This is a genomic window from Bacillus sp. BC05(2025) (genome assembly GCF_056725905.1).
On record NZ_JBWYRA010000008.1, the window covers coordinates 115,344 to 173,014 of the forward strand.

Genomic DNA, 57,671 nt, shown 5'->3' on the forward strand with positions numbered 1-57,671 from the left:
TCCTCTTGTAATTCTTCCTGGCAATAAGATGCCCGCAAGGATAATTCTTTTTCTTCCCTAATAAAGAATGCGATTTGATTCCACTGAAACACTTCACCTAATTGATTTACAACTTTTTCAGGTAATAGATTAATTTGATGAATCGTTCTTAAAACTTGAATGAACCGTTCTAACTTTACATAATAATGCGCTCTTCGCTTCTCATTTTCATATAACTTCGCTCGTTTTAAAGCCGTTCCAATTTGAAAAGCAACTGATTGGAGCAACACTAGCTCTTCTTCTGAAAAATGTGTTTTACCTGGGCTCGCCACATTTAACAAACCAAATTTTTCTCCTCCAGCCTTTAAAGGAACGGTAGCATGATGAAGAATCCCTTCCGTATCTCCCCAATTATATTCAATTGCGTTATTAATTCTTTTACATTCAATAATATTAACAGCCCGCTCTAATTTTCCATCCACAAAGCCTCGTAAACACCAACATTCCCCTTCACACATCGGGCGTTTGTTTTCATATGTAAGTGCCTCTGGTAACTGGTAATCAATTAATTTCGTATATCTCCCATTTTCATCCGCCAGAAAAATCCATCCTGTCGTTAAACCCGTTACACTAAGTAATTTTTCTAGTACTGCTTGCAATACATGATATGTATCATTTGATGTATTTAGTGTTTCTGCAATTTCTTTTAATATAACTAATTCATTTGTACGATTCTCTTGAAACATAATTCGTCTCCTACATACAAGATTTTACATAGCCTCTAACATAAATCATCTACTTTTCACTTTGTACTTATTCGTAACATTGATATAATGGTGAAAACATAGTTTTCATTATATCACCTGAGGGGGCTTTCATAATGACATTAAATAAAGCACTTACTATCGCTGGTTCTGACACAAGTGGCGGTGCTGGTATACAAGCAGATTTAAAAACATTCCAAGAACTTGGTGTATATGGAATGACATCTCTTACGACAATCGTAACGATGGATCCACATAACGGTTGGGCACATAACGTATTCCCAATCCCAGCTTCTACATTAAAACCACAATTAGAAACGACAATTGAAGGTGTTGGAGTAGATGCTTTAAAAACAGGTATGCTCGGATCAGTAGAAATTATTGAAATGGTTGCAGAAACTATCGAAAAACATAATTTCAAAAATGTAGTAGTGGACCCTGTTATGGTATGTAAAGGTGCTGATGAAGCATTACATCCTGAAACGAATGATTGCTTACGTGACGTTCTAGTTCCAAAAGCATTAGTCGTAACACCAAACTTATTTGAAGCTTACCAATTAAGTGGCGTAAAAATTAATTCTCTTGAAGACATGAAAGAAGCAGCGAAAAAAATCCACGCTTTAGGTGCGAAATACGTCCTAATTAAAGGCGGTAGCAAGCTTGGTACAGAAACTGCTATCGACGTCCTATATGACGGAGAAACATTCGATCTTCTAGAATCAGAAAAGATTGATACGACAAATACACATGGCGCAGGTTGTACATATTCTGCGGCAATTACAGCAGAACTTGCAAAAGGAAAACCTGTAAAAGAAGCAGTAAAAACTGCTAAAGAATTTATCACAGCTGCTATCCGTTATTCATTCAAGATTAACGAATACGTAGGTCCAACACATCACGGTGCATATCGTAAATTCGTTGTATCAAAAGAACTTGTCTAACCTGTAAATGAAAACACCCACAGAGTGAATATATTTCCCCTCTGTGGGTGTTTTTTATAAGCTCTTCGGGTCATCTTACCTTTAAGAGGCAGAACTAACCTGATTTCTACCATTTCTTTTGGAATAATATAATGCATCATCAGCTGCTTGAATAAATTGCTCTGGAGATTCTTCATACACTGAAATGCCTACTGAAACTGTAATATTTATTTTTGTTCCATTTAACAACTGAAATGAATGGTTTTCAACAGCTGTACGAACTTGTTCTCCCGTACGCATTCCATAAGCTATTCCCTTTTTTGGTATCAAAAGAGCGAACTCCTCTCCACCTTTTCGAAAGGCCAAATTTGGGAACGGTGAAACTTCTCTTAAAATATAACCTATTTGTTTTAATACTTCATCTCCTGCAGGATGCCCATACGTATCATTTACATACTTAAAATGATCAATATCTATAAGTAGTAAACAAAGTGAATCATTTGTCATACGCTTATTACCAATATGACGATTCATCTCTAAATCAAATTGTCTTACGTTTCCTAAACCTGTCAATGCATCTATCGTTGCATATTGCTTCATCGTTTGAAATAACTCATTGGATTGCAATACATAATTTGCACTTATAAATGTGATATATGCTGCAACACTACTACAAACTAAATATAGTGCTACTATAGACATATCCTCAAATAAAATAGAAAGCGGCACTGCTAAAATAAATAAACTGTATACATTAAACCAGACCCACTTTGTAAATATAGAGGCTTTCATCCGCCAAATGAAAGTAATCCCAACACCTATCAATATAATCGTATAACAAGCCAATTCAGAGGCTAAAGAATACTCAGTTAAAAATAATCGGGTAATCAAAATAATCGTAACTGTTATACTACTAGCTATCGGACCTCCGATTATAATTGCCAAAATAACCGCTAAATAGCGTAGATCCAACATAATATTTTCAATATGTACACCAAAGTACATCAACAATACACTTAACATTCCAGTAATAATACCTACTACACATTTCTGCCAAAAAGAGAACTCTTCTTTTAACGGCCTATCTCTTAAAATCTGACCTCCAACAAAAATAAAGGAAAGAATAATTGTTGTATTTACAAATAAGTCCTTTAACATAAAATAATCTCCCTACTTTTCTATCTATCCCTTTCCTTATTTTATTGTATACGAAATACCTATAATTCCCAAAGCTTTTTATTTATTTTTGCTGTTCCACGTGAAACAGCAAAAATAAAAAGGGCGAAAATTCGCCCTTTTATTAACAACAACGTGATATCTTTCCGCCCTTCGCATTAAATCTAGCTTCTTGCGCTTCTGCAAAAAACTGTTTTTGACATACAACTTCTTCTTCTGGATGATGCTTTTTCATATGCTCTACATATGTTTCATAACTTGGCACCCCAACGAGCAAACTAATAAAGTGTTTTCTTTGTCCCCATACTTGTCGTAGTCTTTTAAGCATAGTTTCTCGACTCACTTTCATCTCTAGGTATATATGGTGCCTCTTTTAGCAGCATTGGCTTATTTCTTAATACTTGAATCCAAATTCTAATCGCAGAAATTAATACAGCAATTACAACGATCATAAAAATTCCGCAAAGTGCTGCATCGATATAATCGTTGAAGATGATTTGCTTCATTTGAGCGACATTTTTAGCTGGTGCTAACACTTTCCCTTCATCTAATGCTCCCTGAAACACCTTTGCATGAGATAGAAATCCTATTTTAGGGTTTTCATGAAATAGCTTTTGATAACCCGCCGTCATTGTTACAATAAGCAATCCGACAGTTGGAATAAGCGTCACCCAAACATATGCCTTTTTCCCCATTTTGAACAAAATTGTCGTTCCAAGTAATAATGCAATACCCGCTAACATTTGGTTTGCAATGCCGAAAAGTGGCCATAATGTATTAATCCCACCAAGCGGATCAACTACCCCTTGATATAAGAAATAGCCCCATCCTAATACACATAACGTTGTAGCTATTACATTTGCTAATGTAGAATCCGTTTTCCCAAATGGCTTATATACATGCCCTAAAATGTCTTGAATCATAAATCGGCCTACGCGCGTTCCAGCATCAATTGTTGTTAAAATGAATAAAGCTTCAAAGAGGATTGCAAAATGATACCAAAATGCCATCATGGCCGTTCCACCTATTACTTGCGAGAAAATATATGCCATGCCTATCGCTAACGTTGGCGCACCACCTGTACGTGATAAAATTGTTTGCTCTCCAACGTTCACAGCGAGATCTTTTAATTCATTTGGTGTAATAGCAAATCCCCATGAAGAAATAACTTGAGCTGCTTGAGAGACATCCGTACCGATAAGTGCTGCTGGGCTATTGATTGCAAAGTAAGTTCCTGGTGTTAATACACAAGCTGCAATCATCGCCATCGCGGCTACAAACGACTCCATTAACATTGCTCCGTAACCGATTGGCTGTGCGTGTCCCTCTTGCTCAATCATCTTCGGCGTCGTACCTGATGAAACGAGAGCATGGAATCCAGACACTGCACCACAAGCAATTGTAATAAATAAGAATGGGAATAAGTTTCCAGAGAACACGGGACCAGTTCCATCAATAAATTTTGAAACTGCCGGCATTTGTAAATCTGGTGCTACAATTAAAATACCGATTGCTAACCCTACAATTGTTCCAACTTTTAAAAATGTGCTTAAATAGTCACGCGGTGCTAAAAGCATCCAAACTGGTAAGGCCGATGCGATAAATCCATATACAATAAGCATAATAGCAATCGTTTCACCACTAAACGTGAACATACTTGCAAGCGTTGGATTTTCGGCTACATACTGCCCTCCAATAAGAGACAATATAAGTAGGATAATTCCGATTGCTGACCCTTCGCCAACCCGTCCAGGCCTAATGTAGCGCATGTACACTCCCATTAAAATAGCGATAGGAATCGTCGCTGCTATTGTAAACATTCCCCAAGGACTTCCGACAAGCGCCTTTACTACTACTAATGCTAATACCGCTAATAAAATAATCATAATGCCTAAAATGCCAATCATTGCAATGAGCCCTGTAACAGGACCGATTTCATCTTTAATCATTTCTCCTAAAGATTTACCATTACGTCTCATCGAAGCAAATAAAATTACAAAATCTTGTACAGCTCCAGCGACAACTACCCCAACAATAATCCATATTGTCCCTGGTAAATAACCCATTTGCGCTGCCAAAATCGGTCCTACTAACGGTCCTGCCCCGGCAATCGCTGCAAAATGATGCCCAAATAATACCCATTTATTTGTCGGAACATAGTCCTTTCCATCGTTTAATGTATGGGCTGGTGTTTGCCGATTATTATCTAAACCGAATACCTTCCTCGCTATAAATCTACTATAAAATCGATAAGCAACTGCATATACACATACCGCAGCTACTAAGAGCCACACGGCATTAATAGTTTCACCTTGCGATAAAGCTATTACACCAAAAGCACCCGCTCCTACTGCTGCAATAACTCCCCAAAGCAAAATCGACTTCAATGTTCTCACATACAATCCCCCCAATACTATTTCTTAGTGGGATTGTACTAAATTTTCTGAATATTTAACTTAAATCCTCCTTATCATGAAGGATTTTTAGTTTATCATGTTAAAAAGTTCGCATTATCTACTATAATTCAATTTTATTTCGGAGTTTTTTCACATAATTACGACTAACTGGAATCGGTTGCTCATCATATTTATCTAAATACAAATTATATGTGCCATTATAGTAAGGTTTTAACTCTTGTACATATGACATGTTAATTAAATAACTTTTATGCACACGTAAAAAATCATATACATTTAGCTTATTTTCCAGCTCCTGAAGTGTATATGTTGAAATATACTGATTATTTGTTGTATAAATTGAAACCGTTTTGTTTTCCTTATTTTTGCTTACATATACAATATCTTCAGGAAAAATATACCGAATCCCCTCTTGACCTTCTATCGGTAGTTTTCGTAAATAACTCTTTGCTTTCTCGCCTTGCTCTTTCCCCATTCTATATAAAAGGAATTGCAAATCTTCTTCGCGAAATGGGCGTAGTAAATAATAAAATGCTTGAAAACGAAATGCCGTAATCGACTCTTCTATATCTTCACCCATAAAAATAAATTTCGTATAACAATTTACTTCACGTAATAAACTTGCATATTCAAAACCTGTTCCATCTAGTAATTTAGAGTTCAAAAAAACAAAATCTGGTGTATGCTTTTTCATGATAAATAATGATTCTGTTCCTGTGTTTGCTTCAAAACATTCTACATTCCTTATATTTTCAGTGAATTTTTCAGCTAAACTTCTTCGCTCTTCTGCTTCTTCCATGATCAGTAAAATTTTCATTTCTTCAACCACCTAATTCCTTTGTCCGTATGTCCTGTTGTATACATTCGCTTTTATAAGGAACATTCCCTTTTTCTTACTATACCATTATTTATCTAAAAAAACAGAAAAAAGGAAACCTTCACGGTTCCCCTGCCTTTTTATTCCGCTATCGGTAAGGACCAATAATCAGCGTGGGAATAACCCACTCACTGATTAAAGCCTCATCTTATACTAATTCTCGTTGTTTCGTTTCTTGTCCGAGTACAATTACAGCAAGTACGCCAATTAAAATCGATCCACAGAAAATCGTAAATATTAGTGATAGTGAAGCCTGTGAAGCAACCAAATACCCTACTAATAACGGCCCAAGAATACCGCCAATACGACCAAATGCTGCAGCCATCCCTGCACCTGTACCACGAATAACTGTCGGATACTGTTCAGGTGTATAAGCATACAATGCACCCCAAGCACCTAAATTAAAGAAGGATAATAACATGCCTGCTACGATTAATACCGTTAATGACTCTGCCACTCCAAACAAGTAAGCACTGCACGCTGTACCGATTAAATACGTAACTAAAACAAATTTACGACCAAGACGTTCAATAAACCAAGCAGCTGTGAAATACCCTGGCAATTGAGCTAACGTCATAATCAGTACGTATTGGAAACTTTTTATTAAGCTAAATCCTTTTAATACCATAACACTAGGTAACCAAAGGAACATCCCATAATAGGAAAAGACAACAGAAAACCATAGAACCCATAACATAATTGTTGCCTTACGGTATTCCCCAGACCAAACTGATTTTATATTTTCAATAACGGACGGTCTTTTTTCAACCTTTTGGAATCTCGGAGAATCCGGTAAATTCCATCTTAAGTATAAAGCATATAGTGCTGGAACCGCACTCAATACCATTGCAACTTCCCAACCATATTTCGGAATAACAAAATAAGAGATAAGAGCTGCAATTAGCCATCCACCTGCCCAAAAACTTTCTAATAGCACAACTATTTTGCCACGTTCATGTGCTTCAACGCTCTCTGATACTAATGTAGAAGCAACTGGAAGTTCTCCGCCAAGCCCCATACCAATTAAAAATCGTAAAACAAGGAACATCGCAAGTGTTGTCGTTAAAGCAGTTAAACCACTACCGATAGAAAATAGTAATAATGTAATAATAAAGACTGATTTCCGTCCTATTTTATCTGATAGTATTCCAAAAACGAGCGCCCCAACTGCCATACCAATTGAATTAATGCTGCCTATCCAGCCCATTTCTTGCGTACTTAATCCCCAATCTTTTTGCAGCGCTACCATTACGAATGAAAGCATTCCAACATCCATTGCGTCAAATAACCATCCAAGCCCTGCTATACCAAGTAGCTTTCGCTTCGAAATTTCTTTCACCTTACCCACAAGAAGTCCTCCTTACACAGCTGTCTTTACACATCATTTTACATGTGTGAATTGTATAAGTAAAATACTTTCGTGTAAAAAATTCTCCTTCATCATTCCCAAAAAATAAAATACTTATCCCACTATTTGAGCGCCCAGTAAGACCCTTGCCTCAAAATTCAGCTGGAGCAATGAGTAATAGATGATAAAAACCTTACTTGATCAAAAATGGCCAAATAAAAAAGTAGCGATAGGACGCTACTTTTTCGAACGCATGACTTCTTTTAAAAATTCCGCTAATACTAACTGACGACGCCAGCGCGTTGGATTACTACACAATCTATAAAACCACTCTAAATGGATTGCTTGAATCCATTTTGGTGCGCGTTTTACTTCTCCAGCCCATACGTCTAAACTTCCGCCCACTCCAACAGCCATTTTCGTTTCTAAACGATGCTTATTCGTTTGGATAAAGTTCTCTTGTCTTGGGAAACCAAGTGCGACAAGTAATAAATCCGGCTTTGCTTCTTGAATACGAGAAACGATATTCTCTTCTTCTTCTTTTTTAAAATACCCATCTTGTATACCAACAATAGATACAGCTGGATATGTCTTCGTTAGATGATCTGCTGCAGCTTGTACAACATGCGGTTTTGCACCTAATAAGAAAACTGATACTGGTTTACTATCTTCTGATAACGATGCAAGTAAATTACACATTAAATCAAAACCTGCTACACGTTCCTTTACAGGTGTACCTAACATACTACTTGCTTTTACGACTCCAATACCATCAGGTGTAATTAAATCTGCATTTAATAATGTTTGATGGAATGCTTCATCCTTTTTTGCACACATAACAATTTCAGGATTTGCTGTTACTACCTGAAAGGTATGTGTTCGCTCCACTTCTAGTTGTTCTTTTAAATATTGGACCGTTTCATCCATTGTCATTGTAGAAAAAGGAACACCCAGAATATCAACTGTTTGTACTGCCATAGTTAACTATCCTCTCTATCATTACAAGTTTTTCGCTATTAATTGCTTATATGTTTCCTTTGTATCTTCATATAGTTTTTGAAGTGAGAAGTTCATAGTAGCATGCTCATAAATATGTTTCCCCATTGCTGCTAATTCTCCAGTTTTCCACTTATCATACGCTTCTTCTAAAGCTAATGCTAATGCCTTTCCATCACCTGTTGGCACAATCCATCCGTACGTTTCATCTACAATTAATGGTTCAATTTCTCCAGCCCTAGTCACAATTGATGGTACGCGTTGATTTGCCGCTTCTAATAAAACTAGTGGGAATCCTTCACTATGGGAGGTTAATAAATTTACATGTGACGACGCAAATAATTGTTTTACATCTTGACGATGCCCTAAAAACTCAACTTTATTATTAATCCCTTTTTCAGTAGCCAATGACTTTAGATTTTCTTCTAACGGGCCATCGCCAACTAACAATACTTTAATTTTCTCTAATTTTGTTTGTTGTAACGCATCAAATAGAACTTCATGTCCTTTCACAGGATGCAATCGTGCTACTTGGATTGCCGTAAATACATCTTCATCAATATTGAACATTTCTTTTTTATTATAACCTTCTGCTTTTTCCTTATCATATTCAATTCCATTATAAATAACATGCATCTTTTCATTAGAAATACCTAAAGCAGCTAAACTTTTCTTTAATCTATTTGTTACAACAAAAAATAAATCTATATTTTTTAAAGCTTTCAAATTTAACTTAGTAAAAATCCAACCTTTTAAGCCTTGTTTAGTAAAGTCTTCAAATGGATCACTATGAATAGTCGTTACCCATTTTGCCGTTATTCTCTTTTTCATTAAAGAAACATAGAAATTAGCCCTAGGACCATGCGTATGAACTATATCAAATTTTTCATTATTAATGAATTCACTTATATTCTTTAAAATGGATAAATCATAGCGAGATTTTTGTGAAAACACATGGACTTTTATCCCTAACTCTCTTGCTTCTTTCGCAACAATTCCATCTTCAAATACCGCTAATTCTACTTCACCAGTTGGAAACTGATCAAGAAGTGAAATAATATGTGTTTTCCCTCCCCCATCTTCTGCTCCTGCATTCATATGCAATATCCTCATATTTTTTCCTCCTTTAAATCCTCGCTACATTTCCATCTATCTTTATTTTACTGTACTAAAAAATAAAAGCTAACAAAAGTTAGCTTTTATTTTGATCATTCAATTTCTAAGTCTACAATTAGATAAGCTAACACCACTACAAAGTAAATCCCAACTCCTGGTGCTGTTAAAATATGTCCTGCAATATAAGCAATACCTAATGCTAACAATAAGCTTGCTGCAATCATTCCATATTTTATATTAAATATCTCTTTAAACCTTGTAATAAATACTAGTAGGATTCTTAAGCCGTAATAAATAAATGGAATCATTAGTAATGCAAAACCAATAATCCCAAAGTCATAAAACCAATCGTGGAAGTCCATTTCAATTAGCTTTGGATCTGGCTGCTTTTGTTCATTATATTTAAAATTACCTGCATAACCCATTCCTAATAGCTTTTGTGACATTGGCGCTTCTTTAAAGAACTGCTTATGTCTTTCTTCATATACTTGACGTCCGCTGAAAATAAGATTTTCTTGATTTTCTTTCTTTTGCTCTTTCTCAAGCTCTTTCTTAACTTCCTCTTCTATCTTCGCCTTTTCTTCTGGCTTTTCAACTTTATGATGATTTTCTTCTTTTGCTTTAAGTTCTTGCTCTTTTTTCAGCTTTTCTTTAATTTCTTTTTCCTTTTGACCTTGCTGTGCCACATTTTGCTCTGATAAATAGTTATTGTGAATACCCATATTTTGTGCTAATGGCGTTTGTTTAAACGTTCCAACTACACCAGCTAATAGGACAATAGCAATGAATGCATTAAACACAAGAGATCTTTTGTTTGGATTTTTTCTATCAAATAATAATTGTAGTACAATGATTCCGATTGCTGCCGCTAACGTAGCACCAATTGAGCCCATTCCTACTTTCGTACCGACCTGAATTAATGAGTAAATCATTAAAAGCGATGGAATCCAATATAAAACGTGTTTCCAGCTCTTTGTTTTTTGAATAGAATATAGTACCACAATAGGGAAAATAATAGCTAAGATTGAACCTAGTTCATTCCCTGCATAGAACCAACCTCGAGAACCTACCTTCATCCATTCATAACTACCAAAGTCAGTAGATGTTGAAATAGAAATAACCATAATTGCGTTAATGATTAATGTAGCATATACAATACTATTTCGAACCTTATCACTAATATTAACTTTCTTTTTCAATGATTTTAAAGCTAAAATGTATGATCCCAGCATGATATATATATATAATGCTTTCGCAACGAATTTAACTTCTTCACCAAGTACAATAGGATCCTTAACTAGTTTATTATTAATAAATCCTACCCCTAAAACTCCGGCTAATAATATAAGATAAATTAAAAACTTTCTATTTTCCTTCTCTTTTGCCTGAATTAAAATGTAAATACCACCAACAGCCATAATAAGGAATCTTACTAAAATTCCAACGGTAGCACTTGACTTTAATAAAGTGATGCTAAGAGACGTTAATAAATCTAAAACAGGCTGTAAAATAATAAAAAAGAGCAAAAAACGCTCAAATCTAACCCTAGCTTGATTTGCTAACATTCCAAGACCTCCATACAAAATCTTAACATTATCTTTTAATCATAATTTTTTATCATTCAAACACACCTAGCAATTATAACATAACTCATATTCAAATCGAGAACTATTTTTCCGGCTAAAACTAGCCAGGACAAGTATTAATCAGTAATAGAAATTACTGTCCTTTAGCTATACTCCCTATTTTTACAAAAGCTATCTAACAACCATCCCCTTATTTTTGTCAGTATATACATATTTTTTTATCATTTTATACAGATGTAAACAACATATCTAACATTGTAACATTTTACCAACTAGGTAACATCAAAAAAATGTAAAATTAATCTTTTCATATCTTTTTCAAATTACTTTATAGCTATTTTCCAAACATTTTCAAACGCTTTCTTTATGTATTTTATCCGTTTTTCTACATGTAGCGAAAAGTAATTGTTATTTCCAATACTTTAGTGTATATTTTTTCTCTGGAACATCTTTAAGAGGAAGGGATTAAGGCCATGTTATTAATCGATATATTTACGTTTCTTGGCATTATCGCCGCTGCCATTTCTGGTACATTAGTTGGTTTAAAAAAAGATTTAGATTTATTTGGTGTCCTTTGTTTAGCTGTAGCTACTGCGCTCGGCGGCGGTATTATTCGTGATATTATGATCGGTAACCTGCCTCCCGTCGCATTTGTTAAACCCATTTACTTTTTCGTAAGCGTATTATCAGCATTATTTACTTGTATGTTTTTTGAGCGTATCAATAAACTTCAAGTTGTTATTATGCTTTCTGATGCTGTTGGCTTAGGTGTTTTTACAGCTATTGGTGCAAATGCGGCAATGTCACATCATGTTGACGCCTCATTTTTAGTTGTTTCAATGGGAGTCATTACAGGTATTGGAGGCGGTATTTTGCGTGACATTTGCGCTCAAGATATCCCCTACGTATTCCGAAAAGAAATTTACGCCATCGCTTCTATTTTAGGGGCAATTAGTTTCCTAATCACATATGCAATGGGGGCACACGTATTGGCTTTCTATGTTTGTTTACTAGTAACATTCATTATTCGTGTTGTCACTGTCATATATAATGTACATTTCCCAGTTTTCTTTAAAACACATGCTAAAATTAATAAAGGTCATTAAGAGAATTCTATATGGAATTCTCTTAATTTATATACTATTCTACACACTAATATAGAGTAATTGTATATAAAAATATATAATTATATTAGAACTAAAAAATGAAAACGCTTTACAAACAGGGGGAAGAACGATGCTTGGGGTTTTTAAAAAACATAACAATAAAACAAACGTCAGTATACTTGAATTAAGTAAGAATCAACAAATCACTTTTAACGTTCCTACTAATTCTGAACTGAAAATTCAAATGGATATGCTACATATTTCAAAAGAAGATTTACAAATCGTAAAGGTACTACAGCCTTTTATTTATGAAGAAATTGATTGGATTACTGAAAAATTCTATTCCAATATTACAAAACAGCCTAATTTAATTACGATTATCGAACGTTATAGCTCTATTCCAAAACTAAAGCAAACTTTAAAAACACATATAAAAGAATTATTTAGCGGAGATATGCATGAAGACTTTATTGAACAACGTGTTAGAATTGCCAAAAGACATGTACAAATTGGGTTACATAGAAAATGGTATACTGCCGCTTATCAAGAATTATTCCGCTCTATCATGAAGATTTTAAAAACGAAAATTACAACAATTGACGATTTTTCTTATTCCATAAACGTAATAAATAAATTATTTACTCTTGAACAAGAACTCGTTATTGCGGCTTATGAATCTGAATATGAACGAATGCAAAAAGAACTTGAAAAAGAAAAAGAAATAACAGCTATGACCATTACACATATTGCAACAGAACTAGCATCTGTATCTGAAAAAACAAGCGCTTCTATTCAGCAGTTAACCGCTAAATCTGAAACGATTGTAGAGATTGCTAAAACAGGTACGTCATTAGCTACAACATCAGAAGAAAAAGCAAATAAAGGTAAAGAACAATTAAATGAGCAAAATAAACGAATGGAATACATTCAAACGAACATGGAAACGATTATTACAGATACGCATGAACTTCTCGATATTTCTAACAAAATTAACGAAATTATAGATATTGTAAAATCAATTGCCGAGCAAACAAATTTACTCGCACTAAATGCTGCAATTGAATCTGCGCGTGCTGGGGAATTTGGCAAAGGCTTTTCTGTTGTAGCTGGAGAAATTAGAAAGTTATCAGAGCAAACGAAAGAATCTATATTTAACGTTACAAAGCTCGTTGAAAAAACAAATGAACAGATTGTTCGTGTCTCTTCTTCCGTGAAACAAATTAGCTCTCTCGTATCTGAAGGAACTGATAGTATGTCTGCAACGGATCAATACTTCCAAGAAATCGTAAAAGACATGTCTAACTCGAAAGAACAGAATAAAAAAATTGAAAATGAGTTAGAAACCATTTCACAAGTAATGAAAGGAATTCAAGACGATTCCTCAAAAATGGCTCTAACAGCCGATAGTTTACAACTGGAATTAAATCGATAGAGTGAAGTTTATGTCAGTAGAGATATTTTATCCCTGCTGACTCTTAGCTTTCATCTTCTATCCATAAAAAAAGAATCCAAACTGGATTCTTTTTATTTTCTGAAAAATATTTTTTGACAATACACATAACTCATATAAACACCAAAGCTCTGCAAAATAAACAATGCTGGCATAATTACATTGTAATATGCCATATCTACTTGGAAGAGCTTTAACAATACGTAGCCACTAGTTAAAAATAAGAACAACATATATCCCTCATTTTGTTGTTTCTTAATAAGGAAGTGCAATAGAGCTATAGTCATAAACAATGTTACGGCTATATATATCAGTTTTTCACATTTAAAAAGAATAGAATTTATTCCCTCATCTGAAAACTGATTTATCATCGGTTCTAAAAGTTTAAATCTTTCTCCCTCAATCTCTTTTAACTTTTGATCAATATGCTCTGTTACACTTTGATTTTTCGATACTCTTTCCTCATGTTGCGTTTTTCCAATTAAGACAGATTGAACATACGTCTCATTCGTAATCGTATATTGTGACAGTCCCATTGTCTTAATTCCATAATTCACACTAAAATGAGCACTATAAAATAGAATAAGTATCCCTATCATCTTTAGTAACACTTTTTGTTTCGTTGCTGATTGAAACACTTCAATTAATAATACATATATCGTGATAAAAATAGGAAGAAATAATCCCATTGGGAAAATCATATTACTAAATGCAAATAAAATCGCTGAAAACACCCACATATAAGGATGATCTAATCCTTTATATAAAAGTATGTAGCAAGCAAAATAAAATAAAAATATTGCAAGTGACTCAGGAGTTAATACGGAACTCATGAATATATTTGGAATATACAGAGCATAAAATGTGGAAGCAATACGACCGCATTCTTCTCCAAAAACCATTGCCGCAATACGATAAATAAAAAATACAGTTCCTGCGCAAAATAACACATTAAATAGTTGTAAAGCGAATAATGTATCACCAAATATGCGAATAATTACTGACTCATATATAATAAACGGCAAATGAGTTACAGTCCCTATATTATTACCAATTGCAATCTCCTTTGCAGACTCATACATCACTTTCATATCACCAATTATTGGAGCGTCTACAAATAACAGCATACTAAGCCTCACAACTATAGATATACTTATAAGAAAAATAAGAAATTGTTTGTCTGTAAAACGATATTGTAGAATTGATGCCACTAACAAAATGAGTATGACGAAAATTGCCAATATGATTGTTACACTTGTTGTACTTCCCCCAAAAAATTGCTTACTTGTCTCAAATGCTGTCCAACAACTATAAACAAAAAATGCAAGCATCGCACCAATCGTAATTTTATTGAAGAAAGATGAAAAATTTGTTTGTATATGATTCATATGTCCATTGCACCTCTATTTCCATTCATAACAAAACGATTCTATCATGAATGGGTACACGGCTGATAGGGAATTTCTATGACAAATACATAGTCATTACTTTTTGCTTGCAATGTAAGCGAATCCTCTTTTACACTACATTTTAGATAAAATAAATTTTCTTTCAGTTACATGAATACAAATACAGAAGTTTAAATAATCCTCTTTTGGAATACGCTTTACTTTATTAAATATCTAATATGAGTAATCCACTTACACATATTATTCTGATTGAAAACAGACTATAGGGGCTGAATATATGGAAAAGAAATTCATGCGAGAATCTAAAGCAATTAAAACAACACGTGTTTTTCCTAACGATTTAAATAATCACCAAACACTTTTTGGAGGGAAATTATTAGCAGAAATTGATAGTATTGCTTCAATTGCGGCTGCAAGACATAGTCGTAAACATTGCGTAACAGCATCTATTGATTCAGTTGATTTTTTAACTCCAATTCACCAAGCTGATTCTGTTTGTTATGAAGCATTTGTATGTTATACAGGGAAATCTTCAATGGAAGTTTTCGTAAAAGTAATCGCAGAAAATTTATTAGCAGGCGAGCGTAGAATTGCTGCTACTTGCTTCATTACATTTGTGGCAATAAAAGATGGAAAACCTTCGTCCGTACCACAAGTACTCCCTGAAACTCAGGAAGAACATTGGTTACACACAACCGGTTTAGAACGCGCGGAAAATAGAAAAAAAGGACGTTTAAAAAGTAAAGAGATGGCTGAAGTTTTAACTTTAAGTAAGCCATGGAATATATAATACGATACTCTCACTTCATACATGCACAGGTTTATTTCATCCTTGCATGTATTTTTTTATCGTAAAAAATTCTATCTCTTATCTTTTATTTACTGTTTGCCTCCTAAATAACCCACCAGTTTTTCCTTTATTTTGCTATACTATTAATGGTATATTAGATAAGGTTCGTTTAAAAATAATTATAATATAATTAAGTATATAAGGGATGGTGCGATAATGTCTATTGAGGTACCAATTTCAATACCAAAAACGTTAATTATTATTCCTGCGTATAACGAGGAAGAAGCAATTGCAGATACATTAACAAGATTATTAAAACTAAAACAGCATTTTACAGGATTAAGCATTTGCGTTATTAATGATGGATCACATGATAAAACAGCTCAAATCGTAAATGATTTTCCTGTTCATCTTGTGAACTTACCATATAACCTAGGTATTGGATCAGCTGTACAAACTGGTTATAAATACGCTTATGAGAATGGATATGATATTGCGATTCAGTTCGATGCTGATGGGCAACATAATCCTGATGACTTGTACAAAATTATAAAACCTATTGCTGAAGACCAATGCGATATGGTGCTAGGTTCACGTTTTACAGAGAAAACAGCCTATAAAGGTAGTATTTCCAGAAGAATTGGTATTTTTTATTTTACTGCTCTACTGAAAGTACTAACAAAACAAACCTTTATGGATCCAACTTCTGGGTATCGTGCTATCAATCGAGAAGTAATTAAGATTTTTGCACATAATTATCCAAAAGATTATCCAGAACCAGAAGTCCTTATTCATTTAAAAAAGAAAAAATTACGCATTAATGAAATCTCCGTAAATATGCAAGAGCGCCAAGGGGGACAATCTTCTATTACACCCCTTAAATCTGCATATTACATGATTAAAGTAAGTCTCGCTATATTGATGCAAAAAATTGTGAAAGGTTGATAATAAATGCCTATAATTACCTTTTCATTTATCTTCATTCTATTATTATTTTTATTAATTATTAATTCCATTCGTCGTGGAGCTTTAGAAACTAAATATGCCATTTTATGGATTTTCGTTTGTGTTTCAATGGCAATTTTAAGTTCTACTGAAAAAATTATAAATTGGATTGGACAACTATTACACGTAGAATATCCTCCATCTGTTTTATTCTTATTTGGACTATTATTCTGTTTCATCTTAATTTTTGACTTAACAAGAAAAATTTCTAAATTACATCATCAACTTGTAACGTTAACGCAAGATTATGCGTTATTAAAGCAAAAATTAAAAGTAACGCAACCTGAAACCGATAATGAATAGTTTTCTATTTAAATATGAATATATACAAAAAACATCTTAATTTTTTAAAAAAATTAAGATGTTTTTTATTACAAACTATTTTTTTCTAATTAATAATTTACTAATTTTCATAACCGTTGCCACGGTCCCTACTCCAATTATAATAAATAAGAATGGTATTAACGGTAATGCATATCGTTCATATGCAACATAAAAACATGTTAAAGCTGTTTGCAATAAAAGGATTGACCATAAAAATGTAGTCTCTCTCCACCTTTTTAAAAGACAGATAAACGAAAGTACTGTACATATTAAAAACGTCGTCTTAATAAAATTATATATTTCATTCATATCCTTTGCAGAAACATTGAACACTTCAATATTATGCTCTATAGAATAATACGGTTTTTTCCAAAGAATTTCTGGCTTCAAGACTATATAACTCTCTATCATAGATTCCTTATCAGTTTTCCACCATTCTTTCATTTTATCAATCGCTATTTTTTCTTCTAATTCCATAAATTCATGTGCTTCAAGATTAGGGTACTTTGCATGTAACTCTATTTCAAGTTCCCCCATATCCTTACCTTCTGGGTAGCCTTTCCCTTGATACGTTCCAAGTAATAACGGATTCCCTGCCCCAGCAGTTAGTGGGATAAATTTATCAAATTGAATGTAATTGCGCGCCCACCATGGTCCAAGTACGATAAGCCCTATTCCTATGCTTATAATCGCTTGCTTCATCATAATACGGAATGGGTAGCGTTTCATTAAAAGGTACCCAAATAGTAAGATTGGATATAAGGCAATTTGTACGCGGAGGTACAGTGCTAAAAAGTAGAAAATTAATACTATCAGAAGATGTTTTGTTTTATGAGTATCAGCTAATTTTAAACTCCAATATACTAATCCTAATGAAAGGAATAGAAATGGCCCTTCTGTTAAAGTTAAATTTTCCATAACAATCTCTGGAGGATACACAGCTAATAAGAAAGCACCTATTAATCCTGCAGCAGGATTCAATAAATAAGTACCAATCTTATAAGTTAGCAAAATACTAAGTACCCCTAAGAGGATAATAATTAATTTTGCTACAAAAAGACCTTCACTGCCATTTCCAAAAAAATAAAATACAGCAGCTAATAAGGCTGGAAAACCCGGCATGATATGAATCGTTGGTTTATCTGGTTCATGATACGTTAACATCCCTGTTTCCAATAAAATATTTGCCGTTTTTTGATAACCTATATCATCACTAGCTATAGATAAATCTGCACCATGTGTTTGTAAAGTTGCAAAACGAAGTGCAAAACCGACTATCATAATAATCCCTAAAAGGATTATATTAGATTTGCGAGTAAATCGCCTTAACATCTCATCTTCTCCCTTCAGATACATAATTTTCAAAATATATTTCTATATTTTTACAACACAATATGTTCTATAATAAATACTTTTTATACAAAGTACAACAATAGAAAGTTGATTTACAAAGTTTATATGCGTTAAACTTATACAGATGTTCTTGTAATCTTCTTCCTTTCAAAAGGCTTGTATATATGATGCAAGACATAAAAAACTTGAGGAGATAAAAATTCTATGATGGAACAAAAGCAACTTGTTTCTGTTGTCATACCCCTGTATAACACGGAAAAATATATTGAAGAAACGATGCAGTCAATACTAGATCAAACATATAAAAACATTGAAATTGTAATTGTAGATGATGGGAGTAAAGATCAATCACCTTCTATCGTGAAAAACCTTGCTGAAAAATACCCAGGGCAAGTAAAATACGTTCATCAAAAAAACCAAGGTGTTTCGGTAGCCCGTAATACAGGTATCGAAAATGCTAGCGGAGAATATGTCGCTTTCCTTGATAGTGATGACTTATGGCATCCAACTAAAATTGAGAAGCAAGTCGAAAGTATGCATAAAAACGAGATGGACGCGTGCTATTGTGGTTATATGAATTTCTACGAAGAAACAGGCGAGAAAGTTGAGCATACAACAAACTTCATTAAAGGCGATATGACAAAAGCGTTCTTAACACATCAAGTTGTCGCTCAAACAAGTACTTGGATTTTCAAACGATCTATCGTTATGGATCATAACATTCGTTTTACGCCAGGATGTAGTTGGGGAGAAGATTTGGAGTTTTTATTTAAACTAATGAGTGTGACAAATGTATGCTATGTAGATGAGTATTTAACATATTATCGAATCTTATCAGAAGGAAATCTTTCTTCTAAGTATAAAGATTATGAATTAAAAACAACAAAAGAACTGGAAGTATTCAATCGTATGAAAGACTGGGTACATAATAAATCTCAAGATTTCATTACAAAAGACCCTCAATCACTTGTTGAAATCCTTGAGACTTATTTATTTCCTTATACAGTCATCAATAATGCTTGTATATACATTAAAGAAAACTCTCAATTAGATAAATCACAAGTCAAATTAATTAAAAAAGATATAAAGAAATATTGCCGTAAAATCTATTCAAAAAACGGAAAGCGTAGTAAAAAGCTATATGCAATGCTTTGGTTTGTACGAATTAAATTTTTGTTTTCTTAAACCAAAAATTTAATGCTACTCCCTCTTTCTGTAAACAGATCAAATTACAAATAGGACAAACTAACGAGATCCTAAAGAATAGAAAGGTCTTTTCTCATGAAAACAAATAAAATTTTAAAAAACGCATCCTACCTCTTTGTAGGAAACATTACTGTTCGCTTTGTACTAGCTATTGCAACAATTCTCTTTGCACGATATGTTTCTCCAGAGGATTACGGTATGTTTACAACTGCATTAGCTGTTTCAGCTGTTATTTGTTACTTTACAGATGCAGGTTTAACACATACATTTATGCGTGAAGGAACAAGAAGCGATGCTAATATTAGCGTACTAATAAGTAGTTATTTACGTATTCGTTTAATATTAGCTATCGTAATTTCTGTACTTTTCGCTATTTTTGCCCAGTTCTTCTATCCTGACGCTTACTTACGTGCGATGGTATATTGGGTTGTTCTACCAACGATGTTCGGAGCAACCTTACAAGGTGTTGGTATGGCTTACTTCCAAGTTACAGAGCGCATGCAATTTACAGCTATTATTTCTGTACTACAAGGTGTAACAGCTGCTGCTGCCCTATTATTAGGGATGTCTTTTCAATGGTCACTTATGATGGTTGCTGCCATGTACGGGGTATCTAGTCTTGTAACAGGTGTTATTGCCTTTATAATGACAATACGCTATACGAAAGTCCATAAAGGTTGGGATAAAGGTATTTTAGATCAACTACTTATTTTCACAATCAATGGAATCATCATTATGCTCTTACCACAATTAGGGCCTATTATATTAGAAAAAGTTTCAACATATAAGCAAGTTGGATTCTTTGGTGCTGCATATAAAATACCTGCCGTACTATATCAAATACCTGGAGTAATTGCAGCTGCCTTTTATCCAAGGCTTTTTGCTTTTGGTAATGAGCAAAATATTGAAGAACATAGAAAATTATCAAGCTTTGAACTAAAACTTATGTCTTTTTTAGGAATGGGAATTTCTATCCCCTTTATTGCTGATCCAAGTTTCTGGATTGTTAGTTTATTAGGAGAAAAATATGCTCCCGCCGGAGGCGCTCTTGCTATTCTAGCGTTTATGGTTATTTTACAATCAATTAACTATCCACTAGCTGACAATTTAACAACGATTGGCCAGCAATGGAAACGTGCAACAACAATGACTATTGGATTAGTTGTTGCCATCATAGGTTATATTGTATTAGGTAGTAAATATGGAATGATGGGGGCAGCTGCCGCAGCTATCCTTACCGAAATTACACTATTAATTGGATTTACCCTCTTTATTCGTAAAGGTATGCAATTATTAGTTAAAGGAATTATATTTAATTCCTTAGCCTTTATTATTAGTTACGGTATATACCGAATTGCATTAATCAACTTACCGCCACTAATTGCTTTAACTCTTACTGGTATACTATACGGTATGATTGGAATTGGAATTGATCCTCAAATACGTGGATTCGTTTTAGGGTTTATAAAACAAAAGCTCATTCGCAAACATACTTAAAAGCAAAAAGCTTTTCCTATTTAAAGATGGAAAAGCTTTTTGCTTTTTTTATATACCATCATTTTTCTTCAGTAAAAAAATGCTATATATTCCAGCTCAAATTGACTTACTTTCTGAAAATGCCTTATACTAAATTACATATAAACTATGAACTTCAACACTTGTAAAAATATATATGCTTCAACAAAAATATATATTTTCTCATGTTAAAACTAAAGAACACACCTTTAAAAATTGGTGTGTTTTTATATGCTACCTAAAAACTAGTGGCTACATGTAACGACTTTCAAAGGAGGATTATCAATTTTTATGAGCATAAAGCCGAATAATACATTCTTTTCCAAGAAAACAATGATAATTATGCCAATATTATTATTGTGCGCTTTTGCTTTTCATTATTTCTTTTTAACATCTAACCAAGCCTTTTCTGGTACAGGGGATGCGTTACGTCAATTTGGCTTTTTTACGTTCCTTCTACAACATGCCTTTAAAGATGGCAACCTTTTTTGGTCTTTTGATTATGGTTTAGGTGGAGATTTATTTGGAGAGTTTAGTTATTATTACAGCACATCACCGTTTTTCTGGATTACACTGTTACTACCTAAACTAAGTCTTGAACAAGTATATGATGTGAAATTATACATGAGTATTTTAAAAAACTTTTTAGCTATGTTATTCATGTATGGCTCTTTACGTTATCATAATAAAACAGTATTCTCATCTTTTGTTGCTGCTATTATATATGGTGGCTGCATTACTTTCATGCGTCATTCTTTACTATGGGATTTCATGGCTGATGCCATTGTATTTTTACCATTAGTAATGTGGGGGCTTGATAAATATATTATTGAAAAGAAGCGAGGACTTTTCTTAATTGCTTCTACTTTAATGTTAGCATCAAACTTTTATTTTGCCTTTATCACAAGTATTTTCCTGTTCATTTATGCATTGTTCCAATACTTTGCAACACAGCAAAATAAAACGATTATCTCTTTTCTAACCTATTACATTAGAATCGGCTTACTGTACGGACTATCACTCGGTTTAGCCGCCGTTTGCTTCCTCCCATCAGTTAATGCCGTATTTAGCGCTGATCGACTATCAAAAAAGTTTGAAATACCATTATTATTTGAAGATAAATTTTATAAAGATTTAATGGAAAATATTTTCTTCATGTATAGTGCTGAAAATCATCAATTAGCTTTACCAGCTTTAATTTTATTCTTAATCGTATTTGGAATGTTTATACGTGATAAACTTGTTAAAAACAAAGTATTCTTTACGTTTTTCATGTTTATTCTGTTTATGCTTCCATATACATATTCTGTGTTTAATGGTTTTTCAGCAATGCAATCTAGGTGGTTTTATTTATTTGTATTTGTAATTGCCCAAACAATTGCATACATTCTAGATTGGATGATTATTCATAAGAAAGACTACAAATTACCTTATTTAATAAGTTTATTAGTGTCTATTGGATTATTCATTTATGCATTTTATAGAAAAGCAAATATAAATGTAACTGATAAACCTTTACAAGACGTTGATAACATTTTACTCGGAACTGTCATTTTTTCTGTTATTACAGTATGTCTATGGCGCTATATTTCTAGATCTTTCATACAATTTTTAGTTATATTAAACATACTCGTTAGCACAATTTCTATGAATTATATGTATGCGAATAATATACTTAGTACGGTTTATGGACAGAGCCAGATTTCAACTGAAAAGTTACACGAACCAGGCTATGATAATAAAGAAGAAATTGATGCAATCCGCTACATCCAAGAACATGATAAAGGCTTTTATCGTATTCTTAATCCAGGTAGTGAATATAACGCACCAATGCTACAAGGATATCATGGCGTAAGTACGTATCAAAGTTTAGTTAATTATTATGTCCATGACTTTATGAAAAATAAATACGGCGTATACCAAAACTACGATACACCTTCAATGTTTTATCAAGCTGATAGTCGACTACTACTTGAAAATATGCTAGGTGTAAAATATCGCGTATTAAGCGCTAATACAGATCCAAAGAATATACCTTATGGATATAAACTATTAAAGCAAGTGGGACCATATAATATTTACAAAAATGATTATGCTTTACCGTTAGGATATGTATATGATTCGGCTATAAGTGAAGAGGAGTTTTCTAAATTAAACTTCGCTCAGCGTGATCAATTATTATTACACGCTGTTGTCGTTAATAATACAAAAGAATTTTCATTAAACCATTTTAATAAACAAGACCTTAAATCAAAGGCAATATCTATTAAACAGGAAAAGGCAAAATTCGAAAACATGGAAAAAGAGGGAAATAAATTAATTGTTCATGGTTTTGGAAATATGATCGTACCTATCAATTATCCTAATACGCCTGGTGACCTACTGATAGAATTAAAACTGAAAAATACAGGTACATTCAATGCAACTGTTAATGGAAAAACGCTAGGAAAAGGTGACGATGCTGGCGCATACTCATATCCATTAGAAAGGTTCGTTTATAATTTAGGCACTGATCGCCCAGACAACCTAACTATTTCTATTGATAACGCAGGTGAGTATGAATTAGGGGACTTACAAGCAAATATCGTAAACTATGAAAGTGTACAAAAAGAAACAAAAAAATTAACTGAAAATAAGCTTGAAAATATTTATTATAAAAACAATTATTTAAAAGGGGACATCAATTCAAATAAAGATGGTCTACTATATTTATCGGTTCCATATAGTAAAGGCTGGACTATAAAAGTTGATGGAAAAGAAACAGAATTTACAAAAGCAAATTCTGCCTTTATCGGTGTTCCCATTACAAAAGGTTCACATGTAATCGAAATGACTTACGTTACACCTTACTTCAAATTAGGTATGATTATATCGATCATTTCACTAATTATTTGTGTAGCTTTATTAATTTTCACAAATCCAAACGCACGACGAAAATTCTCTTTTAAAAAGCAATAATAAGCACCTAATTAATCATGAAGCTATCCAATTGGATAGCTTCATATAAAAATGCGTAATATTGTTTTAACCCATTTCAAACAAGGAGTGTCAAAAATGACTCTTTCAATCGTTGTACCATGCTACAATGAAGAAAAGGTGCTTCGTGCCTTTTATTCAGAGACTTCTCTTGAAATTCATAAATTAACTACCGATTATGAATTTGTTTTTGTTAATGATGGTAGTAAAGATGATACATTAAATATTTTACGTGATTTAGCTAGTATAGATTCATCGGTACATTATATATCATTTAGCCGAAACTTCGGAAAAGAGGCTGCAATGTTAGCTGGTTTAAAATATGCTACAGGCGATGCAATTGTTATTATGGATGCTGACTTACAACATCCTCCTACGTTAATAAAAGAACTATTAGAGGGATATAACGAAGGCTACGACCAAGTAATTGCAAAGAGAACAAGAACTGGTGATTCACCTGTTCGCTCTTTCGTCTCTCGTCTTTACTATAAAGTGATGAATAAATTTGTAGATATTGAACTAGTAGACGGCATTGGTGACTTTAGACTTTTAAGCCGAAGAGCAGTTGATTCTTTATTATCTTTAAGTGAATACAATCGATTTTCAAAAGGCTTGTTTTCTTGGATCGGTTATAACGAATTAATCATTGAATATGAAAATGTATTACGTTCAGACGGGGAAAGTAAATGGACGTTTTCAAAGTTATTAAACTACGGAATCGACGGTGTAATTTCATTCAATAATAAACCGTTACGCCTATCTATATACCTTGGATTATTAACAACTATTTTGGGACTTTTATACGTAATCACTACATTCGTTCAAATCATACTTGGTGGTGTAGAAGTTCCCGGTTACTTCACTCTCATTTCCGCTATACTATTTATTGGCGGTATTCAACTCATATTCCTAGGTGTTATTGGTGAATATATCGGTCGTATTTATTATGAAACAAAACGTAGACCACATTTTATTGTAGCTGAAAAGAAAGTTAGCGAAGTGAAACAAAAAGCATAATAAAAAAGTTACTTCTGTAGGTAGAAGTAACTTTTTTATATACTAACATTTACAAACACTTCTTTTGAAAAAATATACATTTTGAAATGATAGCATTATATGAAAGAATTTAGTATCATGATTCAAGGTACTATTTCAAGTTGGACGGAGGATACTATGAGCTTATTAACAGTTGAAAAATTAGGACATACATTTGGCGATCGTACATTATTTAAAGATGTATCTATGCGATTACTAGCAGGTGAGCATGTTGGATTAGTTGGTGCAAACGGTGTTGGTAAATCAACATTCATGAATATCATTACTGGTCAGCTTATTCATGACCAAGGTCGTGTAGAATGGACACCGGGCACACATTACGGTTACTTAGATCAGCATACGGTTTTAACGCCTGGACGTACAATTCGTGACGTACTAGCGGATGCATTTTTACCGCTATTTGAAAAGGAAAAAGCTTTAAATGAAGTTACAGAAAAAATGGGAACTGCTACACCAGAAGAACTAGAAGAACTTCTTGAGCAAATGGCAGAAATACAAGATGCACTTGAGGCGGGCGGTTTCTATTTACTAGATATGAAAATTGAAGAGGCTGCACGTGGTCTTGGAATTGATGCAATTGGTTTAGATCGTGATGTTTCAGCACTAAGTGGTGGACAACGTACAAAGGTATTGCTTGCAAAGCTATTACTTGAACAACCAGAAGTATTATTACTTGATGAACCTACCAACTATTTAGACGTTGAACATATTCATTGGTTAACGAATTATTTAAAAGAATACCCACATGCGTTCCTGTTGATTTCCCATGATACGGAATTTATGAATAAATGTGTTGATGTTATTTTCCATCTAGAATTTACAAAAATGACGCGTTATACAGCAACATATGAAAAATTCCTAGAGCTAGCAGAAATCAATAAAAATCAACATATAAACGCTTATGAAAAACAACGCGAGTTTATCAAAAAGCAAGAGGACTTCATTGCAAAGAATAAAGCTCGTTATTCAACGACAGGTCGTGCAAAGAGTCGTCAAAAACAACTTGATCGTATGGAGCTTATTGATCGCCCGGAAACAGCAATTAAACCGGCATTCTCATTTAAAGAAAGTCGTGCAAGTAGTCGTTTCGTCTTTGAAGGTGAAAATGTAGAAATCGGATATACACATCCGCTACTACCAAAGTTATCAATGACAATCGAACGTGGTGAAAAAATTGCTATTGTTGGATGTAACGGTGTTGGTAAATCCACGTTACTAAAAACAATCTTAGGTAAAATTAAACCTTTAAGCGGTAAAACAAGCCTTGGTGACTTCTTAGAGCCTGCATACTTTGAGCAAGAAGTTAAAGCTGACAATATAACACCAATTGATGATGTATGGAATACATTCCCTGGCCTAGACCAACATCAAATTCGTGCGATGTTAGCAAAATGCGGATTAAAAAATGAACATATTTCTCGTCCATTAAGTCAATTAAGTGGTGGAGAACAAGCAAAAGTTCGTTTATGTAAACTAATGGGTGAAGAAAGTAACTGGCTACTATTTGACGAGCCGACAAACCATCTTGATGTTACAGCAAAAGCGGAACTTAAGAAGGCTATGAAAGCATATAAAGGAACAATCCTCCTTGTATGTCACGAACCGGACTTCTATGAAGATTGGATCACAAAAGTTTGGGATGTTGAAGAGTGGTCTCAAAATAGTAAGTAGTCTTATCTTAAAAAAACTCCTTGTATGGACAAGGAGTTTTTTGCTTGTTTTTATTAAGAACTTTTTATATTGTAATATCCCATAAGTCGCAATTTAAATTCTTTTAATTCCGGATATGTCTCTAAATTTGCTAACATTCCTCTAATGACTGGAATTCTTGGATTAGACAATCTCATCTCCGCCTCTAAAACATCTAATGTAACAAGTAATTCATCATTTTCTAATTGATCTGCTAATGTACGTTTAAATATAATAATTTCTTTTAAAAAATGTTCTTTAACCTGTTCCTTAATAAGTTCTGATTTACAAAGAAACTCCCCAAGCCTTTCTTCATGCAAAACAGGTTTCTCCGCAGATTCTACAAGCCCTCCTACTAAATGATCTACTCTTTTTAAAATAAAAGTTGAGACATACGATAAGTCAATTTCTGGCGCCTGTAAAATAATTAATTCCAAGTATCCGCGGCATATACCTTCTACCATAATTACTAAATCCAATAAATAGGGTATAACCTTTTCACCATAAATGGACAATAAACTATTCCGATAAAATGCATGGGACTCTAACTTCATCCGCATCATAAACTCTTCCACTTCTTTATTAAAAGGAATCGCATTTTCCCTCGCATGCATAATAATAAATTCTTTATGCTTTTGTATATCGTTAAACTGGCAATGCAATTGTTTTGCAAATTTTTCACGTGGTAATAATGATTCTTTATCAATATCCATCATTTTATTTTGAATCTTGTCATAGTAATATCGAAGTGTTGCTAATAAAAGCTCTTCTTTCGATTTAAAGTATAAATAAAAAGCTCCCTTAGATATGCCACTAGCGGTCACAATTTCCTGTACTGATGTCGCATTTACACCCTTAGTCGCAAATAACTTCATAGCCATCTCTATAATTAAACGCTCTTTTTCTTTCATATCATGTCTCTCCTAAATTTAATCTCGCATCTTATTATGAATGTATTATACCATCCCTTTTCATTGACGGCTGACCAATCAGTCAGTTATATTATGTATTAGACTGACCAGTTGGTCAATACAATACAAAGGGAGCGCAAACATGAACAAAATCATTAATTTCTCGTTAAAAAATAAGTTCGCAGTTTGGCTACTAACCATTATCGTTACCATTGCAGGTATTTATTCTGGGCTAAATATGAAGCTGGAAACAATTCCTGATATTACAACACCTGTTGTAACAGTAACCACGGTTTATCCTGGTGCTACACCAGAAGAAGTAGCTGATAAGGTTTCAAAACCGATGGAAGAGCAACTGCAAAATTTAAGTGGTGTAAACGTTGTTAGTTCATCATCTTTTCAAAATGCATCTTCTATTCAAGTAGAATATGATTTTGATAAAAACATGGAAAAGGCTGAAACAGAAATTAAAGAAGCACTCGCAAATGTGAAACTGCCAGAAGGCGTAAAGGATTCGAAAGTTTCACGTTTAAACTTCAATGCCTTTCCTGTTATTTCATTAAGCGTAGCAAGTAAAAATGAATCTTTAGCTACCTTAACTGAAAATGTCGAAAAAAATGTTGTTCCAGGATTAAAAGGACTTGATGGTGTTGCATCTGTTCAAATTTCAGGTCAACAAGTAGATGAAGTACAACTTGTCTTCAAGAAAGATAAGATGAAAGAATTAGGTTTAAGTGAAGATACTGTAAAAAATGTAATTAAAGGATCGGACGTATCTTTACCACTTGGTTTATATACATTTAAAGACACAGAAAAATCAGTTGTTGTAGATGGCAATATTACAACAATGAAAGCATTAAAAGAATTGAAAATCCCAGCTGTTCCTTCCTCACCGAGCGGTCAAGGTAGTCAAAATCCTGGGGCTGGGGCCGGTGCACAAACATCACAAATGAATCCAGCCGCTATGAACGGGATTCCAACAGTTACGTTAGACGAAATTGCTGACATTAAAGAAGTCGGAAAAGCTGAATCTATTTCTCGAACAAATGGAAAAGAAGCAATTGGAATTCAAATCGTAAAAGCTGCTGATGCGAATACAGTTGATGTTGTAAATGCAGTAAAAGATAAAGTAAAAGAGCTTGAGAAAAAATATAAAGACTTAGAGATTATTTCAACATTTGACCAAGGTGCACCTATTGAGAAATCAGTAGAAACAATGCTGAGCAAAGCTATTTTCGGCGCTATCTTTGCGATTGTTATTATTATGCTGTTCCTACGAAATATCCGTACAACATTAATCTCTGTCGTTTCCATACCACTTTCCTTATTAATTGCTGTATTAGTTATAAAGCAAATGGATATTACGCTTAACATTATGACACTCGGAGCAATGACAGTCGCTATCGGGCGCGTTGTGGATGACTCCATTGTTGTTATTGAAAATATTTACCGACGTATGTCATTATCAGAAGAGAAGCTGCGCGGAAAAGATTTAATTCGTGAAGCTACGAAAGAAATGTTTATCCCGATTATGTCTTCTACCATCGTAACAATTGCAGTATTTTTACCACTTGGACTAGTAAAAGGTATGATTGGTGAAATGTTCTTACCATTCGCCTTAACTATCGTCTTTGCTTTATTAGCATCGTTACTAGTGGCAGTTACAATCGTACCAATGCTAGCTCACTCTTTATTTAAAAAAGAGAGCATGAGGGAAAAAGAAGTACATCATGAAGAAAAACCAAGTAAATTAGCAAACATTTATAAACGCATACTTGCATGGGCTTTAAATCATAAAATTATTACATCAAGTATCGCTATCCTTCTATTAGTTGGTAGTCTTGCACTTGTTCCAGTTATCGGTGTAAGTTTCTTACCATCTGAAGAAGAAAAAATGATCATTGCAACGTACAATCCTGAACCAGGTCAAACGTTAGAAGACGTTGAGAAAATTGCAACGAAAGCTGAGAAGCACTTCCAAGATAATAAAGACGTCAAAACAATTCAATTCTCATTAGGTGGCGAAAACCCAATGAGTCCTGGTCAATCAAACCAGGCAATGTTCTTTGTGCAATATGATAACGACACGAAAAACTTCGAAAAAGAGAAGGAACAGGTCGTTAAAGATTTACAGAAGATGTCTGGAAAAGGCGAATGGAAAAACCAAGATTTCGGAGCAAGTGGCGGTAGTAATGAAATTAAACTATACGTGTACGGAGATAGCTCGGAAAACATTAAGCCTGTCGTAAAAGATATTCAAAACATAATGAAGAAAAACAAAGACTTAAAAGATATAGACTCTAGTATTGCAAAAACGTATGCTGAGTACACTTTAGTCGCAGATCAGGAAAAGCTAAGTAAAATGGGTCTAACGGCGGCGCAAATTGGAATGGGACTTTCTAATCAACATGATCGCCCTGTTCTGACAACAATTAAAAAAGACGGTAAAGACGTCAATGTATATGTAGAAGCTGAAAAACAAAATTATGAAACAATCGATGACTTAACAAATCGAAAACTTACAACACCACTCGGTAATGAAGTAGCTGTGAAAGATGTGATGACTGTAAAAGAAGGGGAAACTTCAAATACAGTGAAACACCGCGATGGCCGTGTTTATGCAGAAGTAAGCGCAAAACTAACATCTGATGACGTTTCAAAAGCATCTGCTGCTGTTCAAAAAGAAGTAGATAAAATGGATCTTCCTTCTGGCGTAGATGTTTCTATGGGCGGCGTTACAAAAGATATTGAAGAATCATTTAAGCAACTTGGCTTAGCGATGTTAGCTGCGATTGCCATTGTATACTTCGTTCTTGTCGTTACATTTGGTGGTGCCCTTGCACCATTCGCAATTTTATTCTCGCTACCATTTACAATTATCGGAGCTCTTATTGCCTTATTAATCTCCGGTGAAACATTAAGTGTGTCTGCAATGATTGGTGCGCTTATGTTAATCGGTATCGTTGTAACAAACGCAATCGTACTTATCGACCGCGTTATTCATAAAGAGAATGAAGGTCTATCAACACGTGAAGCTTTATTAGAAGCTGGTGCAACACGCCTTCGTCCGATTTTAATGACTGCAATTGCAACGATTGGGGCCCTTATCCCGCTTGCATTAGGATTTGAAGGTAGCGGCTTAATTTCTAAAGGACTTGGTGTAACCGTAATTGGTGGATTAACAAGTTCAACATTATTAACACTTCTTATTGTTCCAATCGTTTATGAAGTATTAAGCAAATTTAAAAAGAAAAAAGCAAAATAATAAAAAATAACCTCGCAGTTAGCGAGGTTATTTTTTATTTCCAAACAAGACTAGAAAATCACCATAGCCTTCTTTCTCTAATTCCTCTTTTGGAATAAATCGAAGGGCTGCAGAATTAATGCAGTAACGAAGTCCATTTGGTCCTGGACCGTCTGGAAATACATGCCCAAGATGTGAATCTCCTTCCTTACTTCTCACTTCTGTACGCGTCATATTATGACTCACATCCATTTTTTCTTTCACACTAGCTGACATAACTGGCTTCGTAAAACTAGGCCATCCACACCCACTATCAAATTTATCTAAAGAAGTAAATAACGGTTCTCCTGAAACGATGTCTACATAAAGACCTTCTTCTTTATGATTCCAATACTCATTTCGAAATGGTGGTTCTGTACCATTTTCCTGCGTTACATAAAACTGCATCTCATTTAGTTTTTCTTTTAAATGAGCATTATCCTTTGGCCAATGTTGCTTAATAAAAGCATCTCGTCCCGAGCCTTTACGGTATAACTCGTAGCGAAATGTATTTTTCTTATAATATCCTTGATGGTATTCCTCAGCCGGATAAAACGTAGTAGCTGGTAATATTTTTGTCGCAATTGGCTTTGAAAAGCGTCCACTCTTTGCAAGATTCGCTTTTGAAGCCTCTGCTTTTTTATGTTGCTCTTCATTATGATAAAAAATCACTGTTTCGTAAGACTGTCCGCGATCGTGGAATTGTCCACCTACATCGGTCGGATCAATTTGTCTCCAATATATATTTAATAACTCCTCATATGGCATTTTATTTGCGTCAAATGTAATTTGTACTGCCTCATAATGTCCCGTCGTTTCTGAACATACTTCTTTATATGTTGGATTCTCTTTATGACCACCTGTATAGCCCGAAACAACTTTTATAATCCCTTCCATCTCTTCAAATGGCGAAACCATACACCAGAAACATCCTCCAGCAAATGTAGCTAACTCTACCTTTTCATTTACAGCCATTCTTTCACCCCTATTCTATGTTCTTCTTACAGTATGGCATAAGGAACATCATGTTATAAAAGAAAAAGCATCGAACATCGATGCTTTTTCTTACTTCACTTTATTTTTTCCAACTTCCTTCTCCATCTCATCACTTGTCACATCTAAGACGTCTAATAAGAAAATGAAGATTGGAATACCGATAATTAATCCCCATACACCTAAGAAGTGTTCTGAGAAGATTAATACCATAAACGTATAGAAAATCGGTAAGTTTGTTTTTTGGGACATAAACTTCGGATTTAACACGTAACTTTCAAGCGCATGAATGACTGTTACGATAACTAAAATATAAACAACGTACATAATACCGCCGATATTGTAAGCAATCATACAAAGCGGGAATAACGAAATGATAACCCCAGCTACTGGAATTAAACCGAGTAAGAAGATCATTAACGCTAAACCTAATAATTGTGGGAATCCTAATATCCATAGTGCAATAACGGATAGAACACAGTTAACAACTGCAATTAAAAATTGTGCTTCGATTACTTTTCCGAATGAACGTGCAAATTTCTTACCGAAGTACTCAATTTCAGTATAGAAAATTGCAAGTCGGCTTTCTTTAAACTTTGCAGTAAAGGCAACGATACGAGCTTTCTCCAATAAGAAAAATAGGCTTAAAATTAAAGAAAGTAACACTTGAAGGCCAAATTTTCCAACATTCGTAATCGATTTATATAAAATGTCTACGCCTTGTCCTACATACTTCGACAGTTCCATATGATTGACAGCATTAACTGCATACTTAATTAATTCACTATCTGGTGGATTTCTTAAAAATACGTTAAATTGATAAATCAATTGTGAAATTTGTATCGTTAATACTGGTAAATATTTAAATAGCGTAATAGCAATTCCGCCAATTAACATGACATATAGAAATGCTATAATGAGTTTTCGATTAATGGGCATGAAATGATCTAATTTGCGGGAAATAAACTTTTGGAATCGATCCATTAAATACGTAAGAATAAACGTAATTAAAATTAAATTCAACATACTTTGCAGCCCGTATAACACGAGAGCAAGTATTACTAATACGAGTAACCTCTGAAATCCTTTGCTTTGAAACAGGTTTTTTATTTGCATAATCGACGAGTACTCTCTCCTGTCCTATAAAGTAAAACGTTAATAAGTAGATTTTTTCTCTATTCTCTACCTTTAATTATTCATTCATATGAAGATTTTTATAAGCTTATTATATGTCTCCCTTAGCAGACCCTATAGTAGCTTACTTCTTATTTTACAATACAATGACCTAATTCAAAACGTATTCTACACAGTATTAATGAAGATTTAAGGAAACTTACATTTTGTTAAAATAGGTCTTACCACTACTGTAACATAAAAAGCAAGCTATCAGTAGAAATCTGTCCTACAAATAGCTTGCTTTTCTCATTTTTCCAAGTAAGTTTTACTAGCCAATGAATGGCATAAACATCGGTATGACAACTACAGTTACAACCCCAACTACTGTTACAGCAATACTCGCCATAGCTGCCTCTACTTCACCCATTTCAATTCCTACTGCTACTCCTAATGCGTGACCTGCTGTTCCAAGTGCTAAACCTTTTGCAATTGGATGTTTTACTCTAAATGTTTTTAAGAATAATGCTCCCAATGCGTATACAATAACTGCGTTAAAAATAACTGCAAATGATGTAATTGCTGGTATACCACCGATACTTTCAGAGATTGGTAATGCAATTGCTGTTGTTGCTGCTTGTGGTAACATTGAATTCATTACTGCTGTATCTAAACCAATTGCTTTTGCAACAATAAATACAACAATTACTGAACAAATAGATCCAACTACGATAGCCGATAAAATTTGCCACCAATATTTTTTTAACTTATCCACTTGTTTATATAATGGAATTGCAAATGCGATTGTTGCTGGCTCTAAGAAGAAACTAATCATTTTTCCGCCAGTATTATATTCTTCGAAAGTAAAATTACCTACCTTTAGAAAGACAATCCCTAATACCATCGCTACGAATAATGGTGTGAATAAGAAGAATCCTTTTGAATGCTTAAATAATAAGGTTCCGATTCCGTATGCGATCAACGAAACGACAATTCCGAAATATGGAGTCATTGTGCTTGCCATGTTCATTCCCTCCAAACAATATATACTAAATTGGTTACGCAACTTTTCCGTGCTTGCGTCCTTTATTTACTACTTTCAATTCTTTCGTATCTTTTGTTTCTTTATCGTCTTTGCCTAAAATGAATTGTGCAAATAACCCTGTTACAGCGAGTAAAATAACTGTTGCGACAACAATTACAGTTAAAATTTGTACAAAATATTGTCCCATTACACCAAGAGAGTTAATAACTGAAATACCTGATGGGACGAAAAGGAATCCGATAATACCTGTTAAAGCTGTTCCAAGTGATTCAACTTGCTCCAATTTAATAACTTTTAAACATAATAGACTAAATAAAATGACTAACCCGATTACCGATGAAGGCATCGGAATTGGTAAATGTGTTGCAATAATATTAGAAACTAACATAATAGCTGAAAATATAAATGCTTGTGATAAGAAACTATATACTTTTTTCGTACTCATTTCGGCCACCTCTTTCGATTTGGTACCTTTATTGTATAAAATACAAACGGAACTGTAAGCGTTTACACATCAGAACGTCAAATATACAAAATTAGTTACAAAAATAGGCAGATGAAATGCAAAAAGCTACTTCTTAAATACGAAGTAGCTTTTTGAGTTCTTTTGCATATGTTCGGCTAACAGGTACTTTTGAACCTTCTTTCATAATTAAGTTATAAGTAGAGTTAAACCACGGTTGTATTTCCGTAATATGATTAATATTTGCAATAAAACTACGATGAACACGCATAAAACTTGCTTGCGGCAACTTCTTTTCCAAAATGACAAGTGTATCATGTGTTACATATGTTTCCTTCATCGTTTTTACTGTCACTTTTCCGTCCACAAGTCCTACATATATAATATCTTCAATATTCACAAGTACGATCGATTCCTCAATTGGTAATGCTAATTTATGCATCTCCGTCGTTACATCTACACTCTTTACTTCCTGTTTTGTTTCTAATTTTATTTGTTTTTGCTTTTTATATTTCTTTAATGTCTGTACGATACGTTCTTCATCAAATGGCTTTAAAATGTAGTCTAACGCATCTACTTCAAATGCTTGCAGTGCGTATTGATCGTAGGCAGTCGCAAACACAATTGCAGGTGGATTTTTCATCTTCTTTAATATATTTGCGATCTCAAATCCGTTATCATCCGATAACTGAATGTCTAGGAAAACAATATCTGGTTTGTTTTGCATTAGCTCTTCTAATGCATCTTCTACACAATCAGCCTCACCAACTATTTCTACTTCTTTCGTTTGTTCTAATAAATATTTCAACTCATCCCGTGCTAACATTTCATCGTCAACTACTAATACTTTTAACACTCCGCTTTTCCTCCCCTACTTTTTTCGGGATTACGAAGGAGATTTTTGTCCCTTGCTCTAATTCACTTTCAATTTGAAGCATTGTCTCTTTCCCAAATAACCCGATAAGTCGTTCATTAATGTTATATAAAGCCGTTCCAGTCCCTTTCTTTGATGGAACTACCATTTTTCCTAATTGCCCTAGACGTTCACTCTCAATCCCTTGTCCATTATCTCGCACTTCAAAATGAACCATCTCCTCTTCTTCAAACACATGTATCTCAACTTGGCACACTGGCTGCTTTTTCGGAAAAGCATGGCGCAATGCATTTTCAACTAATAACTGAAGTACAAACGGTGGAACTAAGGTCGTCTTTAACTCTTCCTCAATGTACATCTTCACTTCATACTTATTTGGAAACCTCGCTTGTTCTAAAGATAAATATGCATGTACATGATTTAACTCTTGTTCTAATGGAATAAGTAATTGGCGTGCTCCTTGCAAATTACAACGGAAATACACGCTAAGCTGTAATAATAACTTCCTTGCCTTCTCTACATCTGTTCGGCATAAAGCTGATACTGTATTAATCGCATTAAATAAAAAGTGTGGGTTAATTTGTGCTTGTAATGCTTTTATCTCTGCATCTTGCAATAATTTACTTTGCAACTCAGCTTCACCTAATTCAAGTTGTGTAGAGAATATTTTTGCTAATCCTTCTGCTAATTCCTCTTCTACGCGACTTAACTGATTAGAATTTTTAAAATACAGTTTTAATGTCCCAATTGTATTTCCATGTGAAGTTAGTGGAATAACGATCGCCGCTTGCAAAGGGCAGCTTTCATGTTGACAATTAATAACCTCACGCGATTTTGCCTTCATTATTTTTCCCGTATTCAACACTTCTTTCGATAAACCCGTTATTAAACTATGTGAAGGAATATGATGATCTGATGCTAATCCAACGTGAGCTAATATTTTCTCTGTATCTGTTAAGGATACCGCATCTGTTCCCGTAAAGCGGTGAATAATTTGTGCCACATGTTTACAAGAATCTTCTGTTAATCCGCGGCGAAAATATGGTAATGTTTTGTCAGCAATTCGTAATACTTTATGTGTTTGCAGGGCTTTCGCATTTTCTTCCTGACGCAAAATAGCTTGTATCATAGAAAGTAAAATAAAACTCCCGAAACTATTTACAAGGATCATTGGTATCGCAATTGTTTTCACGATACTACTCCCATCCTCTACGATTAATAGGATCATAATCATTTCTAAAGAAACGATACATACACTTAAAACCGCTGAAAATTTAGGCGTAATTGCACGATTATATTTTTTGAAAATGTATCCAATGTATCCTGTTATAACACCTGCTAAAATTGACGAAATTGCACAACTCAGCGCTGTCGTCCCGCCAAGCATATAACGGTGAATACCTGCAATCGATCCTACTCCAATGCCAACGATAGGACCTCCAAGCAATCCACTAATTCCAACACCCATAATACGTGTATTCGCAATTGTACTAGATGACGAAACACCTTGTAGCCAATTTTCTTTCATAATTGTATTCCCGGCAATTTCAATTCCTGTGTAATTGCTTACAATTGTAAACACTGAAAAAATACAAATAAGCTTAAGCTTATCTACATATCCATCTTGCTTATGAAGAAGGCGCCTGAACGTTTTAATATGGGAAAGTAAAAATCCTAAAATAACAATAAGTCCGACACGTTCAATCATCATAAGTACTAAATTTAGCATCCGTGATTCATTCCTTTTTATATGAGTTAGTTTTATTATGGGAAAATAATGAAGTGTGCGTCAAGAAGAATAAAATATCTTTTGAAATATTTTACACATAACAATTCCCTCATTATTTGACAATGTAATAGAAGAGTGCTAAAAATAAAGTAATATAATACAGTCCTTTAACCCAACCCCGTGAGGTTGAGAAGGAAGTCGGAATATACTCTATACGTATGTCCTTTTTTAGGCATACGTATGAATTTTTGGCCTTCTCATCATATCAGGTGAGAAGGCCTTTTGTTATTCTTCCATAGCGACTGTAGAAAGAAAATGAGGAGGAGTAATGATGAACGTCACTACTGATGTACAATCAACAACAGAGGAGACGAAAGAGAAAAGATATAAAACATTATTTGGTTCTGCGCTAGGGTATGCAGCAGAAGGTTTAGATATGTTGCTCTTATCTTTCGTACTCGTCTACATTTTAAAGGAATTTCATTTAAGCCCTGTTGAAGGTGGAAACTTAACATTAGCCACCACAATAGGAATGCTAATCGGGTCTTATTTATTTGGATTTATTGCTGATTTATTTGGTCGGATCCGTACGATGGCCTTCACAATCTTACTATTTTCACTCGCAACAGCACTCATTTATTTCGCAACAGATTATTGGCAATTATTAATTCTTCGCTTTTTAGTTGGAATGGGAGTTGGTGGTGAATTCGGTATTGGAATGGCCATCGTAACTGAAACATGGTCGAAAGAAATGCGCGCAAAGGCAACATCCGTTGTGGCACTTGGATGGCAATTCGGCGTACTAGTCGCTTCACTCCTACCAGCATTTATCGTTCCACACTTTGGATGGAGAGCCGTTTTCTTATTTGGACTCATTCCCGCACTACTAGCTGTCTATGTCCGAAAAAGTTTAAGTGAACCGAAAATATGGGAACAAAAACAACGATACAAAAAAGAATTGTTACAAAAAGAAGCTGAAGGTAATTTAACAACTACTGAGGCAGAGCAACTAAAGCAAATGAAAAAGTTCCCACTCCGAAAGTTATTTGCAAATAAAAAAGTAACGATAACAACAATTGGTCTTATTATTATGTCATTCATCCAAAACTTCGGATATTATGGAATTTTCACATGGATGCCAACTATTTTAGCGAATAAATATAACTACACATTAGCAAAGGCGAGCGGCTGGATGTTCATCTCTACGATCGGTATGCTAATTGGTATTGCAACTTTTGGTATTCTAGCTGATAAAATTGGTCGCCGTAAAACTTTTACAATCTATTATGTCGGTGGTACTATATACTGTCTCATTTACTTCTTCTTATTCACAGACTCAACATTATTGTTATGGGGAAGTGCATTGCTTGGATTCTTTGCCAATGGCATGATGGGAGGATTCGGGGCAGTTTTAGCCGAAAACTATCCTGCTGAAGCTCGCTCTACAGCAGAAAACTTTATTTTCGGTACAGGACGTGGTTTAGCTGGATTTGGGCCTGTTATTATCGGCTTACTTGCTGCAGGTGGTAATTTAATGGGAGCATTATCTCTCATCTTCATTATCTATCCAATTGGTTTAGTTACGATGTTATTATGTGTTCCAGAGACGAAAGATAAAGTATTAGAATAGATTGAAACTGTATCCTTCAAAAAAATAGTTGGATAAATAGGAAAGAGGAAGTATCTCAAATGAGATGCTTCCTCTTTTTATATAAATACAATTATTTACTTTGATTTACTAGCTTTTTGGAACAAGAAGGAGGTTTTCTCTTCTTCTTTTACAATACCTTGCTTTAAAGCTAATTCCCCCGCAACTTTTGGCGCTAGCCATAGCATTGGGAATAACAGAATGGATACCGGGACAGCTGTTACTACGATGAATGATTGCAGCGCATTAATACTTCCCTCACCCATGTATAAAAGAATCGCTGCAACTGTTCCCATAATAAGCGACCAAAACACTCGTAAGCTAATTCTAGGGTCTCCATCTCCAGTCACTGCCATTGAAATCGAATACGCCATTGAATCCCCTGTTGTTACTACAAATAAAATTGTTAATAAAAGAAATGCCGGTCCAATAATGTGAGAGAGTGGCAGTTGCTCTGTAATTGCAATCATAGCCGCTGGCATACCAGATTCACTTAATGCTGCCGATATAGAACCAGGATTCATTAACTCATAAAACACACCTGATCCTCCCAAAATAGTAAACCAAAACGTTGTAATAATCGGTGCAATAATTCCAATTGCAACGATGATTTCTCGGATTGTTCTTCCTCTTGAAATACGGCTCACTAAAATTGCCATCATCGGTCCATACCCAATAAACCATCCCCAGAAAAAGATTGTCCAGGATCCTAACCAAGTTGTATCACCACGATATGTGCTCATTGGAATAAATTCATTTATATAAAATCCAAACGAAGAAACAAATGAATCAATAATAAATCCACCTGGTCCAAACAGTAATACGAATAGCATTAATAAAACTGCTAACCTAACATTTAAATTACTTATAATTTGAATCCCTTTATCAATTCCTGTTACCGCAGATATAGTAGAAACAGCTACTACACAAACAATAATGGCTAATTGAGTCGTAAACACATCCGGGATGTTAAACAATGCTTGTAGGCCATAACTTGCTTGTAGACCTAAAAATCCAATTGGACCAATCGTCCCTGCCGCTACCGCAATAATGGCAAATACATCGATCATTGTTCCAAGCCAACTCTTTCGCAATTTCTCTCCAAAAATAGGATATAAAAGTGTTCGAGGTTTTAATGGCATACCTTTATGATAATGACCATACATCATAACTACCGCACTAATTGTCCCTAAAATCGTCCAAGCCAGGAATCCCCAGTGCATATAACTTTGTGCTAAAGCAGGCATAACTGCTTCTTTCGTTCCAGCAGTTATACCTTCATGTATTGGTGGCACCGTCATTAAATGGTACATCGGCTCTGCCGCTGCCCAGAAAACACCACCTCCGGCCAGTAATGTAGACATTATAATAGCAAGCCATTTTGTCGTACTAATCTCAGGTTTTTCTAATCCCCCAAGTTTAACTCTCCCATACTTCGAGAACGCCATACACATTGCAACAACAAATGTACCAATTAATAGAATCTGCCAAAAAGCACCAAAGTATTTAATTGAAGCTGCAAAACTGCTATTAATGACTCTCTCTATGTAACTTTTATTTAAGAAAACCGCAATTACAAATAATAAAAGCGAGCCACCACTAATAAGAAATACAGGCCAATCCGTTTTTCGACTCTTCATCCTCATTTACACTTCCTCCTTCCTCAGCAATCTAAAAAAACAACTTTATTATGTTTTATTGTTTACACCCAAAACATAATGATTATATAAGCATAATAATTCATCAATTTTTCCACACACTTATGTTGTCCCTAAAAATATGCTAAATCCCTTATTTAAAAGAAAATTTCTATTCCTATTACATAAAAAAGCAAAATAAAAGACCTTATATTTCTATAAGGTCTTCGAAACAGAAATTTGATTATAACATAAGGAACTCCTTCGTTCAAAAAGCTCCTTCCAAAAATAACCGAGAGTAAAGGCTTCCATTTGCTACGTAACAGTAATTAAAAAAATTATATTTTTATAGAAAATGTCCTATACTACAAACTATTTATGAAAGAAATTCGGCTTCAAAATTTCATTTGGATACGGTTTATGATAAATATGAGTGGTAGCTGGAGATAACGGTGGAATGAGCCACACCCAATTGCCGGTTACAACACGACCACAAGCAGCTTCTTGCTTCTCAAATTGCTGAAATTGTTGTGCTGCAGTATGATGATCAACAATACTAACTCCTTGTTTTTTAAAGGAATGTAAAACAGCCACGTTTAATTCAATTAATGCCTTGTCTTTCCATAACGTACCGTTTCTCGATGTATCTAGCTTCATCATCTCCGCAACGGTGGGCAGTAAATTATAACGATCATGATCCGCTAAATTACGGGCCCCAATTTCCGTACCCATGTACCATCCATTAAACGGAGCGGCAGTATAAGAAATGCCGCCAATTTCTAAGCGCATATCTGAAATCATCGGTACTCCATACCACTTGACTCCTAAAGATGAAATTGGGTACTCTGGATGTTCAATTGGTACTTCTTTCACTTCGTTTTTAGGAATTTCTTTATATACAGGTTCCTTTCCATCGATAGAAAATACCAGTGGCAATACATCGAAATTCGTGCCTTCTCCTTGCCAGCCAAGTTCCTGACAAAAATCCGTAAATGCAGCGGAATGAGAGTCACCAATCACTCCCATTTCTGTTTTATATCCTGCATATCGAATTAATTGATGATTATAAATTCGTATATTATTCTCTTCACCTTGATATTGCTTAAAAATCGTAATTGTCGGTTTCACTTTTCCATCGTTCGTTGCATATTTAATATGATGAATCAACGCATTATATACACCTTCCTCATCATTTACTTCACGTGCATCTAATATGTGCATCTTACTCCAAAATAGTCTTCCGATACATCGATTACTATTGCGCCATGCCATTCGCGATCCATGGACAAGTTCTTCAAATGTATGTTCATACGTCCCCGTCTTTTCTATTTCAACTTGAATTTCTTTCATACGTTCTTCTATGAATTGTTCTTTATTAAGTTCTTTATAGCAAATCGTAATAAATTGACTCGCTTCCTCTATTAATTGTTTCGTTTTACTCATAAACGATCTCCTTCTATTCCAACAAAACGTTCTACTTTACAGTATAAGCAAAAAGAATAAGAGTCACAAACGAAAGTCGAATTGTTACTTTTATTGTAATATTTTTCAGAAAATTAAAGGGATTACTATTGACTTACATAAAAAATAGGTGTATTTTTGACTCAGGTAAATTATTTTTACCTAGACCAACTTTTAAAAAGAAAGGAGGTAATGTTATGTCTTCATTTCAATTGCCAAAGCTTTCATATGACTATGATGAACTAGAGCCATATATCGATAGCGACACACTTTCTATTCATCACGGAAAACACCATGCGACATACGTAAATAACTTGAATGCCGCTTTAGAAAACTATACGGAATTACATAATAAATCTTTAGAAGAGTTACTATGTAATTTAGAAACTTTACCAAAGGAAATTGTTACAGCTGTCAGAAATAACGGTGGTGGACATTATTGTCATAGTCTTTTTTGGGAAGTAATGAGCCCACGAGGTGGCGGCGAGCCTAATGGAGACGTTGCAAAAGTAATTGATTATTATTTCAATACCTTTGACAACTTAAAAGATCAACTGTCTAAAGCAGCAATTAGCCGTTTTGGAAGTGGCTATGGGTGGCTTGTCCTTGATGGTCAAGAACTTACTGTTATGAGTACACCTAATCAAGATACACCTCTGCAAGAAGGGAAGACTCCATTACTCGTCATCGATGTATGGGAACACGCCTATTATTTAAAGTATCAAAATCGGCGTCCAGAATTTGTTACCAATTGGTGGCATACAGTGAACTGGGACCAGGTAAATGAAAAGTATTTACAAGCAATTCAATCACAAACACATTAGTCGTGCGTATAAGGTAAGTTTGGTAATGTAAAATTAGTATTGTCGAAATCCTCCAGAATCCCCCGGATTGCCACCGGGGGATTTATGATTATTTCATTGCATGTATGTAATAACGTAATACTTGTTCTATTTCTATTTTCAACTCTCGGAACGGGAATCCTAATTCACTAGCTTTTCCATTATGTAATGTACAATTAATCACTTCATTATAAGGCGCTACATGATCTCCTGCCTCTTGAACGAGTGCTTTTAATCCCGTATTTTCTTCTATGAAATGAATAACTTCGCTAGTAGAAACTACCCCATTGCTACAAGCATTAATTGGCCCTTCTATGTCCTTCATCCCACACCAAGCTAAAAATTCTCCTGCTTCTTTCTCATGTATAAATGACAATTCTCCATCTAAATGCTTCACGGCGACAGGCTCTTGTTTCACAATATGTTCAACGTAAAAATGTAATCTTCTCGTATAATCGTTTTCTCCAATAACAACTGGAAAACGCACTGCAACAACCGGAAATGTTGCTTGTTGAAATACAACTGCTTCGGCTAATCTCTTACCTTCACCATAATTGAAGTCATTCCTATCTCCATACGCAATTGCATACTCGTACGGATTGAAGTCTTCTTCTGATAAGCTTAGTGCAGGTTCATAGACCGCCATTGAAGATGTCATAACATATTTCTTCGTTTTCCCTCGTAACACTTCACATATTATCTTCGCTGCATTCGAGCTATAGCATAAATTATCATATACAATATCATAATTTTTATCTTCTAGACGCTCTGTTAGTTGTTTTTCATCTTCTCTATCTACAATAAGTCTTTTTACTGCACTTCCAAAAGGATCTTCCGCAATTCCTCTCGTCGCAATCGTTACATCATGCCCATCTTGCAAAAGTGATTCTACTAAATGCTTACCAAAAAACCTTGTTCCCCCTAGCACCAATACTTTTTTCAACTTCATCATCCCCATTTCAATAAATTGTAAAATAATACATCTCTATTATAAGTGCTAACATATAAAAAGCATGGAATTCGTTTAACGATTCCATGCTTTTCTACAGAAAATATATTAACGTACTCGATATTTATAAATACAATAACAGAAGTATAAAATAGAAATTACAGATACATAAACCCATAATTCATATACGAATCCCTCTCCCCATACTCCCATAAAATAAAAGAGTGAAGGTAACGTCAATGTTACCCATGATTGTACGAAAGCAATCCTTCCAAGATATTGATTGATGTTCTTTTTTTGTGTATTTAATACAAAGAATAAATACCAAAGTAATGCCCACATAAACCACGTTAACGCATTAACAACATCGTGGAATTGAACAAATGAAACAACCATATAGAATAAAGCAATAATTGCTACCCAAATACAAAACCACCCTAGACCGCTACTATCCATTCCTTTTATAAAAGTAACACCTACATATAAATAGGTTAATCCAAATAAGAAAGTAGCTGCATATGAATATACTGTCCAATTGCTTTGGTCAGAAATCATGATCAAATAGAACGGAATAATAATTTGTAGTGCACCTACAAATAAATTAAAAACACCCGCACTTTTCATCTCTGCTTTTCCTAATATAACAAGACTATTTAAAAATAAAGCTGCACCCGAAAGTAATAATCCTACGTAACCCATATATATTCGTGTGAAAGTCTTTCCCTTTCACACTTTTAACCTCCCCACAATATAAAGTGATTCTTTATTATTTTTCTTCCTATTTAAAACTACATACATAATTTTTAATCTAAATAGGTCAGACCTCCTACCTTGAAGAACGCCATATTTAAAACGCTTTCAATTATAAATAATCCTATCAGAACATTAATAGGATTCCTTGATTATAAACGTACTCTAACCATGACACAAGTATTGATGTTATTTTAAATATTACGTTTTTCATTTCTATAAAAATTAATAGGATAATGCATTTTTTCTATCTCACTCTACTAATTTCTAACATGGAATATTATAGAATGAGCTAGTCAGTAATACATTCATCTTTATAAGATAATCGTATTACTGACCTAAACTTTCATAGTTAATATTGATAGTTTCTCATCCCTAATAATGGCTATTTATCATAAATATCATTCGGATTAATTGTGGGAATAAATCCATTTATAGAACTATATTTTTTAGATACGGTATTTGGAGTAACAGTAAACGTTACAATCTTATTACTTTGTTGTTTAAAATAGCGCATCCAATTTTGACTCCATTCATCTTTCGTAATAACTTGTTTATTGAAGCCTTCCCACAATACACCATGTATAAAATTCAAGGATGTATTTTTGATTGTGTCAAATCCCCAATTCTGTATAAGAAGCAAATCAGAATCAACACCTTTTATTTCTTTTAATAAATTTACATATGCTTCGCGAAATTTCCCCTGTGTAACTGGCTGATCATAAAAATAGTCATCAATATCACCAGCGGTATCTAAAAACACACCGTCTATTCCTTTTCCAATAACTTGCTGTTTCACCTTATTTACAACAATCCGACGGTAATGTTCATCAGCTAAATTCATGATATATGTATCCCACTGCTCAATCTTCATTTTCTTACCGTCTTGATAATAATAGTCTGATTCAACTACTTGCGATTTATGCCACGATTCTAATTCTAAAACACTAACATACCCAAGGACTACTGTTCCTGATTTTTTTAATTGCTGAACTTGCCCTTTCGTAAATGCATATGGCTCTATAATGACCATGTCATACTTTGAAAGTCTCTCAATTACTTGCTCATTTGCTTCACCATAATAAATTTTATAACTTCGTACATTTTTTAAAACTGGTTCCACGACATTTGCTTGTGCGGATGTACTTGAGGAAAAAATAAAAGAAAATATAGCTAAAAAGCATATGGAACGTTTCCACTCCATAATAATATTACCCCCTATAAAACTGTAATTTTTTATCATTTTAAATATTAATACAAGTATAGTAATACAATAACATTTTACATTTTTTCAAACTCGACATTTAATAAAAATTCCAATAAATACAATACATTAACAAAAATTAGAATTTATTTCACTTGAATTTACTACATCTCTGTTGATAAAATGATTTGGGCTTCATATATTATATATTTTAAAATAATTCTTTTAAATTATGTATTTTATTTCAGTGTACTATTCCTCAAAATTAAATTTGCAAACGAAAGAAGGGATTTTTTATGCACTATAGACAATCTAATTTATTACAAAAAATGATTGAACCTACGATTCTCTTTATTGCTCTATTTTTTCTCTCAATACTAGCTGATTTTCTAACACCAACGTATGAATACTTCTTACTCTTATTTATTACATTAATTATTTCTAGCCGGTATGGCATATCTATCGCCCTTTTCACCTTTCTAGAAGCAATGATTTATATTTTTGTAAGCGGTATATATAAAGAAGATGATATATTACTGTACTTTTATTCATTAGATTACTGGATTAATTGGATTTTCTTACTTGTTATTAGTTTATGTTGTGGACTAATGAGTACTGCACAAAAAGAACGGTATGAAGATGTACATATGATAAATAATGAGCTAAAAGCCGAAAATAAAGAATTAAAGTATGTTGTGAAACAATTGGATGAAACACGTATTACACTACGTTCTCGTGTACTTGAATCAAATAATCACTTATCTAAAATGTATCATATGTTTAAAGCTTTAAATCATACACATCCTGAAATTGTACTCGATGAAGGAATAAATGTATTAAAAATGTATTTCGGAGCAAAAAAAATTGGTATCTATCACGTCGATAACAATAAACAATCACTTCGTATTAAATTAAGAGCAGAAACTGGTAAACATACATTACCTCAATCCATTTTTGTTAAAAATGCTTCGCTAGTCATCAAAAATGCTCTAGCGCATAATCGACCTTTCTTCCGTACAGAAGAGGATTTTCAAGACGCTCCACTTTTAGTTGGTCCCGTCCTATTCCAAGATGATGTACAATACGTCATTATATTAGACGAAATTGAATTTTCAAAAGTAACTTCTGAGCAATTCGAACTTTTCACATGGTATTTACGCTGGATGGGCGATCGTTTACAAAACGCTTCTAATCTTTGGCTATCAAGTCAAAAGGATCGTACATTCCCTAAAACGAGCATTTATTATGAAGATGAATTTGAACATTTACTAAAAATAGAAAAGAAACGTTACGAAACATTATCTTATCCATATTCCTATTTTGAATTTACTGTTCCACAAGATTCCTTAGAAATGATAAATTCTATTTTAAAAGATCATTTACGAGATATTGATATATTCGGTTATAGCACGACCAAACAAAAAGTTATGATTCTATTACCTGGCACTGAAGAAAAGTTTTTATTACCAGTCCAAACTCGTATACAAAACGCTCTTTCTTCTAAAGGAGTGATATTCTAATGATTTTACTCCTTCTTTACTTTATTTATGCTATTTTGGTTTTTCTTTTATTTCGATTTACGAAAGGTTTGATTACTGAAGATAAGAAAGGAATTATTGAATTTTGCTTGATTATCTCTCTCCTTTTCCCGCTTGTCGGACTTATTGTATCAGCAATCATGTTATTACTGAATATAAGATGCTCCAAAACCGAGTGGTTACAGCAATACTCTGAGTATGTTTCCTTTCAAGTTGATCATTATGAAGATATTTTGGCAGCTGCAAAACAAGATATGGACCTAATTTCATTTTCTTCCGGATTAGAACTAGATAAGCCTGAATTACATAAACAACTCATTGTACAGTTAAGCTCCTCCTCTATTTCCAATGAAGGAGGCTTATTGAAAGAAGCCATTCACCATAAAGATCCTGAAACTGTACATTACGCAGCAACTACTATTAATTTACTAAATGAACGGTACGAAAAACAGATCGAGTACTTAAATAAGCAATTTCTACAAAATCCACAAAATGAAATTGCAAAAGAGTTGGTTTCTAACTATTTAAGATATATAGACAGTGGTCTTCTTTCTAATCAGCAAAAGGAAAAAATAATCGCTGAATTTATGAATTTTATTACACAAATTGTAGAACTATTCCCTACCGAACCTCTTTACCCTTTCCACCTTGGAAATCTGTTTCTACATACAAAACAATATGCAAAGTCTGAAGAACAATTTTTAAATCTTATTCATTTCTATCCTGAATCATATTACGGTTACGTTGGGTTACTTGAAATATATTATGAGCAAAAGTTATGGGACGAGCTCTATAACTTAATCAATAATCTAGCAGTTGCAAAAAGAGTTCATATACTACCGCGTAAATATCAATTATTTGTAAGGCAGTTTGGAGGCGTACACATTGAAAAAGGGGATTAATATATACATCGGAATTGTTAGTATCATTTTATTTCTCTTAATTATATCTATCCTTATATATCGAACAGAAAATTTCTATCAAAAGTTTTCTGTTCCTAAAACTAAAGAAACAGATACTGTTAAAACACTCAAAGCAAAAGATGTAGCCCAAAATGGACAAAAAATGCAATTATACGTTTTAAAAACGGATAATACATTAGGGCAACAAGTCGAATTTAATACGAAAAAGGCAATGGATTACGCACACCTACACTATAAAGATATTACAGCTAATGAAATTAAGGGACTTACTCCCTCCCCCTATACAGGGATTATTATTACAGGTGAAATAATGGCGCAACTTCCACAAGCTGATATTCAAAATTTTGTACAAATGGGCGGAAGGGTTATTATCGCAAACCGACTTGATTCAGATCCTTCCTGGAACACATTATTTGGTATTACAAAAAAAGAAGGCTTCAAAGATGTGAAAGGATTAACCTTTGAAGAAGTTTTATTCCCTGGTTATCCTGATCTCTCAAGTTCTTCTCCATTGTTCACTCATAGCTCAATGAATATTACGCTAGATGAGAATACAACTAATACTTGGATTACTGCAGAAGATACTCCCATCCTTTGGACCAATGACTACGGTGAAGGAAAAGTCTTATATTGGAATACAACAGCATTGAACGATAAATTAGGTAGGGGTATGTTCGTTCAATCGCTGGGTACTATTTTCCCGACTTTCGCTACAGTACAACTTGGAGCGGAGATTATGTATATCGATGACTTCCCATCTCCAATTCCAAGTGGAGAACTAAAAAACTTAACAACAGAAAAAATTTCTGTTGAAGAATTTTATAAAAAACATTGGTGGAAAAATATGAAGGATATCTCTGAAGAGCTTGATATTAAATATACAGGGGTTGCAATTGGGACATACCAAAATAAAGTAACGCCACCTTTTGAAGATTTCACAGGTAAAAATAGAAATACCTATTTATTATTTGGGAGAGAATTATTAAGTCACGGTGGAGAAATCGGTATTCATGGCTATAACCATCAACCTTTATTATTACCACCAGACCAAGTAGATAAAGCACTTGAATATGTTCCGTGGAATTCAAAAGAGGACATGGAGGAATCCTTAAATGCTTTACAAAAACTCGTGTATAACTTCTTTCCAAACGAAAAACTAAAAACCTATGTACCACCATCCAATATTATAAATACAACTGGATTAAGTGCATTAAACGACGCGGTTCCAACTATGGAAACAGTTGCTTCTCTATATGTGGGAAGTAAAAGTAACGGCAGTTTAATTCAAGAATTTGGACCAGATGAACACAACAAAAACATTTATCACTTCCCGCGTATTACGAGTGGCTATGCTATTCCAGATGAAGAACAATTTATTTTAGCTGATGTTACCGCAAATTTAGGGGTTATCTCACATTTCGTCCATCCAGATGATATCCTTGATGAAAAACGTTCGGGTAATTTAACGTGGGAAGAATTATTTAAAGCTTATAAAACGACAATTAAAGAAATACGAGAAAGATATCCTTATATAAAAAGTATGACACAAAGCGAAGCAACTGCTTCCATGAAAATTTATCAAACTGGTGATTTAGCTGTTTCTTATGAAGATGATGCTGTTCACATTGCATATAAGGGATTACCAAACCACACTGCAACGATTATACGTGTGGAAGAAGGGAAAAAATTGAAAACCGGTTCATTCCCATACGGCACAGTTACAAAGCTAGATTCACAAATTTATAGCGTTATATTAAAACAAGCTAACGCTACAATTCCAATTAAAGGGGTATAGCAGATGAAAATAGGTTTAGTCGTTGAAGGAAGTTATCCTTTTGTCAGTGGCGGAGTAGCAAGTTGGGTACAAATGATCATCCAACAATTTAAAGAACATGAATTCACCATTTTTGCGATCGTACCGCAAATAAAAACAGAAGCGGAATATCAATATGAAATTCCTAACAATGTAAAAGATATCATTATGATTCCCTTACAATCAGAAAGTGACTCAAAACATATAAAAACCAATTTAACGACTGATGAAGTACAAACACTTCAAAAATGGTTTACATTCCAAGCTAACGAAACAGAAGCATTACAAATATTAGGGAACAAGCAAAAGCTAGGAACACTACATTCCTTCTTCGAAAGTCGTGAATTTTATGAAATAGTGAAAGAAAGCTATTTGTATGAAGAAAGTAGTGGTTCTTTCTTAAATTACTTTTGGATGTGGAGATCTATGTTCACACCAATCATTCAAATTTTACAAATTGATTTTCCTGAATTAGATCTCATCCATTCTGTATCTACAGGCTATGGTGGGCTTCTTGGGGCTGCAATTAGTGCCAAATCTGACATACCATTTATTCTAACAGAGCATGGCATTTATTCTCGGGAACGTGAAGAGGAAATACTCCAATCAACTTGGATACCAATCGAATACAAAAAAAGATGGGTTTCTTTCTTCCATCATTTATCTCACCAAGCATATGAACAAGCTGCTGATGTGATTACGTTATTCGGACGGAATAGTGCATATCAAAAAGAACTAGGAGCTCCGGCCCATAAACTAAAAATTGTTCCAAATGGTGTTACTTTATCTGACTATAAAGGGCTACGTAAGCCAAAACATAATTCAGATAAACTCATTATTTCTGCTATTATACGAGTTGTGCCAATTAAAGACGTAAAAACAATGATTTATGCAGCTAAATTATTATTAGAAAAAGATATTCCGTTTATCTTCTACTTATTAGGTCCTGATACAGAAGAACCAGAGTATGCCCAAGAATGTCGTGATTTAATTCAGCAACTTGGATTAAAAGAACATGTAATAATGACTGGCAGAGTAAACATTAAAGATTACTTAAAACAAACGGATATTCTCGTATTAACTAGCATATCTGAAGGACAACCACTAGCTATGTTAGAAGGAATGGCATCGGGATTACCATGGGTTGTTACAGACGTTGGTTCTTGTAAGGAGTTAATTTATGGACAAGATGAAGATCCTTACGGCCAATGTGGCTTTGTTGTACCACCTGTATCTCCTGAACAAGTTGCCACCCACTTAGAATGGTATTATCGCCACCCTGAATCCATTCAACAATTCGGAAACAATGGGCGTAATCGTATTGAAGCATATTATCAATTATCAGGTGTTGTTGATAGTTATCGTAGGCTTTATTTAGAAAGGGGTGCGAAAACATGGCAGGTATAGGATTTCGATTACAAAAATTATTTCAGGAAGACTACTATTCTTCAAGGGTAAAAGCTTATGGATTTTCGTTATTTGTTACAGCTGGTCCTTGGTTAGTCGTTATTTTAGCAGTAACAACTATTCGATTCATTTTGAGTTTATTTCATTCTATTTCAATTGAAGAACAGCGCCTTTTCACTATTTCAATTTCATATTGCTTTATTTTTTCTCAAATTATTTACGGAGCATTGCAGCTGATTGTAACTAGATATGTAGCTGACCTTTTATACGAACAAAAAGCTGATAAAGTATTTTCTTCATTTTTAGGAATGACGAAGATCACACTTTTTTTAGCTATTATGTTATGGCTTTTATTTGCATTTTTCACACCATTAGCTTTATATTATAAAATCGTGATGCTGTTTTTATTTTTAGCTTTAAATATTATCTGGATTCAGTCCATTTATTTAACAGCAGCTAAAGATTATCAATCAATTGCACTGGCATTTTTAATCGGATCCATTTTTTCCCTATTAGGAATTATCCTAATAGCTTACTGGCACCCTACACTTGGGTTAGAACATGGATCTGCCCTATTGCTTTTAATTTCTTTTACAATTGGTACTTTCATTACACTAGTATGGTTAAGTATCGTTATTGTACGAATGTTTCCAAATAGCGATGCTACTGAACAATTTACCTTTCTTTCTTATTTAGATAAATATCCAGAGTTATTTTGGTCAAGCCTATTTTACAATGTGGGTATTTGGGTATGTAATTTTGTTATTTGGTTTGGAGACGGTCGGGGAAATATTGAAGACACATTTATTTATCATCAAATTTATGATACTGCTGTTTTCTGGGCGTATTTAAGTATTATCCCAACCTATATTTTCTTTGTAGTATCCATTGAAACCAGGTTTTATGAAAGATATAAAAAGTTCTTCGGTTCGGTAAACAATGGCGGAACATTACATACACTTTTACAATTGAAAGATTCCATGAACTTTGTCTTAAAGCAGGAAATGGAACGTATACTTCGTAATCAAGGTATTTTTTCCTTACTTATTATTTTTATAATATGGATGTTTAGTTCGCAATCTGGAAACACAACACTTAATTACTCTATTCTGCAACTAACTATAGTTGGTGCTTATGCAAATGGAATGGTGCTCGTTATTACATTACTACTCCTATACTTTGAGGATCGTAAAGGGGCATTTCGAACATCAGCTATTTTCTTTTTTGCAAACCTATTATTAAGCCTTCTCTTGCTTCCATTTGGATTCAATGGTTACGGCATTAGTTTCGCAGTTGGATCTTCTATTACATTCCTATATGCTATTTCTAGACTCTTTACTTACATTAAAGATATTGATTATTATACATTTTGCCAGTCAAATATTCCTATAAAACAGCGGACCTTTTTTACCAAATTAGCTAATAAACTTAACGGGAAATAGATACAAAAATGACCTTTGCTCATGCAAAGGTCATTTTTTGTATCTACATATTAAACTTCCAAATAGCCATTTTTATTATTTGATTGCCATCTCCAAGAATCTGCACACATTTCTTCTAATCCACGTTTTGCTTCCCATCCTAGTTCACGTTTTGCCTTTGATGCATCTGCAAAACATATTGCCACATCACCAGGACGACGCTCCGTAATTTTATAAGGAACTTTTTTTCCTGAAACCCTTTCAAATGCTTCAACCATCTCAAGTACACTATACCCTGTACCTGTGCCCAGATTATAAGCATCTACTCCTGTTGCATTCAGTACTTTCTCTAGCGCTTTTACGTGACCTTTTGCTAAGTCTACAACATGTATGTAATCACGGATGCCTGTTCCATCTTTCGTTGGATAGTCATTTCCAAATACACTTAATTCTTTTAGCTTACCTACTGCCACTTGTGTGACATATGGCATTAAGTTATTTGGAATTCCATTTGGATCTTCTCCAATACGCCCACTTTCATGTGCACCAAATGGGTTGAAATAGCGAAGTAACGCAATACTCCATTCTCTATCCGCAAATGCTACATCACGCATAATTTGCTCAATCATTAATTTCGTTTGACCATATGGATTTGTTGCACTTAATGGAAACTCCTCTGTAATCGGTGACGTTTCCGGGATACCATATACAGTTGCAGATGAACTAAAAATCATCTTCTTTACATTATGTTTCTGCATTACTTCACATAGCACTAACGTGCTCGTAATGTTGTTATGATAATATGTTAATGGAATTGCTACTGATTCCCCTACAGCTTTAAATCCTGCAAAGTGAATAACTGCTTCGATTGCATTTTCTTCAAAAATTTCGTCAAGTGCTTCTTGATTTAAAACATCTTCTTTATAAAACTTAAATTGTTTTCCTGTTATTTCTTTCACTCGATTTATAGATTCTACCGAGCTATTCGAAAGATTATCAACTACTATAATTTCGTAACCACTATTTAGTAATTCTACACATGTATGACTACCAATATACCCTGCTCCACCTGTTACAAGTATTGCCATAATTATAGTCCTCCATATTTCATTCATTATAAACTTCTCAAAGTATATCACATATTTCTTATCCTATGTTTAATATGCGAACACAGAAACTTACATTTTATCCCATAATAAATTTATAACATATACGATTCCAATCAAGTAATAAGAAAAACGCCACATATTTTTATTATGTGGCGTTTTTCTTATTAAATTACGTAACAATATACACTTAGAAAATGCGCAAGACTACCTAATAATACAAAAACGTGAAAAATTTCATGATGTCCCATATATTTAAACTCTAGCCATTTTGACTTTGTTCCATAAATAAATCCACCAATTGTATAAAAAATGCCCCCAAGTACTAAGAAAACAATGCCTCCTGTACTTAAATTCTCAACTAACGGTGCAAAGAATAAAACAATTAACCAACCCATCGTAATATAAATTGCTGTCGATAACCATCTTGGACAATTAAACCAAAACATTTTAAACACAATGCCACAAATCGCAGTTGCATAGACTAAACAAAATAATAGCAAACCACTTGCCGAATTTAATGTAATTAAGCAAAAGGGTGCATATGTACCTGCAATTAATATAAAAATCATAGAATGATCTAGCTTCCTAAAGAAGTAAATAACACGTTCATTGGCCACAACACTATGATATACAGCTGACGCTGTATAAAGGACCATCATTCCGATACCAAACAAAATAACAGCTGTAATTGCAGCAAACGATGGCATCTTGATAGAAACTTTCACAAGCATAGCTAATAAGGCAATAAATGATAATATCGCTCCACCTAAGTGAGTAAATGCATTAACTGGTTCCCTTACATAAGCATTCATAATAACACCCCTCATATAATTACATGTAGTTTCGATAACTACATGTAATTATATACACATTTCTTTTTAAGGTCAACATTTACAATTCATTTGTTTCGTAATACCATATTTAAAGATGTATTAGACATTAAGTTCCACTAAGTTATAAAAGTGAGGGATTCTACGTGGAAAATATAAATGAATTACTTGAGACATTGCATTTAGAAAAAAATATTAAACTTGAAGATATTCCAAATGTTGACTTATATGTAGATCAAGTTGTCCAACTATTTGAGAATACTTATGCAGATACAACGAGAACTGATGATGAAAAAGTATTAACAAAAACGATGATTAATAATTACGCAAAAGGGAAACTATTCATCCCTATCAAAAATAAAAAGTATTCAAAAGAGCATATGATTTTAATTAGCCTAATTTATCAATTAAAAGGTGCTCTTTCCATTAACGACATAAAAAGTTCATTAGAAACTATAAATGACTCCTTATTAAATGATGATTCATTCGAATTAAATACGTTATACAAAAATTATCTTGCTCTTACTGAAAGCAATGTCGAAAGCTTTAAACAAGACGTAAATCACCGTGTTACAGAAGTAAATGAGATTTCTTCCTTAGAAGACACAAAGCTAGAAAAATTTCTACTACTAACCTCCTTCGTGACTATGAGTAATATGTATAGACGTTTAGCGGAGCAACTAGTGGATGATTTAAAAGAATCATAAATAAAAAACTATCCACCTATTAAAGTGGATAGTTTTTTATTTACTTAATTGCTTCATGAACTTTTAGTTGTTTCCCTTTAATCGTTGTAGTTTTCATGACTTTCAAGACAAGTGGTCCTTTTCCATTTAATATTTCAACGTAAGAAACATTATCTTGTATCGTAATAATGCCTATATCTTCTGCTGTAACACCTTTAATTTTAGCGATTGTACCGACGAAATCTACCGCCCTAATTTTCTTTTTCTTCCCACCATTAAAGTACAGCTTCATAATGCCTTTGTTGATGTCTGCATTTTTATCTTTCTTTATAATTGGTTTAGCATGTATCTTTTCTTCAAATGCAGCTTTCCCTTTCATAACTTCTTCTTTTAAAGGTCCAATTGCCTTTGGAATTTCAAAGCCAATATACTCCTCAATCTCTTCTAAAAATCTATTTTCATATGGTGTTATAAATGTAATAGCTTTTCCACTATTTCCAGCTCGTCCCGTTCTTCCAGTACGATGTACATAGCTTTCTTTTTCAAGTGGAATATCATAATTGATAACATGTGTAATATTATCAATATCAATTCCCCTTGCAGCCACGTCTGTTGCTACTAAATAACGGAATTTTCCTTTTCTAAAATCATCCATGACTTCAAAACGATCTTCTTGTACCATACCACCATGTATTTTGTCACAAGGATAGTTAGCTCGTTTTAATTGTCTATATACATGATCTACATTGTCTTGTGTACGGCAGAAAATAATACAACTATCCGGATTCTCAATCGTTGTTACATCTTTAAGTAGTGAAAGCTTCTCGTCTTCTATCACCTCAAAAAGAGTATGTTCAATTTTATCCGTCGTAATCCCAGCCGCTTTAATTTCAATATGAGTCGGTGAATTCATATATGTACGAGACAATTTCTCAACATCTTCTGGGAGTGTTGCTGAAAATAACATTGTCATTCTTTTTGTAGGTAATTCATCAATAATTGCCTCTACTTGATCGATAAAACCCATATTTAGCATCTCATCTGCTTCATCAATAACTAAATACTTCAAACACTCTAAAGAAAGGGTACCCTTCTCAATATGATCCAACACACGACCAGGAGTCCCAACTACAATATGTGTCTTTTGCTTTAATTCTAATTTTTGACGTGCAAATGGGGATTTCCCATAAACTGCCGCAGCCTTGATTCTTTTGAATCGACCTATATTTGTAATATCTTCTTTTACCTGTACCGCAAGCTCTCTCGTTGGTGTTAAAACTAATGCTTGTGGTTTATTCTCTTCCCACTCCACCATTTCACAAAGTGGAATACCAAATGAAGCTGTTTTTCCACTTCCCGTCTGGGACTTCACAACAAGATCCTTCTTTTGTAATGCGACTGGAATAACCTCACCTTGTACTTCTGTTGGATGATCATACCCTAACCCAGTAAGTGCCCTTACAATTTCTTTACTTAATTTATACTCAAAAAAACCTTTTTCACTCATATATTAACCTCATTTTATTCTGTATTATTTTCTTTTTTATCTTTTGTATACGTTACTATCGCCCTACTTATTATACTTGAAACCTCACATAAAAAGGTGGATCATGCCAGATTCATCTTTTTATATAGAAATAAACCTGATCATTTCATATATTGTTCAACTACTTGATAACATCTTTTGCTCGTATTGTTAGCATTAACCTTTTCATAGTTCCTACATCCACTCCCAAAAACAAAAAGAATACATACAACTTTGTGTAATTGTCTTTATTTTCTGTATTTTTTATAGACGAACAATACTAATAAAAAAACGTTTTAGGTTCGTTTTTAACGTTGTTTTTTAGATATAAAATCTACTTTTTTAAAAAATATTAAGAAATCCTTTGACTTCTTAATGAAAATAATGTAAATTATCATATGGACGAACATTTTTGATTAATAAAAATAAAATATTCGTATTTTAGGGGTGTAAATGATG

47 protein-coding genes and 1 pseudogene (2 of these 48 cut by a window edge) are annotated in these 57,671 nt (G+C 33.8%); 22 read left to right on the plus strand and 26 right to left on the minus strand.

Annotated elements, in window-relative coordinates; all coding sequences use genetic code 11:
- Nucleotides 1-725, minus strand: the 5' end (the start) of a protein-coding gene (locus tag ACZ76X_RS21910; protein WP_479851671.1) for a GAF domain-containing sensor histidine kinase. 847 nt of this gene lie to the left of the window's left edge; 725 of the gene's 1,572 nt are visible here — the first part of the coding sequence; the start codon lies at nt 723-725; its stop codon lies off the left edge, out of view.
- Nucleotides 726-859: 134 nt separating this feature from the next.
- Between ACZ76X_RS21910 and pdxK the strand changes: the two genes are divergently transcribed.
- Complete coding sequence (gene pdxK / locus ACZ76X_RS21915; RefSeq protein WP_000174252.1) at nt 860-1,684, plus strand: pyridoxine/pyridoxal/pyridoxamine kinase; 825 nt, start codon at nt 860-862, stop codon at nt 1,682-1,684.
- Nucleotides 1,685-1,765: 81 nt separating this feature from the next.
- Here the strand turns inward: pdxK and ACZ76X_RS21920 are convergent, their stop codons facing one another.
- The 8 genes from ACZ76X_RS21920 to ACZ76X_RS21955 form a co-directional block, all read right to left on the minus strand.
- Nucleotides 1,766-2,821 (minus strand): GGDEF domain-containing protein, encoded by a 1,056-nt coding sequence (locus ACZ76X_RS21920; RefSeq protein ID WP_479851672.1) that lies wholly within the window; start codon nt 2,819-2,821, stop codon nt 1,766-1,768.
- Between the two features lie 142 nt (nt 2,822-2,963).
- A complete protein-coding gene (locus ACZ76X_RS21925; protein ID WP_000919824.1) occupies nt 2,964-3,167 on the minus strand; it encodes a YbdD/YjiX family protein in 204 nt (67 codons plus the stop codon).
- Nucleotides 3,160-5,235, minus strand: a complete 2,076-nt coding sequence (gene cstA, locus ACZ76X_RS21930) for a carbon starvation protein CstA (protein ID WP_479851673.1) — start codon at nt 5,233-5,235, stop codon at nt 3,160-3,162. The genes ACZ76X_RS21925 and cstA overlap by 8 nt, the downstream gene beginning before the upstream one ends.
- A 121-nt stretch (nt 5,236-5,356) precedes the next feature.
- Nucleotides 5,357-6,073, minus strand: coding sequence for a LytR/AlgR family response regulator transcription factor (locus ACZ76X_RS21935; protein WP_098668574.1), 717 nt, complete (start codon nt 6,071-6,073; stop codon nt 5,357-5,359).
- A gap of 208 nt (nt 6,074-6,281) precedes the next feature.
- Complete coding sequence (locus tag ACZ76X_RS21940) at nt 6,282-7,481, minus strand: MFS transporter (protein ID WP_479851674.1); 1,200 nt, start codon at nt 7,479-7,481, stop codon at nt 6,282-6,284.
- 237 nt (nt 7,482-7,718) lie between these two features.
- Nucleotides 7,719-8,459, minus strand: coding sequence for a WecB/TagA/CpsF family glycosyltransferase (locus ACZ76X_RS21945; RefSeq protein ID WP_479851675.1), 741 nt, complete (start codon nt 8,457-8,459; stop codon nt 7,719-7,721).
- Nucleotides 8,460-8,480: 21 nt separating this feature from the next.
- Entirely contained in the window at nt 8,481-9,590 is a 1,110-nt protein-coding gene (locus ACZ76X_RS21950) for a glycosyltransferase family 4 protein (RefSeq protein WP_479851676.1), read from the minus strand.
- Nucleotides 9,591-9,685: 95 nt separating this feature from the next.
- Entirely contained in the window at nt 9,686-11,158 is a 1,473-nt protein-coding gene (locus ACZ76X_RS21955; protein WP_479851677.1) for an O-antigen ligase family protein, read from the minus strand.
- A 494-nt stretch (nt 11,159-11,652) separates the two neighbouring features.
- Here ACZ76X_RS21955 and ACZ76X_RS21960 point away from each other — a divergent pair, with 494 nt between their 5' ends.
- The 3 genes and pseudogenes from ACZ76X_RS21960 to ACZ76X_RS21970 all read left to right on the plus strand — a co-directional run bounded on the left by ACZ76X_RS21960 (nt 11,653) and on the right by ACZ76X_RS21970 (nt 13,717).
- Entirely contained in the window at nt 11,653-12,285 is a 633-nt protein-coding gene (locus tag ACZ76X_RS21960; RefSeq protein WP_000924376.1) for a trimeric intracellular cation channel family protein, read from the plus strand.
- 250 nt (nt 12,286-12,535) lie between these two features.
- Nucleotides 12,536-12,913, plus strand: a pseudogene (locus ACZ76X_RS21965) (protoglobin family protein); the annotation flags it as partial.
- On the plus strand, nt 12,911-13,717 hold the full coding sequence (locus ACZ76X_RS21970) for a methyl-accepting chemotaxis protein (RefSeq protein ID WP_479851712.1): 807 nt from the start codon (nt 12,911-12,913) through the stop codon (nt 13,715-13,717). The pseudogene ACZ76X_RS21965 and the gene ACZ76X_RS21970, both read left to right, overlap by 3 nt.
- A gap of 92 nt (nt 13,718-13,809) precedes the next feature.
- Here the strand turns inward: ACZ76X_RS21970 and ACZ76X_RS21975 are convergent, their stop codons facing one another.
- Nucleotides 13,810-15,123, minus strand: coding sequence for an ArnT family glycosyltransferase (locus ACZ76X_RS21975; protein WP_479851678.1), 1,314 nt, complete (start codon nt 15,121-15,123; stop codon nt 13,810-13,812).
- A 298-nt stretch (nt 15,124-15,421) separates the two neighbouring features.
- Here ACZ76X_RS21975 and ACZ76X_RS21980 point away from each other — a divergent pair, with 298 nt between their 5' ends.
- The 3 genes from ACZ76X_RS21980 (at nt 15,422) to ACZ76X_RS21990 (ending at nt 17,242) form a co-directional block, all read left to right on the plus strand.
- Nucleotides 15,422-15,934: an acyl-CoA thioesterase gene (locus tag ACZ76X_RS21980; RefSeq protein WP_000412126.1), complete on the plus strand. Its 513-nt coding sequence runs from the start codon at nt 15,422-15,424 to the stop codon at nt 15,932-15,934.
- Between the two features lie 216 nt (nt 15,935-16,150).
- On the plus strand, nt 16,151-16,879 hold the full coding sequence (locus ACZ76X_RS21985) for a glycosyltransferase family 2 protein (protein ID WP_098668567.1): 729 nt from the start codon (nt 16,151-16,153) through the stop codon (nt 16,877-16,879).
- A gap of 6 nt (nt 16,880-16,885) precedes the next feature.
- Nucleotides 16,886-17,242, plus strand: coding sequence for a DUF2304 domain-containing protein (locus tag ACZ76X_RS21990; RefSeq protein WP_098668566.1), 357 nt, complete (start codon nt 16,886-16,888; stop codon nt 17,240-17,242).
- A 75-nt stretch (nt 17,243-17,317) separates the two neighbouring features.
- On the opposite strand, the gene ACZ76X_RS21995 is transcribed toward ACZ76X_RS21990, so the two are convergent.
- Complete coding sequence (locus tag ACZ76X_RS21995; RefSeq protein ID WP_479851679.1) at nt 17,318-18,595, minus strand: glycosyltransferase family 39 protein; 1,278 nt, start codon at nt 18,593-18,595, stop codon at nt 17,318-17,320.
- Nucleotides 18,596-18,820: 225 nt separating this feature from the next.
- Between ACZ76X_RS21995 and ACZ76X_RS22000 the strand changes: the two genes are divergently transcribed.
- From ACZ76X_RS22000 to ACZ76X_RS22020, 5 genes are all read left to right on the plus strand, one after another.
- Nucleotides 18,821-19,801, plus strand: a complete 981-nt coding sequence (locus ACZ76X_RS22000; RefSeq protein WP_479851680.1) for a glycosyltransferase family 2 protein — start codon at nt 18,821-18,823, stop codon at nt 19,799-19,801.
- Between the two features lie 96 nt (nt 19,802-19,897).
- Nucleotides 19,898-21,319 carry an oligosaccharide flippase family protein gene (locus tag ACZ76X_RS22005; RefSeq protein WP_098668564.1) on the plus strand — a complete coding sequence of 474 codons (1,422 nt, stop codon included), beginning with the start codon at nt 19,898-19,900 and terminating at the stop codon, nt 21,317-21,319.
- Nucleotides 21,320-21,628: 309 nt separating this feature from the next.
- A complete protein-coding gene (locus tag ACZ76X_RS22010; protein WP_479851681.1) occupies nt 21,629-24,295 on the plus strand; it encodes a YfhO family protein in 2,667 nt (888 codons plus the stop codon).
- A gap of 96 nt (nt 24,296-24,391) precedes the next feature.
- Nucleotides 24,392-25,330, plus strand: coding sequence for a glycosyltransferase family 2 protein (locus ACZ76X_RS22015; protein WP_479851682.1), 939 nt, complete (start codon nt 24,392-24,394; stop codon nt 25,328-25,330).
- Nucleotides 25,331-25,486: 156 nt separating this feature from the next.
- Entirely contained in the window at nt 25,487-27,040 is a 1,554-nt protein-coding gene (locus tag ACZ76X_RS22020) for an ABC-F family ATP-binding cassette domain-containing protein (RefSeq protein WP_479851683.1), read from the plus strand.
- A 53-nt stretch (nt 27,041-27,093) separates the two neighbouring features.
- Here ACZ76X_RS22020 and ACZ76X_RS22025 read toward each other — a convergent pair whose 3' ends face one another.
- On the minus strand, nt 27,094-27,969 hold the full coding sequence (locus tag ACZ76X_RS22025; protein ID WP_479851684.1) for a TetR/AcrR family transcriptional regulator: 876 nt from the start codon (nt 27,967-27,969) through the stop codon (nt 27,094-27,096).
- 142 nt (nt 27,970-28,111) lie between these two features.
- Here ACZ76X_RS22025 and ACZ76X_RS22030 point away from each other — a divergent pair, with 142 nt between their 5' ends.
- Entirely contained in the window at nt 28,112-31,234 is a 3,123-nt protein-coding gene (locus ACZ76X_RS22030) for an efflux RND transporter permease subunit (RefSeq protein ID WP_479851685.1), read from the plus strand.
- A gap of 27 nt (nt 31,235-31,261) precedes the next feature.
- Here ACZ76X_RS22030 and msrB read toward each other — a convergent pair whose 3' ends face one another.
- The 6 genes from msrB to lytS form a co-directional block, all read right to left on the minus strand.
- Nucleotides 31,262-32,227, minus strand: coding sequence for a peptide-methionine (R)-S-oxide reductase MsrB (msrB, locus tag ACZ76X_RS22035; RefSeq protein WP_479851686.1), 966 nt, complete (start codon nt 32,225-32,227; stop codon nt 31,262-31,264).
- Nucleotides 32,228-32,317: 90 nt separating this feature from the next.
- On the minus strand, nt 32,318-33,361 hold the full coding sequence (locus ACZ76X_RS22040; RefSeq protein WP_479851687.1) for an AI-2E family transporter: 1,044 nt from the start codon (nt 33,359-33,361) through the stop codon (nt 32,318-32,320).
- Between the two features lie 328 nt (nt 33,362-33,689).
- Nucleotides 33,690-34,382: an antiholin-like protein LrgB gene (gene lrgB / locus ACZ76X_RS22045; RefSeq protein WP_000168869.1), complete on the minus strand. Its 693-nt coding sequence runs from the start codon at nt 34,380-34,382 to the stop codon at nt 33,690-33,692.
- Between the two features lie 34 nt (nt 34,383-34,416).
- Nucleotides 34,417-34,848, minus strand: a complete 432-nt coding sequence (lrgA, locus tag ACZ76X_RS22050; RefSeq protein WP_098668557.1) for an antiholin-like murein hydrolase modulator LrgA — start codon at nt 34,846-34,848, stop codon at nt 34,417-34,419.
- Nucleotides 34,849-34,981: 133 nt separating this feature from the next.
- The gene (locus ACZ76X_RS22055) at nt 34,982-35,722 is read right to left on the minus strand and encodes a LytR/AlgR family response regulator transcription factor (protein ID WP_098668556.1); all 741 of its coding nucleotides are present in this window, start codon (nt 35,720-35,722) and stop codon (nt 34,982-34,984) included.
- Nucleotides 35,700-37,469 (minus strand): two-component system sensor histidine kinase LytS, encoded by a 1,770-nt coding sequence (gene lytS, locus ACZ76X_RS22060; protein ID WP_479851688.1) that lies wholly within the window; start codon nt 37,467-37,469, stop codon nt 35,700-35,702. The genes ACZ76X_RS22055 and lytS overlap by 23 nt, the downstream gene beginning before the upstream one ends.
- Before the next feature lie 331 nt (nt 37,470-37,800).
- On the opposite strand from lytS, the gene ACZ76X_RS22065 reads away from it, so the two are divergent.
- On the plus strand, nt 37,801-39,099 hold the full coding sequence (locus ACZ76X_RS22065; RefSeq protein WP_001103428.1) for an MFS transporter: 1,299 nt from the start codon (nt 37,801-37,803) through the stop codon (nt 39,097-39,099).
- 95 nt (nt 39,100-39,194) lie between these two features.
- On the opposite strand, the gene ACZ76X_RS22070 is transcribed toward ACZ76X_RS22065, so the two are convergent.
- Together ACZ76X_RS22070 and ACZ76X_RS22075 are read right to left on the minus strand one after the other, a co-directional pair.
- Nucleotides 39,195-40,763, minus strand: a complete 1,569-nt coding sequence (locus ACZ76X_RS22070; protein WP_479851689.1) for a BCCT family transporter — start codon at nt 40,761-40,763, stop codon at nt 39,195-39,197.
- A 363-nt stretch (nt 40,764-41,126) separates the two neighbouring features.
- A complete protein-coding gene (locus ACZ76X_RS22075) occupies nt 41,127-42,197 on the minus strand; it encodes a nitric oxide synthase oxygenase (protein ID WP_479851690.1) in 1,071 nt (356 codons plus the stop codon).
- 215 nt (nt 42,198-42,412) lie between these two features.
- On the opposite strand from ACZ76X_RS22075, the gene sodA reads away from it, so the two are divergent.
- Nucleotides 42,413-43,039: a superoxide dismutase [Mn] gene (gene sodA / locus ACZ76X_RS22080; RefSeq protein WP_479851691.1), complete on the plus strand. Its 627-nt coding sequence runs from the start codon at nt 42,413-42,415 to the stop codon at nt 43,037-43,039.
- An 88-nt stretch (nt 43,040-43,127) separates the two neighbouring features.
- Here sodA and ACZ76X_RS22085 read toward each other — a convergent pair whose 3' ends face one another.
- From ACZ76X_RS22085 to ACZ76X_RS22095, 3 genes are all read right to left on the minus strand, one after another.
- The gene (locus ACZ76X_RS22085; RefSeq protein ID WP_479851692.1) at nt 43,128-44,009 is read right to left on the minus strand and encodes an NAD-dependent epimerase/dehydratase family protein; all 882 of its coding nucleotides are present in this window, start codon (nt 44,007-44,009) and stop codon (nt 43,128-43,130) included.
- 105 nt (nt 44,010-44,114) lie between these two features.
- Nucleotides 44,115-44,705 (minus strand): AmiS/UreI family transporter, encoded by a 591-nt coding sequence (locus ACZ76X_RS22090; RefSeq protein WP_000542569.1) that lies wholly within the window; start codon nt 44,703-44,705, stop codon nt 44,115-44,117.
- Nucleotides 44,706-45,141: 436 nt separating this feature from the next.
- On the minus strand, nt 45,142-45,960 hold the full coding sequence (locus ACZ76X_RS22095; protein ID WP_479851693.1) for an endo alpha-1,4 polygalactosaminidase: 819 nt from the start codon (nt 45,958-45,960) through the stop codon (nt 45,142-45,144).
- A gap of 296 nt (nt 45,961-46,256) precedes the next feature.
- Between ACZ76X_RS22095 and ACZ76X_RS22100 the strand changes: the two genes are divergently transcribed.
- From ACZ76X_RS22100 to pelG, 5 genes are read left to right on the plus strand one after another with little or no spacing between them, the layout of a single operon-like run.
- Complete coding sequence (locus ACZ76X_RS22100; RefSeq protein ID WP_479851694.1) at nt 46,257-47,480, plus strand: GAF domain-containing protein; 1,224 nt, start codon at nt 46,257-46,259, stop codon at nt 47,478-47,480.
- A complete protein-coding gene (locus tag ACZ76X_RS22105) occupies nt 47,480-48,400 on the plus strand; it encodes a tetratricopeptide repeat protein (RefSeq protein ID WP_479851695.1) in 921 nt (306 codons plus the stop codon). The genes ACZ76X_RS22100 and ACZ76X_RS22105 overlap by 1 nt, the downstream gene beginning before the upstream one ends.
- The gene (locus ACZ76X_RS22110) at nt 48,384-50,216 is read left to right on the plus strand and encodes a DUF2194 domain-containing protein (protein ID WP_479851696.1); all 1,833 of its coding nucleotides are present in this window, start codon (nt 48,384-48,386) and stop codon (nt 50,214-50,216) included. The genes ACZ76X_RS22105 and ACZ76X_RS22110 overlap by 17 nt, the downstream gene beginning before the upstream one ends.
- A 3-nt stretch (nt 50,217-50,219) precedes the next feature.
- A complete protein-coding gene (pelF, locus tag ACZ76X_RS22115; protein WP_479851697.1) occupies nt 50,220-51,641 on the plus strand; it encodes a GT4 family glycosyltransferase PelF in 1,422 nt (473 codons plus the stop codon).
- On the plus strand, nt 51,629-53,083 hold the full coding sequence (gene pelG / locus ACZ76X_RS22120) for an exopolysaccharide Pel transporter PelG (RefSeq protein WP_479851698.1): 1,455 nt from the start codon (nt 51,629-51,631) through the stop codon (nt 53,081-53,083). The genes pelF and pelG overlap by 13 nt, the downstream gene beginning before the upstream one ends.
- Before the next feature lie 50 nt (nt 53,084-53,133).
- On the opposite strand, the gene galE is transcribed toward pelG, so the two are convergent.
- On the minus strand, nt 53,134-54,150 hold the full coding sequence (gene galE, locus ACZ76X_RS22125) for a UDP-glucose 4-epimerase GalE (protein ID WP_479851699.1): 1,017 nt from the start codon (nt 54,148-54,150) through the stop codon (nt 53,134-53,136).
- A gap of 185 nt (nt 54,151-54,335) precedes the next feature.
- The gene (trhA, locus tag ACZ76X_RS22130; RefSeq protein ID WP_479851700.1) at nt 54,336-54,983 is read right to left on the minus strand and encodes a PAQR family membrane homeostasis protein TrhA; all 648 of its coding nucleotides are present in this window, start codon (nt 54,981-54,983) and stop codon (nt 54,336-54,338) included.
- Between the two features lie 164 nt (nt 54,984-55,147).
- Here trhA and ACZ76X_RS22135 point away from each other — a divergent pair, with 164 nt between their 5' ends.
- On the plus strand, nt 55,148-55,708 hold the full coding sequence (locus ACZ76X_RS22135) for a DUF1836 domain-containing protein (protein WP_479851701.1): 561 nt from the start codon (nt 55,148-55,150) through the stop codon (nt 55,706-55,708).
- Nucleotides 55,709-55,748: 40 nt separating this feature from the next.
- Here the strand turns inward: ACZ76X_RS22135 and ACZ76X_RS22140 are convergent, their stop codons facing one another.
- The gene (locus ACZ76X_RS22140) at nt 55,749-57,194 is read right to left on the minus strand and encodes a DEAD/DEAH box helicase (protein ID WP_479851702.1); all 1,446 of its coding nucleotides are present in this window, start codon (nt 57,192-57,194) and stop codon (nt 55,749-55,751) included.
- 474 nt (nt 57,195-57,668) lie between these two features.
- Here ACZ76X_RS22140 and guaC point away from each other — a divergent pair, with 474 nt between their 5' ends.
- Nucleotides 57,669-57,671, plus strand: the 5' portion of a protein-coding gene (gene guaC / locus ACZ76X_RS22145) for a GMP reductase (protein ID WP_306186248.1). It continues 981 nt past the right edge of the window; the window shows 3 of its 984 coding nt (coding positions 1-3); it begins with the start codon at nt 57,669-57,671; its stop codon lies beyond the right edge, outside the window.

What these genes read in the sequence shown, in the direction of transcription:
- ACZ76X_RS22005 (WP_098668564.1), top strand. Translation starts at nt 19,898, where the DNA reads ATGAAAACAAATAAAATTTTAAAAAACGCATCCTACCTCTTTGTAGGA.
- ACZ76X_RS22030 (WP_479851685.1), top strand. Translation starts at nt 28,112, where the DNA reads ATGAACAAAATCATTAATTTCTCGTTAAAAAATAAGTTCGCAGTTTGG.
- lytS (WP_479851688.1), bottom strand. Translation starts at nt 37,469, where the DNA reads ATGCTAAATTTAGTACTTATGATGATTGAACGTGTCGGACTTATTGTT.
- ACZ76X_RS22085 (WP_479851692.1), bottom strand. Translation starts at nt 44,009, where the DNA reads ATGATGAAGTTGAAAAAAGTATTGGTGCTAGGGGGAACAAGGTTTTTT.
- ACZ76X_RS22140 (WP_479851702.1), bottom strand. Translation starts at nt 57,194, where the DNA reads ATGAGTGAAAAAGGTTTTTTTGAGTATAAATTAAGTAAAGAAATTGTA.
- ACZ76X_RS22070 (WP_479851689.1), bottom strand. Translation starts at nt 40,763, where the DNA reads ATGAGGATGAAGAGTCGAAAAACGGATTGGCCTGTATTTCTTATTAGT.
- ACZ76X_RS22105 (WP_479851695.1), top strand. Translation starts at nt 47,480, where the DNA reads ATGATTTTACTCCTTCTTTACTTTATTTATGCTATTTTGGTTTTTCTT.
- ACZ76X_RS22090 (WP_000542569.1), bottom strand. Translation starts at nt 44,705, where the DNA reads ATGGGTTACGTAGGATTATTACTTTCGGGTGCAGCTTTATTTTTAAAT.
- ACZ76X_RS22075 (WP_479851690.1), bottom strand. Translation starts at nt 42,197, where the DNA reads ATGAGTAAAACGAAACAATTAATAGAGGAAGCGAGTCAATTTATTACG.
- msrB (WP_479851686.1), bottom strand. Translation starts at nt 32,227, where the DNA reads ATGGCTGTAAATGAAAAGGTAGAGTTAGCTACATTTGCTGGAGGATGT.
- ACZ76X_RS21920 (WP_479851672.1), bottom strand. Translation starts at nt 2,821, where the DNA reads ATGTTAAAGGACTTATTTGTAAATACAACAATTATTCTTTCCTTTATT.
- ACZ76X_RS22020 (WP_479851683.1), top strand. Translation starts at nt 25,487, where the DNA reads ATGAGCTTATTAACAGTTGAAAAATTAGGACATACATTTGGCGATCGT.
- ACZ76X_RS21990 (WP_098668566.1), top strand. Translation starts at nt 16,886, where the DNA reads ATGCCTATAATTACCTTTTCATTTATCTTCATTCTATTATTATTTTTA.
- ACZ76X_RS22000 (WP_479851680.1), top strand. Translation starts at nt 18,821, where the DNA reads ATGATGGAACAAAAGCAACTTGTTTCTGTTGTCATACCCCTGTATAAC.
- lrgB (WP_000168869.1), bottom strand. Translation starts at nt 34,382, where the DNA reads ATGGCAAGCACAATGACTCCATATTTCGGAATTGTCGTTTCGTTGATC.
- ACZ76X_RS22065 (WP_001103428.1), top strand. Translation starts at nt 37,801, where the DNA reads ATGAACGTCACTACTGATGTACAATCAACAACAGAGGAGACGAAAGAG.
- trhA (WP_479851700.1), bottom strand. Translation starts at nt 54,983, where the DNA reads ATGAATGCTTATGTAAGGGAACCAGTTAATGCATTTACTCACTTAGGT.
- sodA (WP_479851691.1), top strand. Translation starts at nt 42,413, where the DNA reads ATGTCTTCATTTCAATTGCCAAAGCTTTCATATGACTATGATGAACTA.
- ACZ76X_RS22095 (WP_479851693.1), bottom strand. Translation starts at nt 45,960, where the DNA reads ATGGAGTGGAAACGTTCCATATGCTTTTTAGCTATATTTTCTTTTATT.
- ACZ76X_RS21950 (WP_479851676.1), bottom strand. Translation starts at nt 9,590, where the DNA reads ATGAGGATATTGCATATGAATGCAGGAGCAGAAGATGGGGGAGGGAAA.
- ACZ76X_RS21960 (WP_000924376.1), top strand. Translation starts at nt 11,653, where the DNA reads ATGTTATTAATCGATATATTTACGTTTCTTGGCATTATCGCCGCTGCC.
- ACZ76X_RS22100 (WP_479851694.1), top strand. Translation starts at nt 46,257, where the DNA reads ATGCACTATAGACAATCTAATTTATTACAAAAAATGATTGAACCTACG.
- pelG (WP_479851698.1), top strand. Translation starts at nt 51,629, where the DNA reads ATGGCAGGTATAGGATTTCGATTACAAAAATTATTTCAGGAAGACTAC.
- ACZ76X_RS21925 (WP_000919824.1), bottom strand. Translation starts at nt 3,167, where the DNA reads ATGCTTAAAAGACTACGACAAGTATGGGGACAAAGAAAACACTTTATT.
- ACZ76X_RS21985 (WP_098668567.1), top strand. Translation starts at nt 16,151, where the DNA reads ATGTCTATTGAGGTACCAATTTCAATACCAAAAACGTTAATTATTATT.
- ACZ76X_RS22015 (WP_479851682.1), top strand. Translation starts at nt 24,392, where the DNA reads ATGACTCTTTCAATCGTTGTACCATGCTACAATGAAGAAAAGGTGCTT.
- ACZ76X_RS21975 (WP_479851678.1), bottom strand. Translation starts at nt 15,123, where the DNA reads ATGAATCATATACAAACAAATTTTTCATCTTTCTTCAATAAAATTACG.
- ACZ76X_RS21955 (WP_479851677.1), bottom strand. Translation starts at nt 11,158, where the DNA reads ATGTTAGCAAATCAAGCTAGGGTTAGATTTGAGCGTTTTTTGCTCTTT.
- galE (WP_479851699.1), bottom strand. Translation starts at nt 54,150, where the DNA reads ATGGCAATACTTGTAACAGGTGGAGCAGGGTATATTGGTAGTCATACA.
- lrgA (WP_098668557.1), bottom strand. Translation starts at nt 34,848, where the DNA reads ATGAGTACGAAAAAAGTATATAGTTTCTTATCACAAGCATTTATATTT.
- ACZ76X_RS21980 (WP_000412126.1), top strand. Translation starts at nt 15,422, where the DNA reads ATGGAAAAGAAATTCATGCGAGAATCTAAAGCAATTAAAACAACACGT.
- ACZ76X_RS22010 (WP_479851681.1), top strand. Translation starts at nt 21,629, where the DNA reads ATGAGCATAAAGCCGAATAATACATTCTTTTCCAAGAAAACAATGATA.
- ACZ76X_RS21945 (WP_479851675.1), bottom strand. Translation starts at nt 8,459, where the DNA reads ATGGCAGTACAAACAGTTGATATTCTGGGTGTTCCTTTTTCTACAATG.
- pdxK (WP_000174252.1), top strand. Translation starts at nt 860, where the DNA reads ATGACATTAAATAAAGCACTTACTATCGCTGGTTCTGACACAAGTGGC.
- ACZ76X_RS22025 (WP_479851684.1), bottom strand. Translation starts at nt 27,969, where the DNA reads ATGAAAGAAAAAGAGCGTTTAATTATAGAGATGGCTATGAAGTTATTT.
- ACZ76X_RS21935 (WP_098668574.1), bottom strand. Translation starts at nt 6,073, where the DNA reads ATGAAAATTTTACTGATCATGGAAGAAGCAGAAGAGCGAAGAAGTTTA.
- ACZ76X_RS21995 (WP_479851679.1), bottom strand. Translation starts at nt 18,595, where the DNA reads ATGTTAAGGCGATTTACTCGCAAATCTAATATAATCCTTTTAGGGATT.
- ACZ76X_RS22040 (WP_479851687.1), bottom strand. Translation starts at nt 33,361, where the DNA reads ATGCAAATAAAAAACCTGTTTCAAAGCAAAGGATTTCAGAGGTTACTC.
- pelF (WP_479851697.1), top strand. Translation starts at nt 50,220, where the DNA reads ATGAAAATAGGTTTAGTCGTTGAAGGAAGTTATCCTTTTGTCAGTGGC.